This is a genomic window from Empedobacter sp. UBA1574 (assembly GCF_002322895.1).
Taxonomy (GTDB): domain Bacteria; phylum Bacteroidota; class Bacteroidia; order Flavobacteriales; family Weeksellaceae; genus Empedobacter; species Empedobacter falsenii_B.
On record NZ_DCOI01000043.1, the window covers coordinates 1 to 57671 of the forward strand.

The 57671-nt window shown below is 33.1% G+C and carries 48 protein-coding genes (1 of these 48 running past the window's edge); 18 read left to right on the forward strand and 30 right to left on the reverse strand.

Annotated elements, in window-relative coordinates; all coding sequences use genetic code 11:
• Positions 1–81: 81 nt before the first annotated feature.
• On the forward strand, positions 82–2061 hold the full coding sequence (locus B3578_RS13870) for a urocanate hydratase (protein WP_291049617.1): 1980 nt from the start codon (positions 82–84) through the stop codon (positions 2059–2061).
• A gap of 50 nt (positions 2062–2111) precedes the next feature.
• Here B3578_RS13870 and B3578_RS13875 read toward each other — a convergent pair whose 3' ends face one another.
• Entirely contained in the window at positions 2112–2837 is a 726-nt protein-coding gene (locus B3578_RS13875; protein WP_219033831.1) for a hypothetical protein, read from the reverse strand.
• Positions 2838–3078: 241 nt separating this feature from the next.
• Between B3578_RS13875 and B3578_RS13880 the strand changes: the two genes are divergently transcribed.
• Together B3578_RS13880 and B3578_RS13885 are read left to right on the forward strand one after the other, a co-directional pair.
• Positions 3079–3951 carry a pirin family protein gene (locus B3578_RS13880; RefSeq protein ID WP_291049637.1) on the forward strand — a complete coding sequence of 291 codons (873 nt, stop codon included), beginning with the start codon at positions 3079–3081 and terminating at the stop codon, positions 3949–3951.
• A gap of 24 nt (positions 3952–3975) precedes the next feature.
• The gene (locus tag B3578_RS13885) at positions 3976–4257 is read left to right on the forward strand and encodes a GNAT family N-acetyltransferase (RefSeq protein WP_286495294.1); all 282 of its coding nucleotides are present in this window, start codon (positions 3976–3978) and stop codon (positions 4255–4257) included.
• Positions 4258–4310: 53 nt separating this feature from the next.
• Here B3578_RS13885 and ggt read toward each other — a convergent pair whose 3' ends face one another.
• The 6 genes from ggt to B3578_RS13915 form a co-directional block, all read right to left on the reverse strand.
• On the reverse strand, positions 4311–5978 hold the full coding sequence (gene ggt / locus B3578_RS13890; RefSeq protein WP_286495295.1) for a gamma-glutamyltransferase: 1668 nt from the start codon (positions 5976–5978) through the stop codon (positions 4311–4313).
• Between the two features lie 75 nt (positions 5979–6053).
• Positions 6054–8855 (reverse strand): TonB-dependent receptor, encoded by a 2802-nt coding sequence (locus B3578_RS13895; protein WP_291049642.1) that lies wholly within the window; start codon positions 8853–8855, stop codon positions 6054–6056.
• 238 nt (positions 8856–9093) lie between these two features.
• Positions 9094–12153: a translation initiation factor IF-2 gene (infB, locus tag B3578_RS13900; protein ID WP_291049645.1), complete on the reverse strand. Its 3060-nt coding sequence runs from the start codon at positions 12151–12153 to the stop codon at positions 9094–9096.
• A gap of 63 nt (positions 12154–12216) precedes the next feature.
• The gene (gene nusA / locus B3578_RS13905; RefSeq protein WP_280037281.1) at positions 12217–13452 is read right to left on the reverse strand and encodes a transcription termination factor NusA; all 1236 of its coding nucleotides are present in this window, start codon (positions 13450–13452) and stop codon (positions 12217–12219) included.
• Positions 13453–13467: 15 nt separating this feature from the next.
• A complete protein-coding gene (gene rimP / locus B3578_RS13910; protein ID WP_291049648.1) occupies positions 13468–13929 on the reverse strand; it encodes a ribosome assembly cofactor RimP in 462 nt (153 codons plus the stop codon).
• 110 nt (positions 13930–14039) lie between these two features.
• The gene (locus tag B3578_RS13915) at positions 14040–14525 is read right to left on the reverse strand and encodes a DUF456 domain-containing protein (protein ID WP_125350498.1); all 486 of its coding nucleotides are present in this window, start codon (positions 14523–14525) and stop codon (positions 14040–14042) included.
• 65 nt (positions 14526–14590) lie between these two features.
• Between B3578_RS13915 and B3578_RS13920 the strand changes: the two genes are divergently transcribed.
• From B3578_RS13920 to B3578_RS13930, 3 genes are read left to right on the forward strand one after another with little or no spacing between them, the layout of a single operon-like run.
• A complete protein-coding gene (locus B3578_RS13920) occupies positions 14591–15850 on the forward strand; it encodes a mechanosensitive ion channel family protein (protein ID WP_291049651.1) in 1260 nt (419 codons plus the stop codon).
• A gap of 9 nt (positions 15851–15859) precedes the next feature.
• Positions 15860–16585 (forward strand): pyridoxine 5'-phosphate synthase, encoded by a 726-nt coding sequence (locus B3578_RS13925; protein ID WP_291049654.1) that lies wholly within the window; start codon positions 15860–15862, stop codon positions 16583–16585.
• A gap of 3 nt (positions 16586–16588) precedes the next feature.
• Positions 16589–17365 (forward strand): alpha/beta fold hydrolase, encoded by a 777-nt coding sequence (locus tag B3578_RS13930; RefSeq protein ID WP_291049658.1) that lies wholly within the window; start codon positions 16589–16591, stop codon positions 17363–17365.
• 82 nt (positions 17366–17447) lie between these two features.
• On the opposite strand, the gene B3578_RS13935 is transcribed toward B3578_RS13930, so the two are convergent.
• Both B3578_RS13935 and B3578_RS13940 read right to left on the reverse strand, forming a co-directional pair.
• Positions 17448–17987 (reverse strand): GNAT family N-acetyltransferase, encoded by a 540-nt coding sequence (locus tag B3578_RS13935; protein ID WP_286495302.1) that lies wholly within the window; start codon positions 17985–17987, stop codon positions 17448–17450.
• A complete protein-coding gene (locus B3578_RS13940) occupies positions 17978–18991 on the reverse strand; it encodes an ABC transporter ATP-binding protein (RefSeq protein WP_291049661.1) in 1014 nt (337 codons plus the stop codon). Before B3578_RS13940 ends, B3578_RS13935 begins: the two co-directional genes overlap by 10 nt.
• A gap of 100 nt (positions 18992–19091) precedes the next feature.
• Between B3578_RS13940 and B3578_RS13945 the strand changes: the two genes are divergently transcribed.
• The 4 genes from B3578_RS13945 to B3578_RS13960 all read left to right on the forward strand — a co-directional run bounded on the left by B3578_RS13945 (position 19092) and on the right by B3578_RS13960 (position 21055).
• A complete protein-coding gene (locus B3578_RS13945) occupies positions 19092–19778 on the forward strand; it encodes a YceI family protein (RefSeq protein WP_291049664.1) in 687 nt (228 codons plus the stop codon).
• A gap of 161 nt (positions 19779–19939) precedes the next feature.
• On the forward strand, positions 19940–20440 hold the full coding sequence (locus B3578_RS13950; protein WP_291049667.1) for a hypothetical protein: 501 nt from the start codon (positions 19940–19942) through the stop codon (positions 20438–20440).
• A 55-nt stretch (positions 20441–20495) separates the two neighbouring features.
• Positions 20496–20837 (forward strand): cytochrome b/b6 domain-containing protein, encoded by a 342-nt coding sequence (locus B3578_RS13955; protein WP_257468027.1) that lies wholly within the window; start codon positions 20496–20498, stop codon positions 20835–20837.
• A gap of 23 nt (positions 20838–20860) precedes the next feature.
• Positions 20861–21055 (forward strand): cytochrome b/b6 domain-containing protein, encoded by a 195-nt coding sequence (locus tag B3578_RS13960; protein WP_257468028.1) that lies wholly within the window; start codon positions 20861–20863, stop codon positions 21053–21055.
• A gap of 33 nt (positions 21056–21088) precedes the next feature.
• On the opposite strand, the gene B3578_RS13965 is transcribed toward B3578_RS13960, so the two are convergent.
• From B3578_RS13965 to B3578_RS13990, 6 genes are all read right to left on the reverse strand, one after another.
• Positions 21089–21610, reverse strand: a complete 522-nt coding sequence (locus B3578_RS13965; RefSeq protein WP_280051220.1) for a hypothetical protein — start codon at positions 21608–21610, stop codon at positions 21089–21091.
• Positions 21611–21645: 35 nt separating this feature from the next.
• Entirely contained in the window at positions 21646–22029 is a 384-nt protein-coding gene (locus tag B3578_RS13970; RefSeq protein ID WP_280049058.1) for a DUF423 domain-containing protein, read from the reverse strand.
• An 18-nt stretch (positions 22030–22047) separates the two neighbouring features.
• Positions 22048–22719 carry a tRNA (adenosine(37)-N6)-threonylcarbamoyltransferase complex dimerization subunit type 1 TsaB gene (gene tsaB / locus B3578_RS13975; RefSeq protein WP_038335034.1) on the reverse strand — a complete coding sequence of 224 codons (672 nt, stop codon included), beginning with the start codon at positions 22717–22719 and terminating at the stop codon, positions 22048–22050.
• Positions 22720–22871: 152 nt separating this feature from the next.
• Positions 22872–24194 carry a TolC family protein gene (locus tag B3578_RS13980; RefSeq protein WP_291049676.1) on the reverse strand — a complete coding sequence of 441 codons (1323 nt, stop codon included), beginning with the start codon at positions 24192–24194 and terminating at the stop codon, positions 22872–22874.
• Between the two features lie 97 nt (positions 24195–24291).
• Positions 24292–24618 (reverse strand): gliding motility protein GldC, encoded by a 327-nt coding sequence (gene gldC / locus B3578_RS13985; protein ID WP_038335027.1) that lies wholly within the window; start codon positions 24616–24618, stop codon positions 24292–24294.
• Positions 24619–24635: 17 nt separating this feature from the next.
• Positions 24636–25685, reverse strand: a complete 1050-nt coding sequence (locus B3578_RS13990) for a gliding motility protein, GldB (RefSeq protein WP_219033845.1) — start codon at positions 25683–25685, stop codon at positions 24636–24638.
• 100 nt (positions 25686–25785) lie between these two features.
• On the opposite strand from B3578_RS13990, the gene nadE reads away from it, so the two are divergent.
• The gene (gene nadE / locus B3578_RS13995; protein WP_286495309.1) at positions 25786–26580 is read left to right on the forward strand and encodes an NAD(+) synthase; all 795 of its coding nucleotides are present in this window, start codon (positions 25786–25788) and stop codon (positions 26578–26580) included.
• 228 nt (positions 26581–26808) lie between these two features.
• Here the strand turns inward: nadE and B3578_RS14000 are convergent, their stop codons facing one another.
• From B3578_RS14000 to B3578_RS14060, 13 genes are all read right to left on the reverse strand, one after another.
• A complete protein-coding gene (locus tag B3578_RS14000) occupies positions 26809–27189 on the reverse strand; it encodes a VanZ family protein (RefSeq protein WP_221854263.1) in 381 nt (126 codons plus the stop codon).
• On the reverse strand, positions 27182–27562 hold the full coding sequence (gcvH, locus tag B3578_RS14005; RefSeq protein WP_038335019.1) for a glycine cleavage system protein GcvH: 381 nt from the start codon (positions 27560–27562) through the stop codon (positions 27182–27184). The genes B3578_RS14000 and gcvH overlap by 8 nt, the downstream gene beginning before the upstream one ends.
• Positions 27563–27583: 21 nt before the next feature.
• Positions 27584–34777 carry a cell surface protein SprA gene (gene sprA, locus B3578_RS14010; RefSeq protein ID WP_291049685.1) on the reverse strand — a complete coding sequence of 2398 codons (7194 nt, stop codon included), beginning with the start codon at positions 34775–34777 and terminating at the stop codon, positions 27584–27586.
• Entirely contained in the window at positions 34777–35358 is a 582-nt protein-coding gene (gene ruvA, locus B3578_RS14015) for a Holliday junction branch migration protein RuvA (protein ID WP_219033851.1), read from the reverse strand. The genes sprA and ruvA overlap by 1 nt, the downstream gene beginning before the upstream one ends.
• Positions 35359–35516: 158 nt before the next feature.
• The gene (locus tag B3578_RS14020) at positions 35517–36779 is read right to left on the reverse strand and encodes a serine hydrolase (RefSeq protein WP_291049691.1); all 1263 of its coding nucleotides are present in this window, start codon (positions 36777–36779) and stop codon (positions 35517–35519) included.
• A 239-nt stretch (positions 36780–37018) separates the two neighbouring features.
• A complete protein-coding gene (locus B3578_RS14025) occupies positions 37019–38155 on the reverse strand; it encodes a helix-turn-helix domain-containing protein (protein WP_286495313.1) in 1137 nt (378 codons plus the stop codon).
• 145 nt (positions 38156–38300) lie between these two features.
• Entirely contained in the window at positions 38301–39017 is a 717-nt protein-coding gene (locus tag B3578_RS14030) for a sulfite exporter TauE/SafE family protein (RefSeq protein WP_219033852.1), read from the reverse strand.
• Positions 39002–39445, reverse strand: coding sequence for a FixH family protein (locus B3578_RS14035; RefSeq protein ID WP_114997963.1), 444 nt, complete (start codon positions 39443–39445; stop codon positions 39002–39004). Before B3578_RS14035 ends, B3578_RS14030 begins: the two co-directional genes overlap by 16 nt.
• Positions 39446–39449: 4 nt before the next feature.
• Complete coding sequence (ccoG, locus tag B3578_RS14040) at positions 39450–40931, reverse strand: cytochrome c oxidase accessory protein CcoG (protein WP_114997966.1); 1482 nt, start codon at positions 40929–40931, stop codon at positions 39450–39452.
• A 103-nt stretch (positions 40932–41034) separates the two neighbouring features.
• Positions 41035–41982: a cbb3-type cytochrome c oxidase N-terminal domain-containing protein gene (locus B3578_RS14045; RefSeq protein ID WP_286501414.1), complete on the reverse strand. Its 948-nt coding sequence runs from the start codon at positions 41980–41982 to the stop codon at positions 41035–41037.
• Between the two features lie 196 nt (positions 41983–42178).
• The gene (gene ccoO / locus B3578_RS14050; RefSeq protein WP_291049701.1) at positions 42179–44446 is read right to left on the reverse strand and encodes a cytochrome-c oxidase, cbb3-type subunit II; all 2268 of its coding nucleotides are present in this window, start codon (positions 44444–44446) and stop codon (positions 42179–42181) included.
• The gene (gene ccoS, locus B3578_RS14055; protein ID WP_019974626.1) at positions 44446–44610 is read right to left on the reverse strand and encodes a cbb3-type cytochrome oxidase assembly protein CcoS; all 165 of its coding nucleotides are present in this window, start codon (positions 44608–44610) and stop codon (positions 44446–44448) included. Before ccoS ends, ccoO begins: the two co-directional genes overlap by 1 nt.
• Before the next feature lie 79 nt (positions 44611–44689).
• A complete protein-coding gene (locus B3578_RS14060; RefSeq protein ID WP_291049705.1) occupies positions 44690–47086 on the reverse strand; it encodes a heavy metal translocating P-type ATPase in 2397 nt (798 codons plus the stop codon).
• A 75-nt stretch (positions 47087–47161) separates the two neighbouring features.
• On the opposite strand from B3578_RS14060, the gene B3578_RS14065 reads away from it, so the two are divergent.
• Entirely contained in the window at positions 47162–47869 is a 708-nt protein-coding gene (locus B3578_RS14065) for a Crp/Fnr family transcriptional regulator (protein WP_221854269.1), read from the forward strand.
• A 57-nt stretch (positions 47870–47926) separates the two neighbouring features.
• On the opposite strand, the gene B3578_RS14070 is transcribed toward B3578_RS14065, so the two are convergent.
• Together B3578_RS14070 and hflX are read right to left on the reverse strand one after the other, a co-directional pair.
• Positions 47927–48634, reverse strand: coding sequence for a DNA alkylation repair protein (locus B3578_RS14070; protein WP_291049709.1), 708 nt, complete (start codon positions 48632–48634; stop codon positions 47927–47929).
• 293 nt (positions 48635–48927) lie between these two features.
• Complete coding sequence (gene hflX, locus B3578_RS14075; RefSeq protein WP_221854272.1) at positions 48928–50151, reverse strand: GTPase HflX; 1224 nt, start codon at positions 50149–50151, stop codon at positions 48928–48930.
• A gap of 406 nt (positions 50152–50557) precedes the next feature.
• Here hflX and hisG point away from each other — a divergent pair, with 406 nt between their 5' ends.
• The 6 genes from hisG to B3578_RS14105 all read left to right on the forward strand — a co-directional run.
• Positions 50558–51415 carry an ATP phosphoribosyltransferase gene (gene hisG / locus B3578_RS14080; RefSeq protein WP_125349882.1) on the forward strand — a complete coding sequence of 286 codons (858 nt, stop codon included), beginning with the start codon at positions 50558–50560 and terminating at the stop codon, positions 51413–51415.
• A gap of 71 nt (positions 51416–51486) precedes the next feature.
• The gene (gene hisD, locus B3578_RS14085; RefSeq protein WP_219033861.1) at positions 51487–52773 is read left to right on the forward strand and encodes a histidinol dehydrogenase; all 1287 of its coding nucleotides are present in this window, start codon (positions 51487–51489) and stop codon (positions 52771–52773) included.
• Positions 52774–52787: 14 nt separating this feature from the next.
• Positions 52788–53834, forward strand: coding sequence for a histidinol-phosphate transaminase (gene hisC, locus B3578_RS14090; protein WP_291049714.1), 1047 nt, complete (start codon positions 52788–52790; stop codon positions 53832–53834).
• Between the two features lie 84 nt (positions 53835–53918).
• Positions 53919–55052, forward strand: a complete 1134-nt coding sequence (gene hisB, locus B3578_RS14095) for a bifunctional histidinol-phosphatase/imidazoleglycerol-phosphate dehydratase HisB (RefSeq protein ID WP_286495321.1) — start codon at positions 53919–53921, stop codon at positions 55050–55052.
• A gap of 61 nt (positions 55053–55113) precedes the next feature.
• Entirely contained in the window at positions 55114–55692 is a 579-nt protein-coding gene (hisH, locus tag B3578_RS14100) for an imidazole glycerol phosphate synthase subunit HisH (RefSeq protein ID WP_286495322.1), read from the forward strand.
• Between the two features lie 19 nt (positions 55693–55711).
• A protein-coding gene (locus tag B3578_RS14105) for a S41 family peptidase (protein WP_286495324.1) crosses the window boundary here: on the forward strand, positions 55712–57671 show its 5' portion. Its footprint extends 1160 nt past the window's final position; only the first 1960 of its 3120 coding nucleotides appear in the window; its start codon is at positions 55712–55714; its stop codon lies off the right edge, out of view.

Consider the following 57671-nt stretch of genomic DNA (forward strand, 5'->3'; position numbering starts at 1 on the left):
TGGTTTTGTCATAGAAATCAGTATGACAACAAAAAATCGTAAAACTTATAACGTTTAACCTAAAACATAAAACACAAAAAAATGACTTTTCAAGAACAAATAAAACAAGGTATTCCTTCTGTTTTGCCTCAAAAAAAAGACAGAGATCCTAACGTAAGTCACGCACCAAAACGTAAAGAAATATTATCGGAAGACGAAAAAAAGTTAGCATTGAAAAATGCATTGCGTTATTTCGAGCCAAAAGATCATGCTGAATTAATTCCAGAATTTAAACAAGAATTGGAAAATTTTGGACGTATTTACATGTATCGTTTGATGCCTGATTATAAAATTTTCGCTCGACCAATTACAGATTACCCAGGAAATTCAGAACAAGCAAAAGCAATTCAGTTAATGATTCAAAATAACTTGGATCACGCAGTTGCACAACATCCTGAAGAGTTGATTACTTACGGAGGAAATGGCGCAGTTTTCCAGAACTGGGCGCAATATTTATTAACAATGAAATATTTGTCTGAAATGACAGACGAACAAACATTGGTGATGTATTCTGGTCATCCGATGGGTTTATTTCCTTCTCACAAAAACGCTCCACGTGTTGTTGTAACGAATGGAATGGTAATTCCGAATTATTCGAAACCAGATGATTGGGAAAAAATGAATGCTTTAGGCGTTTCTCAATACGGACAAATGACAGCTGGAAGTTATATGTACATTGGTCCGCAAGGAATTGTACATGGAACTACTATCACAGTTTTAAACGGATCTCGTAAAATAGATGATAACGGAACAGCAGGAAAATTATTTGTTACGGCTGGTTTAGGCGGAATGTCAGGTGCGCAACCAAAAGCGGGAAATATAGCAGGTGTTGTTTCTGTTACTGCCGAAGTGAATCCTGCTGCGACATACAAACGTCATGAACAAGGTTGGGTGGACGAAGTAATTACAGATTTAGATAAATTGGTTGCTCGTGTTCGCGAAGCCAAAGAAAATAAAGAAGTTGTTTCCATTGCTTATGATGGAAATGTAGTGGATGTTTGGGAAAAATTTGATCAAGAAAATGTTTACGTTGACTTAGGATCAGATCAAACCTCTTTGCATAATCCATGGGCTGGCGGTTATTATCCTGTTGGATTATCATTTGATGAAGCCAACGATATGATGGCAAACAATCCTGAATTATTCAAAGAAAAAGTTCAAGAATCGCTGCGTCGTCATGCAGATTCTGTAAATAAACACACAGCAAAAGGAACGTATTTCTTCGATTATGGAAATGCCTTTTTATTAGAAGCTTCTCGAGCTGGTGCAGATGTAATGGCAGAAAACGAAATTGATTTCAAATATCCATCTTATGTACAAGATATTATGGGACCAATGTGTTTCGATTTTGGATTTGGACCTTTCCGTTGGGTTTGTACTTCAGGAAAACCAGAAGATTTACAAACAACAGATGAAATTGCTTGTCAAGTTTTAGAAGAAATCATGCAACATTCTCCAAAGGAAATTCAGCAACAAATGCAAGATAATATCACATGGATAAAAGGTGCACAAGAAAACAAATTAGTTGTAGGTTCGCAAGCTCGTATTTTATATGCAGATGCAGAAGGACGAATTAAAATTGCGAAAGCGTTTAACGATGCAATTGCGAAAGGTGAAATCGGACCAGTTGTTTTAGGTCGTGATCATCATGATGTTTCTGGAACAGATTCTCCATTCCGCGAAACTTCTAATATTTACGATGGTTCAAAATTCACAGCAGATATGGCGATTCACAATGTTATTGGAGATAGTTTCCGTGGCGCAACTTGGGTTTCTATTCACAACGGTGGCGGCGTTGGTTGGGGAGAAGTTATTAACGGTGGATTCGGAATGTTATTAGATGGATCTTCCGATGCTGAAAATCGTTTAAAATCAATGTTACATTGGGATGTGAACAACGGAATTGCTCGTAGATCTTGGGCAAGAAACGAAGAAGCTATTTTTGCTATAAAACGTGCAATGGAAGATGAACCTTTGTTAAAGGTTACATTACCAAATATAGTGGATGAAGAATTATTGTAAATAATATATCAAATTAAAAAAGCATCTCAATTGAGATGCTTTTTTAATTATTATTTCTCTACTTCATTATTTTGACTCATCTGATTAATTTTATCAATTTTCTCTTGAAGTTCTTTTGGAGTAAGTACTTTTTTAGGAATTAATTTAATAAAATCTGTAGACTTTTTCTCTTGACTAATCTCTTTCAAAAAATATCTTTTTTCCATCTTTCCACCACCCTCTTCAACTTTTTTAAACTTCTTAAATAATTCTACTACAACAAAGTTTTTGAACTGAAAATAATAAGGGCTTACCGTAATTCCATTCATTTTTGCTAACCAGATTTCGTAGTAAAACTCATCATTTTCGAAGATAAATTTCTTAGCTTGTAAACCTAAAATTTCTTTCATTTCCTTTGTAGGTTTCAAACCTTCTATCTTAATAGAATCCACCACATACGTATCACCATATTCAGCAAACTCATATGATTTATTATGTTCAAAATCGTTTAGTAACCAATTTGGTTCTGGATAAATTCGAACCGCATCATTCTGAGAGTTCTTTACTTTCTCTATTAATTTGACAAAAGAATAATTTTTAGAAGCTAACACTTCAAACTCATAAGATTCATTAAACGCGTTTACTATTTCTGGCAAAAAGTCTTTTGGTGTATTTTTCTTCATTTCATCATTGAAAATTGTTTCTTGGTGGATATCATACAAAAAACGATACGTATTTTCTTGTCCAAATAAATAAAAACTAATTCCAAAAAGAATGATGAATAAATGTTTTCTCATATTACTATTAATTTCCAAACAATTATATAAATAATAAGTATTTAACTCTTATAACAAAATCACAACTATGTATTAAAGTTTTAAATATAAATTTAACATTCAATCAATAATAAAAATTTACAAAACATTATTAATCTATGTTAATTAATACGTTACCAACTTCTTAACCTACATCAATATAATCAACTATTTAGCTTCGTAAATTTGTATAACAAAAATAAAAACATATAAAAAAATCATTATGAATACAAAAAAAATAGAAGCAGTAATTGCGCCAAGAGAGCCACATTTTGTAGGAGACGGTTTTAGAGTTCATAACTTCATTCCAAGTGGATATCATTTAGATATGAGAAGAATGGATCCATTTATTATGTTAGATTACAATTCAAAATTTCATTTTCCAGCAACAGACAAACCAAAAGGTGTTGGTGTGCATCCACACCGTGGTTTCGAAACGGTTACTATTGCTTATCAAGGAAGCGTTTCTCATCATGATAGTTCTGGTGGAGGAGGAACAATTCATCAAGGAGATGTACAATGGATGACAGCAGCTTCTGGTGTTTTACACAAAGAATATCATGCAGAAGAATTTTATAAACAAGGTGGAATTTTTCAAATGGTTCAATTATGGGTAAACCTTCCTGCAAAGGATAAAATGAGCACTCCAAAATATCAGGCGATCGAACATAAAGATATTCCTACTGTAGAAGTTGAAAATGGTTTTATCGAAGTTATTGCTGGGGAATACAACCAAACAAAAGGTGCTGCATCTACCTTTTCTCCTGTTAATATGCTGAATGCAAAATTGAATGAAGGCGGAAAAGCGAATTTTAGTTTTCCTGCAAATTACAATACCGTTTTATTGGTTATTGAAGGTGAGGTGAAAGTAAATGAACAAGAAATTGTTCCAACAGATCATTTATTATTATTTACTAACGAAGGAGAAGATTTTACAATCGAAGCAACTGAAAATAGCATTGTACTAATTTTGAGTGGAGAACCTCTAAATGAACCAATCGCTTCTTATGGTCCTTTTGTGATGAATACACAAGAGCAAATTCGCGAAGCTTTTGAGGATTTTAATAACGGAAAATTTGGTACTTTAGAAGATTAATAAACAACTTCAAAAATAAAACTGATGGAAATTAAACAAATTGATGATAAAAAAAATGGAGCTTTTGTCGTTTTAGATGGCGATAAAAAAGCTGGAGAAATGACATATGTTTGGGCTGGTGATGATAAAATTATTATCGATCATACAGAAGTTGACGAAGCTTATGGCGGACAAGGTTTAGGAAAAAAAGCTTTATTAGCCTTGGTTGAATGGACAAGAAATAATAATATAAAAGTAATTCCTTTATGTCCTTTCGCAAAAGCGCAGTTTGATAAAAATCCAGAAATTAAAGACGTTTTATCATAAAGTTTTCTCTTAAAAATACAAAAGGAACTCGAATCGAGTTCCTTTTGTATTTCTTAATATCCCACTGCTTTGTCATCTCCTCTTGGATCTGCACCAGCTTGATATGTTCCGTTAGTGTTGACCAAAATTCCTTCCACACGCCCGTAAGGTTTACGTTCTTTCAATGTATAACCTTTTTGTTTTAACGATTCACGAACGTTTTCTGAAATTGCATTTGGCTCATAATCGATTTGGTCTGGCAACCATTGATGATGAAATCTTGGTGCTGCAACAGCTTCTTGCATCGTCATTCCGAAATCAACAACATTCAAGATGGCTTGAAAAACTGACGTTATAATTGTAGAGCCACCTGGCGTTCCCACAACCATAAACAATTTACCATCTTTCTCTAAAATAGAAGGCGTCATCGAACTTAACATTCTTTTCGAAGGTTCAATCGCATTAGCTTTTCCTCCAACTAAACCATATAAATTTGGTGTACCTGGTTTTACAGAAAAATCATCCATTTCATCATTCAACAAAAATCCTGCACCTTCTACTACAACCAAAGATCCATAGGAATTATTCAAAGTAGTCGTTACAGAAGCCGCATTTCCATCTTTGTCAACAATTACATAATGCGTTGTTTCCATTGACTCTTTACCAATTATTTCTCCCGCTTTAATTGCTGAACTTGGTGTTGCTTTATCAAACGAAAAATCTTTCATTCGATTTACATTATAACTTTTATCCAACAATTGTTTTTGCGGAACTTTTATAAAATCTGGATCACCTAAATGCTCTGCGCGATCAGCATAAACGCGACGCTCTGCTTCTACCATCACTTGAATTGTAGAATCTGCTTGAAATCCCCATTTGTTGATTGGATAATCTTCGATTGATTGAAATAACGAAACCAATGCAATTCCTCCACTTGAAGGCGGCGGCATCGAAATTACTTTAAGACCTTTATAATTTCCCGAAACTGGCGTTCTCCAAACCGATTGATATTGTTTTAAATCTTCGTGCGAAATAATTCCGTTTCCGCGTTTCATTTCTTTCACTATTAAATCAGCCGTTTTTCCTTCATAAAAACCAGCACGACCTTTTTGTTGAATTAATTTTAATGTATTTGCTAATTCTTTTTGAACCAACAAATCTCCTTCTTTCCAAGATGATTTAGACGTTAAAGCATTCGTTTTTGAATTATATTTTACAAAATCATTATGCTTATTTGTCAGTTCGCTCGCTTGTTGTTTTGTTATTTTAAATCCTTTTTGAGCTAAACTAATAGCCGGCTGAACTAATTCTTTCCAATTTAATTTCCCATATTTTTCGTGCGCTTTCACCATTCCATCTACAGTTCCAGGTACTCCTGCAGCAAATTGTCCATACAAACTAAGATCAGTAATTGCATTGCCATTTTTGTCCCAATACATATCTTCACTTGCTTTTAAAGGTGCTTTTTCACGATAATCTAACGCATCTGTTTTTCCTTTTGCATCACGATAAACCAAAAATCCACCGCCACCAATATTTCCTGCATTTGGATAAACAACCGCCAACGCAAACTGAACTGCAATAGCAGCATCAATCGCATTTCCACCTTTTTTCAGAATTTCAACTCCAACTTTTGAAGCTTCGGGATGAGCTGTTACAACAGCTCCATTTTTGTAAGATTCTTGCGCATTCAACTGAATAATCGCGAAGAATGAAACTATAATAAATGATATTTTTTTCATAAAATCGATTTAAACAAAATACCAAACCTTCATCAATTACGACAAAGATTTGGTAAAACATATAAACTATTTAAATTATAAACTTAATGATAAACGAGCGAAAGCAAAACGTCCTCCAGTTCCGAATTGTTGTCCAGTACGTGAATACACGAAATATCCTGCTCCTCTATTTCCTCCAATTTTCGTTTCATCAGGATAGATATCAAACAAATTATTTGCACCAATTGTTAACGAAATATTTTTGTTGAAAGCATAACCAAAACTCAAATCTGTTACAACTTTTCCGCTAAATGTTTGCGAATCTGCCACCGTATTTGTCGCTGCATCAACTTCTCCAAAATACACGTTTCTTAAGTAAACATTCCATTTATCCAATGAATAATTCAAGGATAAATTAATTTTTGTACGAGGTATAGCCGATTCTAAATAAATACGACTTGAACGATCAAAATAAGTAGACTCTTTTCCTTTCAATAAATCGGAAGCATGTACATCGCCTACAACATTTGTCTTGCTAAAAGTCGCCGATAAATCTCCACGTAATTTTCCTGCTCCCAAACGATCTTGATACGTCAAAACAACATCTATTCCTTTCGTTTCGGTATCAATTGCATTTGCGAAGAAACGAGCCGAAGTTGCATTTGCTTGTTGCAATAATTCGTAAATCTCTTTGTCTTGAGCTGATGCATTTGCTGCATTACTTCCTGTGAAAGATCCTGTGTAAATGATTCGGTCATCAATTCTAATGAAATATCCGTCAACACTCAATTTGAATTTTCCCCAATTTGCCGTAGCTCCAGCCGAAACTGATTTCGATTTTTCTTCGTTCAATTGTGGAATTCCTAATAATTTTGCAGCACGACTATCATTTGTAAAAGTTCCTGAATTAGAAATTGCTCCATCTAAGAATAAACTTGATGTTGCACTAAAATATAATTGATGTAAAGATGGCGCTCTAAATCCTGTACTTGCTGCGGCTCTCAACACATAGTTTCCTAATTTGTATCGAGTCGAAATTTTTCCATTTAATGTTGAACCAAAATCTGAATAATCTTCATAACGTAACGCAGCAGCCACTAAGAAATCTTTCGTAAAATTAAATTCAGTATCTAAATACGCCGCAACAGAATGACGATTTGCATTGACTTCATTCGCTGGTAAAAATCCTGGAAAAGCTTGCGCTCCACCTGCTAAAGCAGTACCATTTACAGCGAATAATGTATTGATATTTCCATTAAAATCTTGTACATAAATTGGCTTTCCATTTCCGTCTACACCAATTTGACGAACTTTACCATAATTCGCATAAGATGACTCTTCACCTCCTACAATTTGATAATTTTCATAACGAAATTCTGCACCAAAAGCGACATTAATTCCAGCTAAAACATCATCAAAAAAACGCGTAAAATCTAGGTTGGTTGTATTCTGCGTAAAACGATATCCACCAGCTTCAAAAGATGTTGGTGAAGATTCTTTCATCGATGCGTTAACTGTATTTTTTACTCCAAAATCGATGGTATTATTTCCGTATGTGTTCGAAAAATCAACTTTCCAACCGTTAATTTCACTACGAATTCCCGCTGCTAAAGAGCGATCGTAATTATTGGTTTGAATCAATGGTAAAAATCCATTTGGATAAATTGACGCAACAGTTTGATGCAACTGAGCAGGCTGACGACGAAAGGCTGCTGATTCTCCTAAACGATAATTTAATCCTCCAAATGCATAAATTTCGGTTTTATCTGAAACTGGGAAAAGTGAATTAATAAAAATCGCACCTCCTTCATTTTTTGATTGTCCAATACGCGAAACATAATCAGCACGCGTTTCTCCACGGCGGGCTAATTCCTCCTCTGTAATATCTTTTCCAGTTGGATTTGGATATAAATCTGGTCGATTATAATCTGAAAAAATTGTTCCTGTAAATTCTTTTTGACGATTGAATGGTTGACGCTTGTCGTAAGAACCTGCAACATTTACAAATCCTCCTTTTTCTCCAACTTTTACACCATAATTCACATTCGCTTGAAAAGTTTCGCCATCAAAATTATCTTCTGCATTTTTCGAAAGATTTCCTCCATACGAAATTGACGCGCGTAGTTTATCTGTCGAATCTTCCAAGACAATATTAATCACACCTGCAATCGCATCAGAACCATATTGAGCCGCGGCTCCATCTCGAAGAATTTCAATTCGTTTAATTGCAGAAGTTGGTATTGCATTCAAATCTGTACCGACAGAACCTTTACCAAACGAACCATTAATATTAACCAATGATGTTGTATGACGACGTTTTCCATTAATCAAAACTAATACTTGATCTGGTCCTAAACCGCGCAAAGAAGCAGGATCTATATGATCTGTTCCGTCAGAAATAACTTGCGTATTCGAGCTAAAAGATGGTGCTACATAATTTAAGATTTGATTTAACGAAACTTGTCCTACATCTTTTGTAACCTCTTTAATATCTATCACATCAACTGGTGTTGAAGAATCTAATTGTGTACGTCCGACTGCGCGCGAACCAATTAAAACAACTTCGCTAAGATCAGTCTCCGAATTGATTGATTGTAAAAAGAAATCTAAAGAAACTTCATTTTCATCAAGCACATTAATCGTTTGCGTCGTTGTTGGCTCACCTATTTTTGAAACAATAATTTCATACTTCCCTGGTTCTAACGTTAGTTGATATAAACCATCTACATCTGTTGTTGTCGTGATATTCGTTCCTTTTACATTAACCGTTGCTTGATCGATTGGTCCATTTACATCTTCAACCATACCTGTGACTTTGGTTTGGGCAAATAAAAATGTTCCACCAAAAAGAGCAGTGAGAAAAAATATTTTTTTGAGTGAGTATAATTTCTTGTTCATATTTACAATTTTAAAGTCTAGCAAATTTATAGACTTTATAGAATATAAAACAAGTCGTTTTTAAATAAAATAAAAGAAAACTTTAAATTAATGTTAAACAAAAAATCTATTCTAAAAATACAATTAATAACAGAATATAATTCTATATAATAAGTAGAGTATTGATTTTTATTAAATAAAATTTCATAAAAAAAGGAGCTCAAATTGAGCTCCTTTTAAAATATTTGTTGAGAATTGATTATTTCAATTTCTTTTTAACCTCTACAGTTTCGTAAGCTTCGATAATGTCACCTACTTGAATATCGTTGAAGTTTTTGATGTTAAGACCACATTCGTAACCTTTACTAACTTCTTTCACATCATCTTTGAAACGTTTCAATGAAGCTAATTCACCATCGTGGATCACAACTCCGTCACGAATGATACGAATACTAGAGTTTCTGTAAACTTTACCGTCTAAGACCATACATCCAGCAATAGTACCAACTTTCGTTACTTTAAATGTTTCACGAACCTCAATATTACCTGTTACTTGCTCTTTCAACTCTGGAGATAACATTCCTTCCATCGCTTCTTTGATCTCTTCGATCGCAGCATAGATAATTGAGTAAGTTCTAATTTCAACTTCTTCTTTTTCTGCAATATCACGAGCAGATCCACCAGGACGAACATTAAATCCGATAATAATCGCATCTGAAGCAGAAGCTAATAATACGTCAGATTCTGTAATTTGTCCAACTCCTTTGTGTAAGATGTTAACAATAATTTCTTCTGTCGAAAGTTTTTGTAAAGAGTCTGTCAATGCTTCTACAGAACCATCCACGTCCCCTTTCAAGATAATATTCAACTCTTTGAAGTCTCCTAAAGCAATACGACGTCCAATCTCATCAAGTGTAATATGTTTTTGTGTACGAATAGTTTGCTCACGTTGTAATTGATCTCTACGAGTTGCAATTTGTTTCGCTTCGCGTTCATCTTCGTAAACTTTGAACTTATCACCTGCTGTTGGCGCACCCGCTAATCCTAATATTGTAACTGGTGTTGATGGTCCAGCTACTTTGATATTGTTACCACGCTCATCTAACATTGCACGAACTTTACCATGGTGAGATCCTGCTAATACATAATCTCCGATGTGTAATGTACCTGTTTGTACGATAATTGTCGAAACATATCCACGTCCTTTGTCTAATGCAGCTTCTACAACTGTACCAGATGCTTTACGTTTTGGATTCGCTTTAAGGTCTAATACCTCAGCTTCTAATAATACTTTTTCTAATAAATCTTCTACTCCTAAACCAGATTTAGCCGAGATTTCTTGAGATTGGTAAGTACCACTCCAGTCTTCAACTAATAAGTTCATTTGAGCTAATTGCTCTTTTACTTTTTCTGGGTTAGCTGCTGGTTTATCAACTTTATTGATAGCGAATACCATTGGTACTCCAGCTGCTTGAGCATGAGAAATTGCTTCACGTGTTTGTGGCATGATTTGATCATCGGCCGCAATTACAATAATTGCAATATCCGTTACCTGAGCACCACGAGCACGCATCGCTGTAAAGGCCTCGTGACCTGGTGTATCTAAGAACGCTACACGCTTACCACTTGGCAATGTTACGTTATACGCACCAATGTGTTGTGTAATACCTCCAGACTCACCAGCAATTACGTTTGCTTTACGAATATAATCTAATAAAGATGTTTTACCATGGTCAACGTGTCCCATTACAGTTACGATTGGCGCACGAGTTACTAAATCTTCTTCGTTATCGATTTCTTCTTCTTCAGTTGAGATTTCTTCTTCAGCATTAGCAAATACTGCTTCGAATCCGAAATCATCTGCAACTAATTGAATTGTATCCGCTTCAAGACGTTGGTTCATGGTAACCATGATTCCCAATGACATACATGCAGAGATAACTTCTGTAACAGAAACATCCATTAACGAAGCTAATTCGTTAACCGTTACAAATTCTGTTACATGTAAAGTTTTGTCCATGTCTATTGCTTCTTGCTCTTGCTCAGCAAACTCACGACGCTCTTTACGTTTGTCTCTTCTGTGTTTAGCCCCTTTAGATCCTTTTCCTTTATTAGTAAGTTTATCTAAAGTGTCTTTAATTTGTTTTTTAACATCTTCGTCAGAAAGTTCTACTTGAGGAACTCTTGGTCCACGATTGTTTCCACCTCTAAAGTTTCCACCACCTTGACGATTGCCGCCTTGACCTCCTGGGCGATTTCCTCCTTGTCCTTGACCTCCTTGACGGTTGTTATTATTTCCTCCTCCATGGTTGTTATTACCACCTTGGCGGTTATTATTATTTCCTCCGTGGTTATTGTTACCACCTTGACGATTATTATTGTTTCCTCCGTTTTCTCCAGCTTTTGCTACATCTTCTGGTTTAACGTTTTTCTGGATACGTTTGCGCTTTTTCTTGTCAGCAGCGTTATTAGCACCTTTTTGATTCCCTTTTTTATCGTCAGTTTTTTTCTTATCAAATTTAGATAAGTCAATCTTTGCACCTGTAAAATTAGGTCCATCTAATTTTGTGTAGACAGTTTCAATTTTTTGAGGTTCAACTGCTGCTACTTCTTCAATTTCTTCTTTCTTCACTTCAGGCTTCGCTTCCGTTTTTATTTCAGGCTTTCTAACCTCTTCCACCTTTTTAGGTTCTTCTTTCTTCACCTCTTTTTTAACTTCCGCCTTCGGTGCTTCCGCCTTTTTAGGTTCTGCTTGCTCTTTTTTAGGAGCTGGAGAATCTTGCTTTTTAGGTTTACCTGTATTATTTATTTTATCAAGATCAATAACTTTTATCACTTTCGGTCCTTTCGGTTCCTCTTTTGATTCAGTTTTAGGTTCAGCTTTTGGTGCCTCCTCTTTCTTGATTTCTTCTTTCTTCACCTCTTCTTTTGCCGCAGATTTTTCTACTTTGGCTTTAGGTTTCAAAGCATCTAAGTCTATTTTTCCAACAGTCTTTGGTCCTTCCAATTCAACTTTCGTCGTTTCAATGATTTCAGGTTTCTTTTCTACTGGTTTTTCAGTTGCAGCTTTTGCCTCTGCTTCTTTTTTCTCAGCGGCTTTGATATCTGAAATTTTGTTAATGACTACTTCACCGGAAGCTTGCTTTTGTTTAGCATCAGATCGGAACTCATTAACTAAAATATCGTAAGTTGGCACGTCGATTTTAGAGTTCGGATTTTTTTCTACTGTTGTACCCTTCCCTTCTAAAAAATCAACAGCTCTATCTATTGATATATTTAATTCTTTTAATACTTTACTTAATCTTATTGTTTCCGACATATGAAGCTAATCTCTTATTTTAATGTTTGCAAATGTATGAATTGTTTATGACTTGAGTATGAATTAATCTTCAAACTCTTCTTTTAACACACGGATTACGTCTAAGATCGTCTCTTCTTCTAAATCCGTACGTTTAATTAAATCATCAACATCTTGTTCTAAAATACTTTTGGCAGTATCTAACCCGATAGCACTAAATGCATCGATTACCCATGCATCGATTTCGTCTGAGAATTCTGATAATTCTACGTCTTCGTCTTGGGCTCCTTCTCTGAAAATATCAATTTCCATTCCAACTAATTTAGAAGCTAAACGAACATTGTAACCTCCTTTACCAATTGCTTTCGAAACTTCGTCTGCATTTACGTAAACTAAGGCTTTGTTTTCTTCTTCATTAATTTCGATATTCGAAATTTTAGCTGGGCTTAAAGCACGTTGAATAAACAAACTCATGTTATTTGTGTAGTTAATTACGTCGATATTCTCGTTACGTAATTCGCGTACAATTGAATGGATACGAGATCCTTTCATTCCGACACAAGCTCCTACTGGATCGATACGATCATCGTAAGATTCTACTGCAACTTTTGCTTTGTCTCCAGGGATACGAACTACATTTTTGATTGTAATTAATCCGTCTAAAATTTCTGGAATTTCTTGTTCAAATAATTTCTCTAAGAATTTTGGTGATGTTCTAGATAAAATAATTTGAGGTTTTGCTCCTCTTAATTTTACGTCATCTACAACTGCACGTAATGTATCTCCTTTTCTGAAAAAATCTGATGGTATTTGATTTTCTTTTGGTAAAATCATTTCGTTTTGTTCATCATCCATAATAATCACTTGTTTGTGACGTACATAGTGGATTTCTCCCGAAACTACTTCTCCAATTAAACCTTTAAATTTCTCGTATAAATTAGAGTTATCATGCTCCATTACTTTAGAAACCAATGTTTGGCGTAATGTTAAAATCGCACGACGACCTAATGCTTCGATCGGAATTTTTTCCGATACTTCTTCACCTACTTCAAAATCTGGCTCAATTTTACGTGCTTCAGATAATTCGATATCTGTTGCGTCGTCTTCTGAGAAACCGTCTTCTACAACGATACGGTTGTGCCAAATCTCTAAGTCTCCTTTATCAGGATTTACAATAATATCAAAGTTATCATCTGTACCATATTTCTTTTTCAAAACACTTTTCAGGGTTTCTTCTAAGATTGCCATCAGCGTAATACGGTCGATGTTCTTATCGTCTTTAAAATCTCCAAAAGATTCAATTAATGCAAGATTGTCCATTAAACTTTAATTTTTTTAAAAGGTGACTTTTATAATCGCTTTCTTAATGTCAGCGTAATTTATTTTTTCTTCGTGTTCTACTGTAATTTTTCCTTTTCCTACAGGTTTTGGTTCGCGTGCTTCCCAAAAAATTGTAACACCTTCTTCATCGGCTTCTACAATTTCGCCTTCCATCACTTTGTCATTTAATGTAGCTTCTAAAGTTCTTCCTACATTTTTAGCAAATTGACGTGGCATGGTTAGGTTACTTCCTACACCAGGAGAGTAAACCTCTAATGCAAAATCACATTCTTCTCTATCAAGATTATGCTCTACATGTCGGCTTATTCTTACAATTTCTTCGACTGAAAGACCTTCGTCTCCATCTGCTAAAATTACAATTTTATCATCTGGAGTGATTTTCCAATCGATAAGAAACAATGACGGATTTTCCGCAATTGCTTCGTCTATCAGCTGTTTTACTTTACTTGAATCCATATACAACGAAAAAGAGAGCTATAACCAGCCCTCCTCCATTTATTCCTTTAAATTCTTTGCAAATATAGGTCATTTTTTTTTATTGACCTAATTTCAACCATTTAATCTGATTAATTCATCAATTGATATACAAATATTCCGATAAATATTAACGTTAATATAATGTCGTAACCTGTTGTTAAAATAAATCCTACAAAAGATCCGAAAGCAGATTTTAATGCAACTTTAGGCGAAGCCGCAGTAAAAATTAATTCGCCTAATAATGCTCCCAAAAAAGGACCTACGATAAAACCAATTGGTGGAAAAAATAATCCGATAATTAATCCGATAATAGATCCCCAAATTCCATATTTTGTTCCACCTAATTTTTTGGTCATGTAAGCTGGTAATAAATAATCTAAAAGCGCACCTAATAACACAAAAAGTCCTGCAATAATTATCGTTCCCCAATTGTAACTACAATCCCCACTGAATTTGAAAACCAATAATCCGACCAATGCCAAAGGTGCTCCTGGTAAAACTGGCAAAACAGTTCCGACCAAACCAACAACCAATAAAATTCCACTAATAAGATTTAGTATACTATCGTTATCCATTATTTTAGTATTTTTAAAACTGTAACTTTGCACAAACAAATCTATTTAAACTCAATTAACAGCTTATGCAAGATAAATCTTTTTATGAAGAATTTTCTGATGGTGTAAAATTTTTTTTCAATCAATATTTCAAAATTGATTTGTCTGAAAATCTTTTTAATTTCTTAGAAATTGTCTCTTGGATAGCTATTCTTTTTGTGTTAGATTTTGTGCTAAGAGCTATTATTCTTCCGCTTCTAAAAAAACTGAAAAATTTCACCGAAAACGATTGGTTGAAGTTTTTGTACAAAAACAAAGTCTTTGTTTCAGCTATTCATCTCATTCCAATCAGTTTTGCATTAAGCATGAATGTTATTTTGTTCAAGAATGAAGGAAATATTTTTCATGTTGTTCAACGCATTACACAACTTATTTCATTAATCGTTTTTACGCAACTTATTTTCCGAGTTATCAATACAATTATTGATGTGTACAACGAAGAAAATAGTTATACAACAATTGGAGTGCGAACTTTTGGACAAATGTTGAAGTTTATTATCACATTTTTTGCGATTATTTCTGGAATAATGATTTTGTTTACGGTTGATAAAAACACAATTATTACCGTTCTCGGAGCTTTAACCGCAGCTGTTTTATTGATTTTTCGTGATGCAATTTTCGGATTTGTTTCTGGTTTGCAAATCTCCTATTCTAAAATTGTAAAAGTTGGCGATTGGATTACCGTTTCCAAAGGCGATATTGAAGGAACAGTAAAAGAAATTAACATCAATTTGGTGAAAATTGAGAAGTTTGATAAATCTATTGCAACGGTTCCAACTGTAGATTTGGTATCGTCTCAGGTAACCAATCATATGGCGATGTTGGCAACTGAAACACGTCAAATAAAACGTTCTGTTTCGTTTAATGTAAATTCGTTTCAGTTTTGTAACGAAGAAATGTTAAATCGTTTCAAAAATATTACTTTAATTCATCATTATATTCAACAAAAACGTCACGAAATCTCTATCTATAATCAAAACATTGAAAATTCTGATTTAGATATTAATGGTAAAAACTTAACCAATATTGGTGTTTTTAGAATTTATGTTGAACATTATTTAAAAAGTTTGAAAACAGTTTCGCAAAATGATCCAATTATCGTAAAACAATTACCTGTTTCTCCGCTTGGAATGCCCTTAGAAATTGGATGTTTTACAACTTCGGCAAGCAATTTGGAGTTTGAAAGAATTCAGTCTGATATTTTCGATCATTTGTTAACAGCTTGTCGTAAATTTGACTTAGAAATTATGCAAAGCATTTCGCTTTCTGATATAAAAAAATTATAATATAAAATCATGACTAAATTAAGTGTTAATATAAATAAAATTGCTACAATTCGTAATGCGCGTGGTGGAAATACGCCAAATCTTGTAGAAGCGGCAATCAAAATTCAGGAATTCGGAGGACAAGGAATTACGATTCATCCGCGTCCAGACGAACGTCATATTCGTTACCAAGATGTCTACGATTTGAAACCTGTTGTAACAACTGAATTTAATATTGAAGGAAAACCGATTGATAGTTTTATGGAATTGGTTTTAAACTCAAAACCAGAACAAGTTACCTTGGTTCCTGATGCAGAAGATGCGATTACATCAAACGCTGGTTGGGATACAATCAAACATTTTGATTATTTAACAGATGTGATTAAAACGTTTAAAGATGCTGGAATCAGAACTTCTATTTTCTTAGATCCAAATCCTGCTTTAATTGAAAGTGCTGCGAAAACTGGTGCTAATCGAATCGAGTTGTACACAGAAGAATTTGCGACGCAATACGGTTTAGGAAATCTTGACGCAATTCTTCCTTATAAAGAAACGGCAAAATTAGCAATCGAAAATGGATTGGCTGTAAATGCTGGACACGATTTGAGTTTAGATAATATTGAATATTTTATTCGCGAAATTCCAACAATTGCAGAAGTTTCTATTGGTCACGCGTTAATTTCTGAAGCTCTATATTTAGGTTTAGAAAATACGATACAAGCGTATTTACGTAAAATTGAATTAGCAAATTTGTAGAAAATGGCAGAAATCTTACATAGCAAAATTGTCGGCTCTGGTGAAAAACATTTATTGGTTTTTCATGGATTGTTTGGACAATTGGATAATTGGAGCACATTAGGAAAACATTTTGGCGAATATTTTACAACACATTTGATTGATTTACGCAATCATGGACGTAGTTTTCATAGCGAAGATTCTTCTTTAGCAGCGATGGCACAAGATATCGTGAATTATATGGATGCAAATTCTATTGAAAAAGCACATTTGTTGGGACATTCGCTTGGCGGAAGAATTGTGATTGATTTTACGATGATTCATCAAAATAGATTAGATCATTTGATTGTTGTGGATATGGCACCAAAAGCGTATCAACCTCATCATAATGCGATTTTCAAAGCGTTGAAATCTGTTAATTTTGATCAAGTTGAAACTCGAAAAGATGTAGAAACGACTTTGGAACAATATATTCCTGAAATTGGTGTGCGACAATTTTTGTTGAAAAACGTTTACCACGCCGATAATGGAAAATATGCTTTTCGATTCAATTTAGATGTTTTAGATAAATTTTACCAAGAAATGGTTGGTTCTGAATTGTTAAAAGGCAAATTTGATGGTCCAACTTTATTTTTGGGTGGTGCAAATTCAAATTACATTATGCCAGAAGATGAAATGATTATCAAGGAACGTTTTCCAAATGCGGAAATCAAGAAAATTGCAAATGCAGGACATTGGTTACATGCTGAAAATCCGAAAGATTTTACAGCAGAGGTTTTGAACTTTTTGTTGAATAAATAATTAAAAAAAGCGAGGCTCAAAATTTGAACCTCGCTTTTTTTTATATCTGATTGTCATTCCGGTCTTGTCGAAGAATCTATTTTTAACTCAATTTATTTTCTCTCAACAACGACCAATAAATCATAGTTGAATCTCGACTCAATTCAGAGAAATTTAGTTTTGTCAAAAGTTTCGTTGAACCAATATTTTCTATCAAACAACAAGCGGTTACTTCTTCTAAAGTTTCTTTTGTAAATGCCCAATTTATCAATTCCGCAGCTGCTTCAGCGGCAAAACCTTGTTTTCTTTCTGCTTCGATAATTCCATAACCAATATCACAACTTCTTCCAACAAAATTATAACCTTTAAAACCAATGTCACCAATTATTTCTCGTGTTGATTTCTTGATAATCATCCACGATTCGAAACCTGTTGGTGCGTCAACTTTAGACAAGTTTACAATAATTCGAGGCAATGTTTCTATTACATCTGCATCTGGCCAACCTTTTCCTCTAACTAAATTTAATTGCTCTAATTCGGTATAATTATTCTGTAATATATTTTCGCAAATGGAAATCGTGAACGGCATCAAAATTAATCGTTCGCTACACAATTCCGTTACTTGTAAACTTTCTAAATGCATAATTGATGAAATTTTATAACTTCAAAATGTATCAACTCATCTTTCATTAATTTTTGAGAAGAATAAATCAACAATTCAATGTTTTTGAATGTAAATCTTACCAAATAATCTCTTCCCTGAAATTTTGATGAAATTACTTTTCCTTCGAATTTTCCATTTTCTGAAATTGTAATTTCTTCTGGATAAATCACAATTTTAGACGAATCAATTCCTAAATCTTGCGAATCATCCAACACATTTACATAACCAAAAAGTTTGGCCACATAAGCTGTTGCAGGAGAATTTCGCACATTCTCGACCTCATCATACTGAATCATTTTTCCGTTTTGCAAAACTAAAATTTTATCCGAAGTATAAAAAGCATCATTCAAATCATGCGTTGTAAAAATCACTGTAATTTGATGCGCTTTACACCAATCCATAATTTTTTCTCGAATGGTTAATTTTAATATTTGATCTAAATTAGAAAAAGGTTCATCCAACAACAAAATTTCGGGTTGTTGTGCCAAAGCTCGTGCAATAGACACACGCTGTCGCTGACCACCACTCAACTTATTCGGAAAAATATGTTTATACTCTAACATTTCAACAACCGTTAACGCTTCGTCAATTTGTTGTTGTTTAAGCTCTAAATCAAAATTACTTAAAAATTTCCCGACATTCTCACCAACCGTTACAAAATCTAACAAATCATAATCTTGCGCTACGTATTTCATCATCTTATGACCTGGAATCAAGTTATAAGCAGGTCCGCGTAATTTTTTGGTATGATAGTAAATTTCTCCTTCTTTAAAATCCAACAATCCATAAATCAATTTCAGTAAAGTTGATTTTCCACTTCCACTTTCTCCGATAATACTTACCACTTCGCCTTTGTTAACTGCAAAATTGATGTTATCGAGTACTTTTTCTTCGAAATCTGGATAATTATAACTGAGTTGTTTTACGTTTAGCACGATTGAATAATTTTTCTTATGTTTGGCTAAGGTATTAGATTTATTCAATATGAAATAATTGTTTAATTATTTCATTTATTGATATAAATCAATATCAACTATTAATTTATATTATAGTTTTGTAAAAGAAAAAATTAAAAAAAGCAATATGAAAAAATTATTCTTAGGATTGGCTGTTGTTTCTGCTGTTGCATTAACTTCTTGTGGAGGAAAAACTGAAACTAAAGCTGCAACTGAAGCTCAAGAAGGAGCAACATCAACTGAAGGAGCTGCAGAATATGCTGTTGATACAACTGCATCTGTTGTAAATTGGAAAGGTGGAAAAACTTTTGACGATATTAACAAACCAGAAGAAGGTCACTACGGAGTTGTAAAATTAAAAGAAGGTTCTGTAAAAGTACACGACGGAGTTTTAGAATCAGGAAAATTTGTTGCTGATTTTGCTTCTTTCGAATCTAAAGATTTAGATGCTGATGCAGAAAGCAAAGGAAAATTAGATGGACACTTAAAATCTGCTGATTTCTTAGACGTTGAAAAATTCCCAACTGCAACTTTCGAAATTACAGGAGTTAAAACTTTAGAAGGTGGAGATTACAATTCAGAAATTTCTGGAAACTTAGATTTCCGTGGAGTTCCTAAAAATGTAACTTTCAAAGCTAATGTAACTGTTGATGCGAATGGTGTAACAATCAAATCTGAAGAATTCGGAATTAACCGTAAAGATTTCGGAATTGCATTCGTAGGTGCTGGAGGTTCTATCATAAAAGACGAAGTTTTATTACAAGTAGATTTATCAGCTAAACCAGCTGCTGCAACTGAAGAAGCTGCAAAATAATCGAATTGAATATTCATAAAATAATAGAAGCCATTTATCTTAGATAGATGGCTTTTTTGTTTTAGAGGCGAAAAAATATAATTTCTCTCATTTTTTTTGTGATAATTAATTGAACTTAATTATATTCGTACTCATAATTAATAACATACATTAACAAAACAATGAAAACAATTAAGTTCTTCCATCCGGATGAAACATTTAATTATAATATTGAAAAATCGTTATGCAAAGTCGTTTTTCAAGGAAATAAAAAATGTTTGTTGGTCGAAATACATTCGACTGATGACTTAGAACACGTAGAAGGCGATTCGTTACAAAACGATTTTCCTCAACTTTCTTTATTTATTGATGATTTTCCTTTGGACGTAGAATCTGTAGAAGAATTAAACGGTAAAAAAGTTTCTATTCCTTACGGTTTTGCCGAGGAAGAAGACGAAGAAGGTGAAACTGTGGAAGTATATTACACAACGTTGAATGTTTCGGAAGAAGATTACGAAACAGTAAACAACGAATTAACTTTTAGTGTAAACGATAAAGGAATTTTGACCTTGAACTGGAAAGGTGAAGTGCAAGATTTTGTAGAAGAATCTGAAAAAGATATTCCTTTCGAAATAGAATGTACATTTGAAGAATTCGAATTCGCAGAAGACGATTTTGAATAAAAAAATACGACAAAAACCTCTCAATTTTGAGAGGTTTTTTTAATCACTATAAATTATGAAAAAGTTTACTTTAACTCATCGATTATTACATTGGACAATCGGAATATCGATGATAATGCTTTTCTTAACTGGTTTTTTGAGAATGGAATGGATGAGCAAGAAAAATCTTTCTGCTTTAATTACCAATGAAGTTTCAAAAGAAGGTTTAAACATTTCTGACGCTACTTTAAAAACAATTGGAAGAAGTTCTTTAGAACCAATGTGGCAATGGCACGAAATATTTGCTTATATCGCTTTAGGTCTTTTTGCTGTCCGAATTGTTTATATGCTGGTAAAGGGAATCCGATTTCCTAATCCTTTGAAAGTCATTCAACATCCGAAAAGTTTCAGGGAATAATTTATATGATTTTCTATTTGTTAATGCTAATTAATATTGTGACAGGATTTTATTTAATGTGGGGAAATGGAACTTACAAAGACCCAATGGAAGAACTGCATAAAACTGCAATTTATTGGTTTCCTATCTTTTTTCTTATTCATCTCATTGGAGTTATTATCGATGAAGTCAATAAAAATTCTGGAATTGTTTCTAAAATGATAAATGGTAAAGATTAAAAATAGAAAAAGACACTTTATAAAGTGTCTTTTTTATTTAAACATTTGATATATTTTATCTTTTTCGTAACCTTCGATAGTTACTTTTTGATCAGTACTATAAAATGTATATTCTCTACGATTATCCGTATCTATAATATAATTCGGAAAAGATTTATTTGACCTTTGCATTCTTGCTTCTTTGAGATTTTTTCGATCCTTATTAGACATCAAAAAAGTCTTTTTATCAAGAATCAAAAAGTAATATTCTTTCTCTAAGAAATAATAGCCACTTGATGATTTTACAGTTAAGATTAATTTATTATCCATTACTTGATAAGTTCCTTCAGCAAAATCATAATTAGCATTATTGATTTCTTTACCGTTTTTATCTAACTCTACAATACAGTTATAAAAAACCGACTTGTATTTGAATTGTTGATTATTAAACAATTTCAATTCAAAGTTGCTATGTTTAAAGATTAAAGGAGTCGTCAATACTAATTTATCTTGCGCTTTTGTATTAATTGCAAGTAAAAATAATAATCCAACCAATAGTTTATTCCACAAATCCATATAACTGATTAACAATTATATAAATTTAAAGAAAATTATTTTCCTTTCATAAAAATCCAAGCCAATAAACCCCAACCGATAATCATAAATAGACCTCCAAGTGGCGTAATCGGCCCTAAAAATTTAAGATTTGCGTTCCAATGTTCTGCGAATGACAACAAATAGATACTTACAGAAAAAACAAATGTTCCGGCAATTAAACACCAAGCTGCAGAACGTTCTAATCCGTTATTAAATTGAAAATACATTCCAACAGCTAACAAAACAATTGCGTGATACATTTGATAACGTACTCCGACTTCAAAACTTGCTAATTTTTCGGCTGGTAAAATTTTCTTGAACGCATGAGCTCCGAAAGCGCCTAATATAACCGCCGTCATTCCGTATAATGAAGCAATTGTCAACACAAGATTTTTCATAAATTATCTCTTTTTATTTTATTCAGATTTCTTTTTTCCGGCAACAAAATCTTTCAGATAATATGGCTCGAAATACGCAACATCTTCAAATGATTTTTGGTTAAATTTTTCTTCCGCAACACGAATCATATCTTTTGCCGATGGAAAAGTTTGTATAAACGTAGCATCTAAATGCGCTAAAACTTCTTGACATTTTTCTGCTCCATCACCCACAAAAATAATTTTCTTTCCTTTCAATTCTTCAAAAGAAGTTTCATCGATTACTTTAGCTTCTGTTTCTGTTAACTGATTTCCTTGCTTATCAAACAAAGCTGTATAGACTTCCATTCGTCTTGCATCAATCATCGGAATGATATAATCGACCTCTTGATTCAATTGTGATTCCGCCAAAATTTGCAACGAATTAATTGCCATAAGTGGAATATCAGATCCATATGCAAAACCTTTGGCAGACGAAACGCCAATACGCAAACCTGTGTAAGAACCTGGGCCTTTTGAAACACAAACCGCCTCTATATCTTTCCAATTTATTTGCGCGCCTTCCACGCACCAATCCACAAACTGATTCAGTTTTTCACCATGTGCATAATTTTCATCACTTTCTTCAACCAAACATAGTTGAACGCCATCTTTAGCAATCGAAACCGAACAATTTTTTGTTGAAGTTTCTAAATTTAAGATTGTTGCCATGTTGCAAAGATACACAAGGAAAATTGATGTATAAAGTTTGAATTTATGATTTTAGAATAGATTTAGAAATATTTATTACACTCTGAAACTCTTTTATGAAAATAATTTTCAATAATTTGATTAATATTTTCTCTATTTACTTCATTTAACCTCTATTTTCCTTCCAACGTTATTGGAACGCCAGCATAGAAATCTAATACTTTTTGTTTAAAAATGTAATTGTATTTCGCTTGCAACATTTGCGATTCTGCAACCATCATATCATTACGCGAACGGTTAAAATCGTATTGATTAATGACTCCAGCATTGTAAGATTTTTGTGCAAAATCGTATGAAATTTTCGCATATTTTACCGCTTCTTTCGACGAGTCGTATGACGCATAAGAACTATTTACTTCGAAATACGCAGATTGAACATTTTTCAGCACATCTTGTTTCGATTGTAGAAGGTCAACTTTTGCTAAATCCTCGTTGATTAATGCTTTCTGAATATTAATTTTATAGGAATATTGATTCCAAATTGGAATACTCACACCAACTCCAAAAACGCCTGTTACATTATGTCCTAATTGCTCTAATAATGCATCTTGACGTAATCTTTTATTGAAATATTGTAGATAATTCGTTCCGAAATTGAAACTTCCTGTCACTTTTGGAAATAATGAAGTTCGCGCGATTTGAGTTTCTTTCGCAGCAACATCAATTTGCAATTCGGCATGTTTTACAGAAGGCTGATTTTGATAAGCCGTTTCTACCACATCATCCAAATTATACAATTGAGACGTTACATTATCTGGAATTTTGACATCAGTTACAGCAAAATTTCGGTAATCATTTAATTGCAACAACATCGCTAAATTGAACAATGCACGCTCTATTTCGATTTGTGCATTTACCACTTCACGTGTATTTGTCGCGACTTCAGATTCAGATTGAGCAACAACAGATTGAGCTACTGAACCAGCTTTGAATTTCTTTTGATTTTGATCCAATAATTGTTTCGAAATAGTTAGATTTCCTACTGCAACTTGTTTCAATTCTTTGTTCAATAAAACCGCCAAATAATAATTTGCAACTTGTAACGAAATATCATTTATCGTCATCGCAGTTTGTACTTTCGACGCTTCTAATTCCAAAGCAGCTTTGTCTTTATTCAATTGAACAACTCCACCATTGTAAATATTGATGCTAGATTGTACGCCAAATGAATGCGCAAATTGATAATATCCCTTTTCTATTGTTGGATTATAAGTTCCGATTGTAAAGTTAGTATCTACATAACCCGAAACCGTTGGCAACCAAGCGTTATAGGTTAATTCTAAATTTTTATTAAAAATTTCTTGGTTGATGGTATTCTGTTGAACAGTCAAATTATTTTTCGAAGCATATTCAATACATTTTTCAATTGTCCATCCTTCTTGGGCAAACGAAGGAAGAGAAGTAATAAATAGTAAAGTAAAAAATAATTGTTTCATAGACTATTCTTGTCAGAAAATTAAAGATATAAAATAAGTCGAATTTCTAACCAAAATGTTACGAAATTCGACTTAAAGTTTTTATTTGGTTAAAATCTTAACCTTTAATTTTTGAAGCAATTGCGAATTCTTCTGCAAAAGCAGCGATTCTTTCTGCAACTTCTTTTTCCTCTGTTGCTCTTTCGTAAGAACTAGACATTGAAATTAAAATTTGGTGAAAGAAACGTTTCATATCATCTTGTGTCATTTCTTTTGTCCACAAATCGATACGCAAAGCCTCTTTTGCTTTATCATCCCAAACAGAAAGTAACATTGCTTTTGTTTCTTCGTGACTAATTCCACCGTCTGGTGCATTCCAAGTCATTTTTTCTGGTACGTGATTTTCGTCCAATTCAATCTCTACCGTAATATTTGTTGTTCTCATAACTTCTAATTATTAGTTTATTTCACAAAATGGTAAACTTTACCATCAATTGTTTTTGTTGTATAATTTGTTGAATTATTACTTTCTAAAGCTGGCTTATATTTAGAATCTTTGAAGATTTTTTGACCATCCATATCATCTAACAAAGCTTTCAATTCTACCTTCGGATTCTCTTTCATGTATTGGCGAATAATTTGCAAACCAATCCAAGCCGCAATTCTTCCTGGAGAATCTTGTTCTATTTCATTATTAAATTTTGAAAATGGACTAACTGCTAAAAAGCGTTTATCCAAAGAAGCATCTGAACTGAATACATAATTTTGCTCCACAAAAAAGTTCCAAATTTGACCTTCGTTCTCAATACACCACTGAATTTGTTCTGGCGTGTAACCAACTTTATATTCGTCTGGTGTATCTGTTAACAATGCATCTTGCAAAATCAATTTCTTCCCTTCATAAATCATTTTATCAATAAATAATTGATTTCTTGGGCTAAATGTTACCACATCATTCGCAATTGCATCAACAGCTTGAGAAGGCAAACGATTAAAATCTAAATTTGTGCGTAAATAACGTTCTACGCCAATGCTATCATATAATTTATTCTTTGACCCCAAATACGCATCCATCGCAATAAACATCAAGCCAGATTGCTGACTAAACATCACAGGATAATCTATATTTTGTAAACCTGATGAATAGGTATAAACCGTCGGAATTTTATATTCTGGAAAATAAAATTGGTAACGTTGAAACATCGGAGTTAACGATTCATTTAAGTTTTTAAAATCTCCAAAAACCTTTCGAGATTGTCCATAAATACTCAATTCTTCTTTATTACGACGTTGACTTTCCCATACATCATCCGCAGTTTTTGCATCAAAAAAGAAAGGATAATCTTTTCGTAAAGTCGCTAAAGGAATCGAATCGTTAAAAAAATCTTGGCTGATATCATGAATATTCAACTGAACATTTTGTTCTTTGACATCCACTTCCCACGATTTTTCTTTTTTGCACGCAGTAAATAAAATTAAACTCGCAAAAGCTAAGCCATATACAAATTTCATTGCTTGGTTATTTAGCTAACAAAAATAGTAAAATAATCTGTAGTATTTTCAACCCTAATTTTTTTCATAATCTGCTATCTTTGAAATAAATTATTAAACTATGCAAACTGAAAAAGTTGTAGAATATATTGTTTCTTGGTTGAAAGATTATTTGGAAACAGCGCACCAAAAAGGCTTTGTGATTGGAATTTCGGGCGGAATTGATTCGGCTGTAACCTCAACACTTTGTGCGATGACAGGCTCCCCTTTACTTAATTTGGAAATGCCAATTCATCAAGAAAAAAATCAAGCGGATAGAGCAAAACGTCATATTGAATGGTTAAAAAATAAGTTTTCGTCGCCAATCGATTCGATAGAAGTTGATTTAACCTCAACTTTTGATGCAATGGTTTTGGCTTTACCAGAAACGGAAACAACGGATAAAGTGAATTTAGCCTTGGCCAATACACGCTCTCGTTTGCGTATGACAACACTTTATTATTTTGCTGGTTTACACAATTATTTGGTTGCAGGAACAGGAAATAAAGTCGAAGATTTTGGCGTTGGTTTTTATACGAAATATGGTGATGGCGGTGTAGATCTTAGTCCAATTGCTGATTTGATGAAATCGGAAGTGTATAAAATTGCTGAGTTTTTAGGAGTTAATACAGATATTCAAAAAGCAAAACCAACAGATGGTTTGTTTGGTGATGATCGTTCGGATGAAGATCAATTAGGTGCAAATTACGATGAATTAGAATGGGCAATGAAAGCGAAAGAAGCTGGAAAAACTGCAAATGAATTTGAAGGTAGAGAAAAAGAAGTATTCGAGATTTATTCCAGATTAAATCGTATTAACCAACATAAAATGGTTCCAATTCCGATATGTGATATTCCTGAGGAGTTGATGAACTAAGCGGTAAGCACAATTAATTTTTTCAATATAAAAGCAAGCGAAAGGTTGCTTTTTTTTATTTTGATGTGATGTTGAAACGAGTTCAATATGACTTACGTATAAATGTCATTCTGAATAAAACGTTAGTAGAATGAAGAATCGAAGATTCCTCCTAACGTCGGAATGACATTTTCTTAGTTTACACTTGAATAAGTCAAAAAGATAAGAAAAACAAAAAACTCAGTAATACTACTGAGTTTTTTTATGTTGTAAATAATATGCTATTGCGATATATGCGAGGGAGATTCCGGATAAGTTTGCCATTAAATCGACAAAATCAAAACTACGATGAAGTGATGTTAAAATACCTTGCAAAATTTCGATAAGAAAACTTACCAAAAACGGAATTATCATCAAGCGCAGAGTTGTTATTTTGTATGCGACAAATAACAAAATCGTCATCATCCCAAACATTCCACAATGTACAATTTTATCTAAATTATCAATCTCCAAAAAGATTTCTAATTCTTTGATTGTGCTTAATTTCGAGAAATTTTCTTGTGGAAGTAGCGTCAGATAAAACACCAACGCTACATATGCAAAGAATATTATTTTTTTTGTCTTATGCACCAATTAATTCTCCGTAAGCAGCTGCGTCTAATAAAGCATCTAATTGAGAAGCATCTTCAATTTTTACTTTGATAATCCACCCTTTTCCGTAAGGATCAGTGTTGATTAATTCTGGCTCACCTTCTAATTCAGTGTTAAATTCTACAACTTCACCGCTAATTGGCATAAATAAGTCAGAAACTGTTTTTACTGCTTCTACTGTTCCAAATACTTCTTCTTGACCTAAAGTTTCTCCTTCTGTTTCTACGTCAACATAAACAATATCTCCTAACTCTCCTTGTGCGAAAGCTGTAATACCGATTGTTGCTACATCTCCTTCTACAGAAATCCACTCGTGATCTTTACTGTACTTTAAATTGTTTGGAATGCTCATAATGTTTGTTTTATTGTTTTTTTAATTTCCGAATGTAAAGGTAGCACTAAATCCGGCACGAATTTGAGAAATTGGAAAAGCTGTTGAAATTTTATATTTACTCATCATCTGATCCCAATAGAATCTCAAGTTCAAATTCTTACTTACGTTATAATCTGCCGTTATCTTAAACGTCATAATTCGCTGTCCACCTGTAATTTGCGAATCTCCATAAATACTTGTTGGTACGTTTGGATTTTGTACGTCATCAAAGTTATAAATTACTTTTCGAATTGTTGTTTGATTATCTCTTAATGAGAAATCTCCACGAATATTTAAGTCACCTTTGATTGTTTTCTGATTTCCTTGGTAACGAATCTTCATTTTGAAATCTTTGAAAATATACCCAAATCCAATAATATATTCAGATCCATAATCTTCTGTATACGTATAATTTGTTGTACTTAATGATAATAAACGATCTCTGTTATATTGTGCACGTAATTGCATACTGTTACGGAATGTTAAATCCACTCCCAATAATGGTGAAAATGATTCGATCATCGTAACCGCTCCATATAAATTCTGTGTATAGAAGTTTCCGTTTTCATCTTTACCAGTCACTTGTCCACCACCCATAATTCCTGTATCTAACATAAAGTTTGGATTGGACTGAATACCAGTTGTTGTATATGTCGAATTATATGAACTCGAAACCTCAACATTATCAAAATATTTATTAATAATTGGAACAGATTTCAATCCTGTGTACGTTACGCGCCAATTCGGAACTGGAATAGAACGATTGTACCCTAACTTAGACGAACCTGCATCTTTTCCTTGGACTGCCGCTAAAAAGGCTGGTAAAAGTACATCAGAACTTCTTGCATTAAATCCTTCATAATAACCCAATCCATCAACATTTCCACTACCTCTTTTCTGTGCTAAACGTCCAGAAATAGTTTTAGTATTTGTTAGGAATTGCTCAAAAATTGCATCTCCATCTTTGAAAGCTGTTTTGATATTAACAGTTGAAATATTAAGATTTGCTAATTCATCGATGTAAAGATTTTCGACTGCTAAATTAAATCCTGAATGATAAATACGACGATCTTTTGTGCGTTTTGCATTCAAATCAATTCGTAAATCTGGAATAGGCTCAATTAAAGCAGTTCCATTAAAATCAGAACCTTTTGTAATTTGATACGCATCTGTCATCAATTCATCACCAACAATCAATCCTCTTTCGACTAATTGTCGTTTGATATCGAATTGCGTTCCATAAACAAAACCTAAAGTTGGTCCATTTTTACCATCAACACCAAAGAAACCTGGCTCATACAATAATCCTGGAATTACAGCTCCATTTGTCTGATTATACGTAAAATTAGCACGCTTTAGTGATGATAAAACCATCCAACCATAATCTTTTGCTGTAAATTTATGTTTGAATTTATAAGCTGATTTCTTATTTGTACGACGTTTTTTAGCAAATAAATTTGTATAAACTGTATTCAACGAATCTATTTCTGCTCGACGTCCTTTTAAGATCGAATCGTAACGTTTATATCCTTTAAATTCTGGATAAAATTTTGCAAAATCTAAATCTCCCATCAAGTTGATCGAATTCGAGTTTTGAGCTGTACCTCTACCTAAATTCGCAATTCGTGTTGATGTAGAACCATCAGGATTTGTAACTTCTGTCTCAAAATTTCTGTAAGCTGTAGAAGTTGCAATCCAGTTATAATTCGAAGTAAATCCAGCTTCAACATTCATCCAATTTAAATATGGGAAGAATTTTAAAGGTAATTTATAATTCACCTGAAATTGTTGATCATACTGAACTGGACGTCCAATTGTGAACATATTTTGCCAAATCATATCTTGATCTGCACGCTGGAAAGTTGTTCCATCATTCAATGTCATTGTCGAAGATGTTAAATCTAAACGCAACGATTTTGTCAAATCAAAACCTAAATTATATTGCCAATTGAACAAGAAATTGTTACTATATGTCGGACGAATTAAACTCGATGAGCTTCCTCCACCTAAATATTGACTGATATCTCGATATTGTCTTTCACTGTAGGTACGCGCAATCTCTGTACGGAAAGAGAAACGTGTTGGCAAAGGATTCACATTAAATTCACGAATAAATTGTAAATATTTTCCTGATTCCTCTTTTGGTTGAACCGCACGCCATTTTTTGAAAGGCTCGTACGATTTTCCTCTAAATCCGTAATTATAATTAATCGACGCTCTTAATTGTTGGTTGATGTTATATTGCGTGTAAATATCACGGTAATAATTATCCGAATACATCATCGAAACTGAAAAGTTAGATGGATCATAGAAACGAACAGGGTTGTTGTTATTTGTTGATCTAACTTTTCGAATATTATTAAAAGCAAAACTTTTGAACTGCGTATAAGTACGAACAACTTTTTCTAATTCAGCTTTATTAGGCGCTTCATCAAAAATAATATCATTGTCTAATGGATTATATTTTGGATCGACAAAACTTTCCTGAATTGTAAAATCGAACGGAATTTCCATTCCCCATTTCTTTGGTAAGAATTTGTCTAATTTTACTTGTGCATTCAACGCATATTGTAATGATTCGTCCTGATTACGATTTGCAGGACCTTGATCTATCGCACCAAAACCTACAGAACTTGTGCTTCCAGAAACTTGTACATTCGCAAAATCACCTAAATTGAACTGCACATTTGCTGAAGCTGCATAACCACCTTGGTTATCAATTTCGCTTAAACGAAGTTCATTTACCCAAAGTAAAACTTCTTTATCAGACGGTCCAGAAGTGTTACGAACCCCAATCATAATTGAAGAGACATTACCCAATGTTGGACGACCTTTTACATAAACCGTTTTGTTTGGATTCTCTTGATCAAAAGCAAAATTGAAACGTTGCAATGTACTGAAACCATCAGCATCCCTTTGTTTTTTAGCATCTGTAAACAAATCTGTATTCAGATCGATAAAGTTTTCATCTGGCCAAACTGTGCTTTCTGTTGCAGAACTTTGTGGCGTATATTTCAACGGCATTTCATATTCATAGTAATTATCTGTATAATCACTACCTACACGAATAAATAATTTTGTACCATTATCAATCGCATTTGACGCTCTATCTAATAAGTTTTGAGCAGATACAAACATTTGCAACTTTTTGTATCGACGCAAATCTAAATTTGTATTCTTAAAAATAGCTTTTGAAGTACTTCCTGGTTTAAACTTCGCCTTCAATGTCATCGAAGCTTCGTTCTGAGATTGATATCCCGTTGTTCCTTGAGTTTGTTCACGATAAACTCCAGGAGGAATCATATAACGAGGACGATCTGTACCATTTCGTTCGATACTTACCTCACCAATTTCTAAATCATCAATATTTTTATCCTCCTCATAACCTTCTTGATTACTAATGATATAAGGATAAATGTTTTTTGTATAACGACGCCATTCAGAACGAACTAAATCAAAAGTACCAAAACGTAGAGTTGTTTCTTCCTCGAAACCTCGCATCACCATACGCATAAAACGAGCAGCTGTTAACACACTTTCTGCTTGTGCAATAGACGCATCATTGTTTAACTCTTCTACTCCATCTCCGTCAAGATCTAAATCAAAGTTATCAACAGGAATACGAACTTGATACCATTTTACATCATGTTTCGTTTTGTCAGGAAATTCTCCCTGAACCGTTTTTCTTGCAACAATAAATTTATTGTTTGGATCTTCTAACGTTTGACGGTTAATTTTTAATGTATACTGATTATAGTTTTCTGTCTGATCTAAATTGAAATCACCATTAATATCTTCTGTATCTGGCGTTAAAGATGATGCATGTAAAGGATTATCAGTTGAATTATTTCCTTGTGGATTTCTGAAATAACGGTAACGATCTTGAACCGTATTCCCGATTGATGCACCTCTAAAGCGATCATCTAAGAAGAATAAATAATTATCATTTGCAGGATCTAATTCTCCTGTCACTAAATTATTACTCGTAATTCCATAACGTTGCGCTTCTTCCTCATCTGTTAATCCATTATAACCCAAATCTTGTTGTTTTCGGGCAGCTCCATCCGTATCAAAAGCATATAAAATTGGATTTAACTGAGGTGTTAATCCCCATTTAGAAGCAACAGTCGCCGCACCATTTCCAGAATGAGGCAATCCATTTTCGTACATCATTTCGCCGTCTTTTAAGACGTCTTCTGAAACATTTCCTAAATGTACCAATAACTCTCCTTCTCCACCTTTTCCATCTGCATAAGGATCCATCATCCAAAACTCGATGTATTCCACATTCGAATCTTTGAAGTTAGAAACTGAAATAGGACGCATAATTGCTCCCCAGTTTTTCGTATCTACTGCATTTGGATTAACATTATAAGGTCCACGTTCTTGCGGATAGAATGTCATATCAAATGTGCTGATGTACGAATTTGTACCAGCCATTACATCACGTTGATCAAAAAGCTCTTTTAACTTAATGCGACGTGCCATGTGTGTTGACATTTGTTGATCTGTTAAAGGCGAACTTCCTCCCATACCATAAAAACGCGGATCAATAGAATACCATGATAACATACGACGACCATTGTTGAATGATAAATCGTCATTTTTCATTCCATTTGGGAAGAACGGGTGGTAACCAGAAGCAGAATATCCAGCAGGTTTTCCTGGTGTTGATCCAAATTTCCATGAACTAACATCTAATAAACTAATGCGCGATTGTGCATCTTCGAAATCGTCTATATAAGAATAACCTCCTGTCACTTTGTTCATTCCTGGCATCAAATAAGCCGCCTCTGCCTGAACACTAATGTTCGACATTTGGTCCGTTTTGATTCCCGGAATTTTATTTGTTAAACGAGTTAACCACTCAGCTTCTGAGTTATATTGTGTATTAAGTCCAACAATTGTGTTATTCACAGGTTCTGAACCAAATTGTGTTTTTTGCGTAACTGGACGTTCTTGGTAATTAATTAAAGTTCCGCCTAACATAAACTTATCACTAAATTTATGCTCGACATTAATTCCCATGAAACGTTTTTTCTGTAAATTAAATGTAGATTGATTTTCTAAAGAAACATTAATTGGTGCTCCAGAATTTTTCAATTGTTCATTAATGATTTTTACACGCCCCAACTGATAATCTACCGTATAATCTACGCCTTCCGTCAACGTTGCTCCACCAGAAGTTACTTTAACAGAACCTTGCGGCACATTGAAAGCGCCCAACGGAATACCATCTGTCACCGTTCCTTTGTAACGACCTTCTAACGTATAACGATTAGCTAATTTTTCGCCAGAAAGTGTATTTGGTAATTGACGATAAATTTGATTAAAAACATATTCTTCATTTTGACCTTTTAATTTATTGCTCAAATATTTACCAAAAGGTTCAACAGAAGTGAAAATAATATTTCCTCTTTCTGTATCAATTGTTAACCCTGGTTGAAAATCAAATAAACCATCACCTTTACTTCCGTCAGGATTTTGTTGTAATTGTCCGTTCGAATTTAATCTATCCATGTTCAGAACTTGAATTAACGATTGTTCTGAAACAGCAGAATTTGGTAAGTAATTTAATTTTCCAGAAGATTGTTCACCATTATCCTTGAAATTAATATTCATCAAAAAATCTTCACTCGAAACACCATAAGCATTTAACGAATAAATATTTTTCATCATCAAATCCCACATTGGCGAAGCCACATTAACTGCAGAATTTGGTTTGATTAATTTCGCAATAATTGGTTTATCTGTCTCGCTCGACATTTGTCCAACTTTGTATAATTTTGTCGGATCAGAGCTTAACGAATATTGAAACGAAACCGCTAATAAATCTTCACCATCAACCAAAGGCGTATTCAAGGAAATGTATCCTAATTTTGGATAGAAAGTGAATTCGGAAGCATCAAGTTTACGAACATTTTCGTTGACGATAAAGTTTTCTCCATCCTGAAATTGTTCTCCATTGAAAGAATATCCGTTCAAATAACTTCTTGCATCACTAATCTTAGTAAAACCTTGAGAATTAATCTCATTAAATAAGGCATTACTACTATTTTGAGGCGCTGTATCACCTTCTGCAATATCTCGCAAAGCGATAATAGAACGTCTATTCTGTTGATTCCCTCCAGATTTATCAACTTTCCAAACCTCAATATTACTGATATTGATATTACTGTTAACTGCAGGATAATTTGCTAACGCTCTATCGTAACTATTTCTAAAAAATTGACCTAAGAAAAAGTGTCTATTGTATTCATATTTTTCGGCAGCGACTTTAAAATCAGTCATCACACCGCCACCTTGAACCACAATATTTTTAGATTCCGAACGTTGTTCTGAAAAGACAGCCGATACATTTGTACGACCGAATTTAAGATCTGTTCTAACTCCAAAAAGTGATTGCGCACCTGTAATCAACGAAGTACTAAGCGGCATCGAAATATTACCAACCTCTATATTTTGTAGAATATCATCTTCTCCTCCAAATGGATCCAATTTATTCCCCAAAGCCTTTCTCCACTGAAGTTTCATTTGATTTTCGAAGCCAAAACCAGCTTGCGTATCATAATTCACTTTCATCTGAAGATTTTCTCCGACTTTACCCAAAATACTCAATTGCATACGTTGATTAAGATCCATTGTAAGCGTTTGACGGTTTTGTGGCAACAACATTGGGTTATCTATCTTTTGCAAGAAAACACCCAATTCTAAATTTGCATAACCTTGCGGAATCAATGAGATTTCTGATCCACCAAAAATAGTTTCGAAAGCTTTCGATTTCACCTTAAAACTTGGTAAAATACTTCCTTCTTTTTTTCCTTCCTTATCTCCAAAACGTTCTTCACGATAAAATTGATCGTTGGTTTGAGATTTTGTACGGAAATAATTTTTCATGTCTTGATTCTGAACCAAAGTCAGGTATTCTTGACGTGTCAAATAGATAGGTTCGGAAACTAAACTTGTTCCAATTTGAGGATATAAAATATACTGACGCTTTATCGCATCATATTGTACATCGTATTTTATTTGATTATCTAAAAACAATCCACCTTTTTGATCTCGGATAGGAAACTTAAGCGTATCACTTTCCTGAGCCATAACATCGCTCATAGTTCCCATTGCAAAAAGGAAACACAAAGCTGCTATAGTAGAGCCTTTACGAATAGTTTTTGGTTCGTTATGAATCTTCATTAAATTTTCTTCAAGGTTTCTTTTACTAAGAATTCCACGTCTGCATCTGGCTGATCTTGTAGGATTTTGTCCATAATTTTCTCTGCAGATTTTTTAGGAATTCCTAAAACTTCTAAAGCAGATAACGCTTCATTCTTAGATTTATTTTTAACCGAAGTAGAATTAACATCTAATATTAAATTTTGATCCAATTTATCTTTCAAGTCAATGATAATTCTTTGCGCTGTTTTAGCTCCAATTCCTTTTACACTTTGCAATAATCTGGCATCTTCTTGAGCGATTGCAGTTGCAATTTCTTTGGAAGAAAGTGTCGAAATAATCATCATTCCAGAAGCTGGACCAACACCGTTAACACTAATTAATTTCTGAAAAATTTCTCGTTCTAGTTTTGTTGCAAATCCATAAAGTATATGCGCATCTTCGCGAACGATCAAATGTGTAAAAATTGTAACCAATTCTTCGTGTTCTAAAGTAGAATATGTATTTAGTGAAATATTGACCCAATATCCGACCCCATTGCAATCTATTACAGCATTTGTTGGATAAATCTCGATTAATTTACCTCTTAATTGTGTTATCATTTTGACGTTTATTTAGTTACACTACATATAGTGATAACGTCAAAAATACGATTTATTTTGTAAGGATGAAAGTATTGATTTTAATGAAAGCCTTGTCAAGATTTAAATCTTAACAAGGCTTCAATTGATTTGAATTAAATATTTTGAGAAATCAATTTTTAGTTTTTTAACGCTTTAATTTTCTCAATCATTCTTTCGGCATTACCGTTGGTTCCGCCAAGGCTGATGGCTTTGTTGTACCATTCTAATGCCAAATCGTATTGCTTGTTAGTTAGATAAGCTTCGCCCAAACTATCAGCAACACTTGAGTTATTTGGAAACTCTTTTACAACCAATTGAAATATTTTTATCGACTCATTTATTTTGCCCGCTCGTAGAAATTCATAACCCAAAGTATTAAGTTCGATTGGATTTTCAAAACTATATTCTTTTTCGGAAGTATTTTTCAGTTGATAATAATTTTCAATCGCTTTATTGACGTCGGTTTGTGCTTCTTTTCTTAAAGCTTGGTAAACCGATTTTTTAGGAATTTCGAATGTTTTTCCTAGCATAATATCTCGAATGACATGTCCCAAATCCCAAACTTTATTCCGACTGTTGGATGCTAAAATGATAACGACATCGTTCTTCATATCATTTAACACCAAAGATTCAAATTTATAGGAAACACCGTTATGACGCTGCAACTCTTCATCTCTAAAATAATCTCCAAATGATCCACCTTGATGGTCTTTTGTGTAGGGATTATTCAATAATGTTTCAAAAGATTTTCTAGAAATTAAACGATTATGATTCATCGCATCAATCCATTTGTACATGTCATTAGTATCCAACCAAAGCCAACCGCTGACAAATTCCATTTCTGGACACCGAACATTATCCATATCATAGCAAGACGTTCGATTTTTATAACCAAATTTCGGATCAAACACGGAATTGTTCATTTTCAAAGGTTTTATAATATTTTTCGTAACAAAATCTTGGAAAGTCATTCTTGTTATCTTTTCAATAATTCTTCTTTGTAAAAAAACATTGCCGTTATCGTATCGGTAATCCTTTCCAGGTTCAAATAACAATGTATCTGTTTTTCTCAAAATCTTCCACGCTTCTTCATCGTTTTTCGGGACAATTAATCCATTTTCTATTCTGGGAATTCCGCTAGCATAATTAATCAAATGTCTGGTTGTTACTTTTTCCGACCATTTCGGCAAATCCAAATTATATTTCGAAATCGGGTCATCAAGCTTAAGTTGACCACGTTCTACCAACATCAAAATCGCAACTGCATTAAACTCCTTTGCAATAGAACCAAAATTGAAAATTGAATTTTTCGTTAAAGATTTTTTCTTCATTTCATCAATAAAGCCAAAGGGATTTTTGATAGATAATTTTTCCTTTTTTGGCAACCAAAACATTTCCATTGAACAAATCTTTTTCGTAGGATTTAGTCATTAGTTCATTAATTTGATTGATTTCTGTTTTTTGTTCAACCGGCTTTTGAGCTGAAAGAAAATTGGAGAATAAAATACTTCATGATATTAAGACAATTATTTTTTTCATTGTAATTATATTTTAAAAACTTTCTGCAAAGCTGATCTAAAAAGCGTTGATACACGACCGATTAAAAAAAACGAACGCATTTTCAGCAAATAATTTTATTTTACAAAGCTTCCTTTCTGTAATCGGTTGGTGTTTTTCCTGTATATTTTTTGAAGGATGTATTAAACGAAGATTTGGAATTAAATCCAACTTGATACAAAATTTCCAAAACGGTCAACTCTTTTTGAGTGCAATCTTTTAGAATTTGTATGGCTTTTTTAATTCGATATTCATTTACAAAATCAAAAAAATGTTTGTCCATGTACAAATTAATCAAAGCCGATAAATCTTTCACAGGCATATTTAATTGCTCTGCCAAATTCTGAATCGTTAAAGATGAATCGAGATAAGGTTCATTTTTAACCATAAAATCTTTTAATGATTCTATTTGATTATTTTTTTCGACGTCGATTTCTAGTGTAGATTTTTGCTTTGGAATAGCTTCCTTAATCGGTTGCAAATTTTCATTAACTCCTCGGAAAAAATCAGGATTATTTAATGCGACAAATAGATACCAACAAGTACAAACAAAAAAAGAAAAACCATCTAGCATCACAATCCATTCCCTCAATTCGCCGAAACCGTAAGTGAAAGTAATCACCCATCTTATCAATACTAAAAAATGTACAACGTAATATAGAATGGTGATTTTGTAAAGCGCATTAAACTTAGAAATATCAGGATTTGCATAATTTTCGAAATAGACTGTTTTCGATTTTCGAATTACCAAAAATGAAGCAATAAAATAGATTTGAAAAAGAACTTCGAACAGAATATAAAAAAAATTCATTATCGGCGAATCATTCAACTCATTTATGAAACTAATTTTTCCAGCCCTATCTTGAAAATAAATTCCATATGCCATATACAAATTGAACGCAACGAATGGAATAGTGTGCCACAAATACTTCGGTTTTAAACGGAATTTGTTAAAACTAACCGACAAAACATAGAAATAAAATGTTGCTGGAGCCAAATAATTAAAACTCCAACGGAAAGCTTCTAGGTTGATGTAATTCACAGGAAAATCACGCATCAAAAACTTCAATCCATCTGCAGCAGTTGTAAAAAGAAAAAAAGCAAGTAAGCAATTTGAAAGTTTGTGCTTACTTTTTACAGTTACCAAAAACAAGGCAAGCACAAGAACAAGGAAAACTCCTATAAAAGCAGCGATTTCTTTAAAAGTAAATTGGTCCATTTTTGTAAAACAAAATTCAAAAATACTAACGCAATGATTCTTTAATTTTTATGCAATAAAGGTATTAATATTAGATTTAAAAACTTAAAATGTGAAATAAAAAACTCTTTTTCTTGTTGCGAATTATTTGAATAAAAAATGATAATCACATACAATGCTCATCCATTCCATTTAGCTGAAGTGCTTCTTTGGCTGGTGAGATGAAAGGAATGTTTAATTCTAATCCGCGAAGGATAAATAATACACCCAAAATAAGTGTAATAATTGGTAAGATTTTTAAGATAGTTTGACGTTGTTTTACGGATAAAAAATTTCCAAATAAAACGGTTGCAAACATCAAAGGCAAAGTTCCAAATCCGAAGAAGAACATAAACATCGCACTTTTGTAAACTGATCCTAAACCAATGGCAGCTGTAAGTGAAGCATAAACCATTCCGCAAGGTAAAAGGCCATTTAATAGACCAACTATATAAAGTGAGGAAGAATCTTTCTTGATTAAGAATTTACCAAGAGAGAGTTTTACTTTTACCATCAAGGCGTTAACAGGGCGAAGTTGCGTAGCACCATTTTCGTAGAATTTTGGAATCATGACCATAATAATCATCAAAACTCCAATCAAAATACTTAAGTAATTTTGTAATCCAACAAATGAAAATGATTCACCAATCAATCCTAAAATTGCGCCTAAAATTGTATAAGTGGTTACACGTCCTAATTGATACGTCAAATTACGAAGTGTAAATTTTAGTTTGTTTTGAGATTCTAATCCCAAAGATAAAGCAATAGGCCCGCACATCCCCACGCAATGCAGGGACGATGTAAGACCTATGGATAATGCTATGATAACTATTGTGAAATCCATCGAATGGACTTTTTAATCAAATAAGTTTGATTATTTTCTTTCCAGCTTAAAGTTAATTCGTATTCTCCGTCAATTAACTTAACAGAAGGTACTAAGAAATTTTTTCTGTCTGATAATTTGATTGTTGTTTTAACGTCTTTGGTTTCGTTATCATTTCGCATCAAAAAAATATCTCCTTTAAAATCGGCAGCAGTAGTTGCTGGAAATTGAAATAAAAATCCATTTGCTTGTACAATAACTTCTGGTTTTTCGGCTAAAGTATTTGCACGTTTTTCAGCATTTATTTCATCCTGAAAATGAATTTCTTTTTCGTAATAATCCTCGGTTACCATTCCACCTGTATCTCCTGCAAAATATAACAATGATAGAATGAATATCATAAAACATCCCAAAGCAATTGCTACATAATGTCCCCAATTTAACTTCATATGATTAATATTTGAATGGAGCTGAGAAGCTCGTTTCGTATTTATCGATTACTTTTCCTTTTTGATTAACTAAGCCAATCACTACTTTTTCTTTGTACGATTTAACTTCATCCATTGGAATTTTCAAGAAGAATTTTCCTTGAATGATTTGACCTTTTTCCATGTTCAATTTATTTTCGCCTTCATACATTTCTACTTTTGAGTTTTTGTGTGATAGCAATTGAACAGTTACAATTTGATCCGCATTCGTTTTGTTGTACAATGTATACTCGAATTGATTAACGTAGTATTTTCCTTCTACCTTGTAATCTGTTCCAGGAACTTTAAGGTATTTAGATTCTACATCAGAACGAGAGAACAAGAATGCTGTCATTGCTCCAATTAATAATAATAAGGCAAATGTATAAGCTGCTAAACGTTTCGTGAATTTGAATTTTTCTCCACGTTTAATATCATCTTCAGAAGCATAACGAATCAATCCTGTTGGTAAACCAACTTTTTCCATTACTTCGTCACATGCATCAATACAAGCTGTACAGTTAACACATTCTAATTGGATACCGTTACGAATATCAATTCCAGTTGGACAAACAACTACACATTGACCACAATCTATACAATCTCCTTTTCCTTCTGCTTTACGGTCTTCGTTCTTTTTGAATTTTGCTCGACCAGCTGTTCCTTCACCACGTTTGAAATCATATGTTACATTGATTGTATGTGCATCAATTAATACGCCTTGGAAACGTCCGTAAGGACAAACCAATGTACATGCTTGTTCACGAAACCATGCAAAGATGAAATAGAAAGTAGCTGAGAAGAAAACCAATCCAACTAATGTTCCTACATTTTCTGCAGGACCTTCTTTTATTACATCATACAATGCATCAGCTCCAATAATATAAGCTAGGAATACATTTGCGATAATAAATGAAATGATTGCGAAGATGGTCCATTTCAGTAATTTTTTACGAATTTTTTCTTCGTCCCAATCTTGCTTATCTAATCTTATTTGTTTTGCTCTATCTCCTTCTATGGCGTATTCTATTTTTCGAAAAACCATTTCCAAGAAAATAGTTTGTGGACATACCCATCCACAAAATAAACGACCATAAGCCATGGTGAATAATACGATGAAAATAATTGTCGTGATCATTCCTAAAGCTAAAAGGAAGAAGTCTGATGTAAAAAATGGAAAACCAAATAAAATGAATTGACTGTGCAATACATCAAATTTGAACAATGGATTTCCATTAGGTAATTTAAAGAAAGGCGTTAAGATTAATATTGCTAACAATACATAACTTACATACGTCCTATAATTTGTAAACTTACCTTTTGGTTTTTTAGGGTAAACCCATTTACGCTCTCCTGTTCGCTCCATAGTTCCAATGGAAGTACGTACATCTTCGTTCATTTGGCTGTTTTCATCCAAATAATCGTCTAAATTAAATTCATCTTTTGGGTCAGAATTTTGAACACTCATTATAGTGAATTTTAAATATATACAAATTTACGACTAAAAAAGAAAAGAGAGCTTATAAATAAGCTCTCTTTCAATATGATATTTGTTGTAATTATTCAATCAATTACTTTTGTTTCCATGCTTCCATTAAGTCACCTTGAGGAGCAGCTGCACCTTCTGCAACTGTTTTCGTAGGTTCTTTTTGGTTGATGTAATATACATAAGAAGCTACTTTCTCAATTGCTAATCCAGATAACTCTTTACGTTGTCCAAATGCACGCATTTGAGGATTGTGTGGAGATCCATTGTAAACAATGTGATAAATATTTTTGAATAAACTATCTTCTACATGATTCACCCAGTAATCATCAGTTAAGTTTGGTCCAATACCTCCTTTACCACCTTCCATGTGACATTGCACACAGTTTTGCTCAAAGATTTTTTTACCTTGTTCTACAATTGCAGGATCATTAGATTTGTTTACAGCTCCTGTGATATCAATATCATTTGCAACTGCCCAAATACTATCTTGTGCATCTTTGTAAACCATTTCTTCTTCGTATTCTTTGTCCATGTGAGCAAAGTCTGTAAAGCTATATGCCATTACATAAACCACCATAAACACAACACCAAAGTAGAATAATGATAACCACCATTGTGGTAAAGCATTGTCTAACTCTTTGATTCCGTCAAAACCGTGATCTAAGATAATAGATTCTTCTTCTTCGTCTGATTGTTTTTTACCAGCACTACTGAACAATCTTTTGAAGTAACCTATTTTACCATCTTCTAAATATTTAGCTTGTTCTTCTTCAGATAATCTTTTAAATTTCTCTGCTTCAACAACTTTATTTAAAGCATTGATAATTAAAAGCATCACAATTGCAACTGCTAATACTGCCCAGAAAATTCCTTGCGCAAACACATGTTTCAAGTGCTCCAATAAATTGTGCATCATTCCTTGAAAACCTGGTTCTGGCACCACATCTACTGGCGTCACCATTGTAAACGCTAAGATTACTGCTAATAGCGTTAATGGGATAAATATATAAGCCGGGGTACGTTGTCTCATTTTGTATTATTTTTTTCGTTCTCTTCTGGTTCTAAATCTAAAGCTGCTGACTCGCTGTCTTTGTAATACTCTTTTGGTTTTTTCATAACCTTAACAAAAATCGTCACAAAGACTGCTATAAATCCTATTAGGATTAATGTCTGCAATAAAGATGCATACTCATACTGAGAAAGGAATTCTTTATAATATTTTAACATTAGTTACTTGCTGTCTCTACTTGTTCAGCTTTGATATCTGTTCCTAAACGTTGTAAATATGCGATTAACGCTGTAATCTCACGATCTCTTAACGGAACAAACTCTTTACCTTGTTGTTTAGCTTCTGCTTCTTTTTTCGCATATAACTCTTTCAAGTCAGACGCATCTTTAAAGATAGTTTGCTCGATTGCTAAAGCTTGTTTGTTCATAGAAACTTGCATACTGTCAAAATCTTCTTGTTGATAAGGAACACCTAATGCAACCATTGATTTCATTTTATCACGCGTTAACTCACGGTCTAATTTATTGTCAATTAACCAAGGGTAACGTGGCATGATAGAACCATCTGATGTAGAACGTGGATTCCACATATGTTTGTAATGCCAAGCGTCTGGGTTTTTACCTCCTTCGCGGTGTAAGTCTGGACCAGTTCTTTTAGAACCCCATAAGAATGGGTGATCGTAAACAAATTCTCCTGCTTTAGAGTATTCACCATAACGTTTTACTTCGTCACGGAATGGACGAACCATTTGCGTATGACAAGCATTACATCCTTCACGAATATATAAATCACGTCCTTCTAATTCTAACGGAGTATAAGGTTTGATACTTGCGATTGTAGGTACGTTTGATTTTACCACGATTGTAGGAACAATCTCTACTAAACCACCAACTGCTAAAGTTAATACTGCTCCAATTGTCATTACTAATGGAGTTCTTTCAATCCAAGAGTGAACACCTTCTCCTTGTGCACGTGTAGAAGCTTTTGGTGCTAAAGCTGGCGCCTCTGCATCCTCGTTTGCAACAAAGTGTCCAGATTTTACAGTTTTCCAAACATTGATAATCATTAAGATTGATCCTAATAAATATAATGTTCCACCAAATGCACGTAATGGATATAACCATTTTTTAAGAATAGTAACCGTTTGTAAGAAGTTACCATATTCTAATGTTCCGTCTGCTGCGAATTGTTTCCACATTAAACCTTGTGTCCATCCTGCAACATACATAGGAATTACCCAGAATAAGATACCGAAAGTACCAATCCAGAAGTGAGCGTTAGCCATCTTTACAGATGCTAATTTTGTGTTGAATAATTTTGGGGCTAAGTAATAGATCATACCAAAAGCGATAAATCCATTCCATCCTAAAGTACCTACGTGTACGTGAGCAGGAACCCAGTCTGTAAAGTGACCAATTTTATTTAATGTTTTTGTTGCTAACATTGGACCTTCAAAAGTAGCCATACCATAACAAGTTAAGGCAACTACGAAGAATTTCAAAATAGGATTTTCTCGTACTTTATCCCATGCACCACGTAATGTTAATAAACCATTTAACATACCTCCCCAAGATGGAGCGATTAACATGATAGAGAAACCTGTTCCTAAAGCTTGTGCCCAACCTGGTAATGCGGTATAAAGCAAGTGGTGAGGACCAGCCCAAATATAAATAAAGATTAATGACCAGAAGTGGATAATAGATAATTTGTATGAGAATACAGGTCTATTAGCTGCTTTTGGTACAAAGTAATACATTAATCCTAAGATAGGTGTCGTTAAGAAGAATGCTACCGCATTGTGTCCGTACCACCATTGTACTAACGCATCTTGAACTCCAGAATACAATGAATATGATTTCGGAGCCGTTAAGCTAAATGTTACAGGGATTTCTAAATTGTTAAACACGTGTAACATTGTAATTGCAGCCCAAGTTCCGATAAAGAACCAAATTGCTACATACAAATGACGAACACGACGTTTAGCAATCGTTAAGAACATTTGTGCTCCAAACAATACCCAAACTAAAGCGATTAAAATATCAATTGGCCATTCGTGCTCAGCATACTCTTTAGAAGTGTTGTATCCTAAGATAAATGTTACAAATGATAATACAATAAATAATTGCCATCCCCAGAAAACGATCCAGCTTAAAACATCGCTGTACATTCTGGTTTTCAACAACCTTTGCATTGAATAATAAGCTCCGGTAAAGAACGAGTTTCCAACAAACGCGAACACCGCAAATGTTGTGTGAATCATTCTTAATCTACCAAAACCAAGTGTCCCTTGTGAATTGATTAAGCCTTGGATGTTCCCTCCGATTGTACCATCATCCGATCCGAAGATGTATTCTGGTAACGTTGGAAAAAACAACAAAGTTGCAACCAATACTCCAAAGAAAAATGCCATAACTGCCCAAAACAATGTGGCATAAAGGAAATACTTTACGATCTTATTGTCGTAACTAAAAGTCTGCATTTGCATTATGAGTCGATTTTATCTTGTGTTTTTTTATCATCTTTTAACATTCTCACTGCTGGGGATTCATCCTCATCAAATTGTCCTTTCTTATACCCTAAAAAGAATAAAAGAAGGAAAATTGCCCCCAAAGAGACACTAACTAATATCATTAATAATAATATCCCCATAGCTCCACAAAATTACAAAGCCCTAAGTTCTTATCACAATGATTTTGGTCAGAGCAGTATGTATAACTCTAATTTAAAATCAATCTAAATTCCATTTTGTTAATTTATCTGCAATTCGGGTACTTGTCGTTGCAAAAATTAACACTGAAATAGAACTTATTGGCATCAATATAGCCGCTACAACTGGCTGTAAATAACCAGAAACAGCAAAACTAAGTCCAACAATATTATACAAGAAACTGATGAAAAAAGCAATTTTTACAAATTTCATCGTGGTCTTCGATAAGTTCAAGAAATTTGGAATTGCCGAAAAACTTTTTCCATCCAAAATTCCATCACACGAAGGCGAAAAACTGTTAATATCCTCAGAAATAGAAATCCCTACTGTACTTTGTTTCAAAGCTCCAGCGTCATTCAATCCATCTCCAAGCATCATCACCTTCTTCCCTTCTTGTTCCAATTGTTTGATATATTCTAACTTATCAGTTGGCGATTGATTAAAAATCAATTTTGCATTGGCTGGAAAAATAGTTTCTAAATATTCTTTTTCAGAATCATTATCCCCAGACAAAACGTGTAACTGATATGTATCCAATTCTTTCAATAAACGATCTAAACCTTTTCGATATCGATTGGTATACACAAATTTACCAAAAACTTCTCCATCAATCGCTATAAAAACTTGAGATTGATTTAATCTATTTTCATTAAAAATTGCATTCGTGAAACTTCTCGAACCAACTTTTACTTGATGTCCATCTACATCAGCTTGCTGACCTTTTCCTACAATTTCTTCGTAATTAGAAATTGGCAAATGATCATCAACCGTCAACTTCTTATATAATGTACGGCTTAAAGGGTGATTAGAGTTTCTAATCAATGCTTTCACCAATTGCTTTTGATACTCAGAAAGTTCTTTCCCCTCGTATTGCACTTGCGCTTCATCACTTTCCGTAATTGTACCCGTTTTATCAAAAACTACGTCTGTAATTTTCTCCATTCTTTCGACTGTTGATGTATTTTTTACATAAAATTTCTTATTCCCGAAAATACGCATCATGTGTCCCAAAATAAACGGAGACGATAAACCTAACGCACAAGGACAAGCGATAATTAAGATTGATGTAACAACTTCTAATATTTTTGAAGAATCGTGAAAATACCAATAAACAGCAGAAATTGCTGTAATAATAAGGATGATTAATGTGAAATAATGACTGATTTTATTCGTCAAAGCATTCAACTCAGATTCTTCTTTCTGGAAAGCATCATTGTTCCATAATTGGGTTAAATAACTTTGATTAACATCCGAAATAATTTCCAGCTCAATTGCATTACCAGATTGTTTTCCACCAGCAAATATTTTATCTCCAGCTTTTTTATGAATCAAGCGAGATTCTCCCGTTACAAACGAGTTATCAATCATCGCTTCACCTTTCATCAAAATGGCATCGGCTGGAATAATTTCTTCATTTCTAATTAAAATTCGATCACCTTTTTTCAAATCAGCCAACAAAATTGGTTGTTCATAACCATTTTCTAATTTCGCAACTGCAATTGGATAAAACGATTTGTAATCTCGATCAAATGCCAACGCTTGCATTGTTTGTTGCTGAAACCATTTCCCTGTCAACATCAAAAATAAAAGCATCGCTAATGTATCAAAGTAACCTGGCGAAATATCGAAAATGATATCATAAGTCGATTTAAACATAATCACGATAATTCCTAACGCAATTGGCACATCGATATTGATATATTTATTTTTCAGACCTTGCCAAGCCGAAACAAAATAATCGGTAGATGAATAAAAGAAAACAGGCAACGACAATGCAAACATCGTCCAACGAAAATATCCTTTGTTTTGATCTAACCATTGTTCTTTTACGTCTCCAAAAACTTCGACATATTCTGGAAATGATAAAAGCATAATATTCCCAAAACAGAATCCTGCAATAACCAATTTGCTCACCAAAGAACGATCGACTTTGCTTTTTTTCTTTTTGTCTAATGTTTTTAGATTAATCGAAGGTTTATAGCCTAAATTTGTAATAAATCTTGCCAAATCACCTAATTTCAAATCCGCATCACGATACGTAATCTGAACAGTTTTTTGCGTAAAATTGACATTAGAAGATATAATATTTGGATTAATCGTATCCAAACTTTCTAACAACCAAACACACGAAGTACAATGCATTACAGGCACGTAAAAGGAGACAACTGTAACGCCGTCATCTGAAAAATCTACAACTTTATCAAAGATTTCTTTTGTGTTTAAGAAATCAAATTGATGATTACTTTTTCCATCAGGACGTAAACCTGCATTACGATTAAGGTCGTAATAATCTTTTAGATTATTTACGTTTAAAATCTCGTAAACCGTTTTACAACCCTGACAACAAAAATCCTTTTCATCGAACTGAATAACCTCTTCTTCAATTCTTTGACCACAGTGAAAACAATTCTCTTCCATACTATTTTACAAAATTACTTTCCTTTTATCAGAATTAACGTTAACTTTGTATGAATTAAGTCATAACAACAAGATATGTCAGAGTTTAATGAGAATGTAGTATCGATTAAAGCGATGTTTGATAACCCAGAGTCTTTCGGGGTTTTTAGTAAGGAAGAATTATTGGAGTTTGAGCAAGAGAAGAAAATCATCAACCTAAAAAAAGGAGACGAGATTATCCAGGAAGGTAATACACCAAAAGGTATATATTGCGTCATGAAAGGAACTGCTAAGTTGTTCAAAATTGGTTTTAATGGAAAAGAGCAAATTCTACGTTTTATCAACGAAGGTGACATTATCGGTTATCGCTCAATCTTAAGTCAAGAAGTATTTGGTGCCTCTGCAACCGCAATGACGCCAGTTGAAATATATTATATTCCAGAAAAATTCTTCTTAAAATTATTAGAAGTTAATCCAAAATTAGCTTTCAATATTTTACAAAGAATTGCTAAAGATTTGGGAGAATATGCAAGAACAATCACTTATTTAGCACAAAAAACAGTTCGCGAACGTTTGGCTGAAGTTTTAATTTTATTAGAAGGAAAATTAGGAACAGACAAAGACGGATTTATCAACATTTCGTTGACACGCGAAGAAATGGCAAATTTGATTGGAACAGCGACAGAATCTGCAATTCGTTTGATTTCTGAATTCAAAACTGATGAATTAATCGAAGTTGAAGGAAGAAAAATAAAAGTTTTAGATCATCAAAAGTTGACGAAATTAGGTCATGTTATTTTGTAAGAATTTATTCTTGATATAAAATCAAAAGTCGCTCGTTGAGCGACTTTTTTATGCAAACTATTTCAATTTCATATAATAATCTTTGAGAATTGGATCAATTTTTTCGAGCGCATATCTCAACGTTGTTCTTGGCATTTGCAACGTATATTCGTCCAAAAACTCAATCAACTTTTCTTCATTCATTTTTCCCATTTCACGCAACATCCAACCATTTGCTTTATGCATTAAATCGTGTGAATGATTAAGATTTTTCAACACAATTTCAGGAACAATTGAAAATGATTTTTGTTTGATAAAATACATAGTTGATACAGTTGCGATTCGTTTTTCCCACAAATCATCTGAATCTGCCAATTCAAAAAGCAATTCTTCTCGTTTTTGATGAAAACAATAATGTCCCAAAATTTTATAACAACTTGTGTCAACCAAATCCCAATTGTTGATTTGAGAAGTTTGAGCAAGATAAAAATCGATGATATCTTTTCTTACAAGTTCATCTTTTGATTTTTCGTACTTCAAGACCAATATCAATAAAGCTGTTAATCTATATTCGTGAATATTGGAATTCAATAAATTTTTGATGTCATTTAATGAAACTTGTTGATAAAATTCTTTCGCAATCAAACGTTGATTCGGAACAGAAATCCCAAGAAGAATATCTCCTTCACCATATTCTCCTTTTCCAGTTTTGAAAAAACGCATCATAATCTTCGCTTTATCATCGTCCGCTAAATCTTGTAAAGTTGATTTTAATTGCTCTATCATATTTTATCAATTAGATTTTGAAGTTAACAAAAAAAGAGTCCAAAAACTGAACTCTTATTTATTTTAAAATATTAAATATAAATTTAATAACTTTAATGCAAACTTACATTTATGAATTTCAAACACAAGCCTCTAATATTCTTCTTCTTCCTGATTATAATAATCAATGGTCTTATAAAGTTGTATAATAATTTTCCTGAAAATTCAATGGGTCTTTATATTCAAATTGGATTATTATTTATGGTTATATTAATTCTAATTTTTAATCTTAAAAAATCTAAAAATTAAAACTATTACTCTTCCGAATCATTTTCTTCCTCATCGTAATATTGAAAAAGGAAATTATTATAAGGAAAACGTTTCATGTGAATTTCTTTCACTTCTTCATAAACCGTTTTTCGCAAATCTTCTAAATTATCTTTTTCCGTTGCCGAAATAAACAATGTCGGATAATCTGTTTTCGCCATCCACGTACGTTTCCAATCTTCTAACGAATAATTTTCAAATTTCTTTTCAGACAAATCATCTTCATCTTGTTTGATATAAGAAAAATTATCAATTTTATTGAAAACCATAATCGTTGGTTTTTCTTTCGACTCTATTTCAGCTAAAATTTGATTCACAGAATTCACATGATCCTCAAAACTCGCATGCGAAATATCCACAACATGGACCAACAAATCCGCTTCACGAACCTCATCTAATGTAGATTTAAACGATTCTACCAATTGTGTTGGCAACTTGCGAATAAACCCAACCGTATCCGTTAATAAGAAAGGTAAATTACCAATTACCACTTTTCGAACCGTTGTATCTAATGTTGCAAATAATTTATTTTCGGCAAAAACTTCGGACTTCGATAAGACATTCATCAACGTTGATTTCCCAACATTTGTGTACCCAACCAACGCAACGCGTACCAATGCTCCTCGATTTTTACGTTGAGTCGCCATTTGCTTATCGATTCCTTTCAATTTCTCTTTCAATAACGTAATTCGATCACGAATAATACGTCTATCCGTTTCAATTTCCGTTTCACCAGGACCACGCATACCAATTCCTCCACGTTGACGCTCTAAGTGTGTCCACATTCGTGTTAATCGTGGTAATAAATATTGGTATTGAGCCAATTCTACCTGCGTACGTGCATATGAAGTTTGCGCTCGTTGAGCAAAAATATCTAAAATCAATTGTGTACGGTCGATGATTTTTTTGTTGACAACTTTCTCAATATTTTTCAACTGAGAAGGCGTTAATTCATCATCAAAAATAACTGTATCAATATCATATTCTTCGACAAAAGCCGTGATTTCATCTAATTTCCCGCTTCCTACAAAGAATTTAGAATCAGGTTTGTCCATTCTTTGTGTAAAACGTTCTCCAACTGTCGCTCCAGCTGTATAAGCTAAGAACTCCAATTCGTCCATATATTCCGTCAGTTTTTCTTCGGATTGTTCACGTGTAATCAATCCAACTAAAACTACTTTTTCGTATTGTGCTTCTTGTTTTTCTAACATATATTACTGCAAAAATAAAAGAAAGTTTTGGATGTAACCGAACTTTCTATAAAATATTGAGAATTAATCAAATCAATAAAACTCAATAAATATTTGAGTTCTTTTGGATAAAAATAGAAAAAAATAAGGTTTTCATAATTAATAACAAGTTTATTTACTAATTTTCAAAAAATCTATTGTCAATTAAAATTTCCTTTCTACATTTGTTCCGACAAAAAAGTAAAAATGTACAAAAATAAATTACATCATCATCACCATCATACTTGCACTCAAGCGAGCAGATAGTGGTATGTAATGATTTTATCACAATATCTAAATCCCGTTTGAGTAAATCGAACGGGATTTTTTGTTACTTCAAGATTTAATCATCGATTTACTCAAACTTAAAAAATATAAAACATTAAAAATGAGTAAATTAAAAATAGCCATTCAGAAAAGTGGTCGATTAAGTGAAAAATCACTCGAATTATTGAAAGATTGCGGAATTAAAATTTCTACAAGTAATCGAAAATTAAGAACCGAATCTCCAAATTTCCCTATCGAAGTTTTATTCTTACGAGACGACGATATTTCACAATATGTAGAACAAGGCGTTGCTGACATCGGTATTTTAGGAGAAAATGAAGTTTGGGAAAAAGATAAAAATGTCACTCAAATTCGTCAATTAGGATTCGCAGGTTGTAAACTTTGTTTAGCTATTCCGAAAGATGAAGCTTATACAGATTTAAGTTATTTTCAAGACAAAAAAATTGCCACTTCTTATCCACGTATTTTACAAAAATTTTTCCAAGAAAAAGGTATCAACGTTAAGATTGAAGAAATTGGTGGAAGCGTAGAAATTGCTCCAAGTATCGGTTTGGCAAATGCTATTTTTGACATCGTTTCTACAGGTTCAACATTATTAACAAATGGTTTGAAACAAGTGGAAACAGTGGTTGAATCACAAGCAGTTTTAATTTCTAACAAAAATCTCGACAATGAAAAACAAGCAATTGTAGATCGTCTTTTATTTAGAATTGAAGCGGTAAAACAATCTTCTGAGAACAAATATATTTTATTAAACGCGCCCAACGAAAAGTTAGAAGAAATCATTGCTTTGTTACCCGGAATGAAATCTCCAACAGTTTTACCACTTGCCGAAAAAGGTTGGTCATCAATCCACACTGTAATTAAAGAAGATACTTTTTGGGACATCATCGAGCAATTGAAAGCTTTGGGTGCGGAAGGAATTTTAGTACTAGAAATTGAAAAAATGATTTTATAATTTTTGATTGACGATTTACAATTTACGATTGAATCGTAATTCGTAATTCTAAAATCGTAATTCGTAACAAAATGCAAACATATATCAAACCTCAACTTTCAGATTGGTCTACGTTAACAGCTCGACCAACGAAAGAAGCACAAGATTTACAAGAAATAGTTTTAGATATTTTTGGAAAAATTCAAACCGAGAAAGATCAAGCTTTAATTGATTTTACAGAAAAATTTGATCAAGTTAAGCTAACTTCTTTAGAAGTTTCTACTCAAGAAATTGAAGAAGCAAAAACTTTAATTTCTGAAGAATTAAAAGGAGCAATTCAATTAGCAGCTTCTAATATTGAGAAGTTTCACACTGAACAACGTGAAGAAGTAAAAGTTATTGAAACCACAAAAGGAGTAAATTGTTGGAGAGAATCTCGCGGTATCGAAAATGTTGGAATTTATATTCCAGGTGGAACAGCTCCGTTATTTTCTACAACTTTAATGTTAGGAATTCCTGCTAAATTAGCTGGTTGCCAAAATATTATTTTATGTACACCTCCAAATAAAGAAGGAAAAATTCACCCTGCAATTTTATATACTGCGAACTTAATCGGAATTGAAAAAATCTACAAAGTTGGCGGAATTCAAGCGATTGGAACGTTAACTTTTGGAACAGAAACGATTCAAAAAGTGGATAAAATTTTCGGTCCAGGAAACCAATATGTAACTGCAGCAAAACAAGTTGCTCAAAACTTTGGTGTAGCCATCGACATGCCTGCTGGTCCAAGCGAAGTTTTAGTGATTGCAGATGAAACTTCGGTTCCTAAATATGTGGCTGCCGATTTATTATCACAAGCCGAACACGGAATCGATTCACAAGTGATTTTATTAACAACAAACGAACAAATATTAAATGAAACGATTGAAGAAATCAATGCTCAATTAGAAGTTCTGCCAAGAAAAGAATTAGCGACTAAAGCGTTAGAAAATTCAAAAGGAATTGTTTTAAATTCTATCGAAGAATGTGTAACTTTTTCAAATATTTATGCACCTGAACATTTAATTTTCGCTTGCGAAATGGCTGAAAATTATATCGATAAAATTATTAATGTAGGTTCAGTTTTCTTAGGAAATTATTCGTGTGAATCGGCTGGTGATTATGCTTCAGGAACCAATCACACTTTGCCAACTAATGGTTATGCAAAAAATTATTCAGGAGTTTCGTTTGATAGTTTTATCAAGAAAATCACGTTTCAGAAATTATCAGCAGAAGGAATTCAAAACATTGGTCCAGCAATCGAATTAATGGCTGAAGCCGAAGAGTTATTTGCGCACAAAAATGCAGTAACCTTAAGACTAAATGATCTAAAATCGTAAATCAAAAATCGTACATGAATTCATTCAACATAAATAACATCATTCGTCCTAACGTAAAAACGCTGAAAGCTTATTCATCAGCTCGTGACGAATTTCAAGAAATAAATAACGATTTCGTTTTCTTGGATGCGAACGAAAATCCTTTCAATAATGGATTGAATCGTTATCCTGATCCTTTACAACGTAATGTAAAATCGATTTTAAGTGAAATCAAAAACTTTCCTGCAAATCAGATTCTATTAGGAAATGGAAGTGACGAAGTGTTAGATTTAATTTTCCGAGCATTTTGCGAACCGAATCAAGATAATGTTATTGCGATTTCACCTTCCTATGGAATGTATGGTGTTTTAGCGAATTTAAATGCTATTGAATACCGAAAATCGTTATTAAACAAAGAAGATTTTCAACCAAACATCGAAGATATTTTCTCAAATGTAGATGAAAATACAAAAATGATTTTTTTATGCTCTCCTAATAATCCAACAGGAGAAATCATCAAAAGAGAAACTATTTTAGAAATTGTGAATCGTTTCAATGGCTTAATAATTATCGACGAAGCTTATATCGATTTCGCCACAGAACAGTCTTGGATAGAAGAAATCAAAAATTATCCAAACGTAATTGTTACCCAAACTTTGTCGAAAGCGGTTGGTTTAGCAGGAATTCGTTTAGGAATTTTGTATGCTTCACAAGAAATTGTGGATGTTTTAAATAAAATAAAACCACCTTATAACATCAATCAATTAACACAATTAAAAGCGATTGAAATTTTAAGCGATTACGATAAAGTGATAGCTATTACAAATACGATTATTCAACAAAAAGAAGTTCTAGAAAATGCTTTAACTGATATCTCATTTGTAGAAAAAATCTATCCAAGCGATTCGAATTTCATTTTGATTAAAGTTGATAATGCAAACGAACGTTACAATCAATTGGTCGAAAAAGGAATTGTAATTCGTAACAGAAACAACGACGATTTATGCGAAAATTGTTTACGTATTACAGTTGGAACGGAAGTTGAAAATCAGAAATTAATACAAACACTTAAAATAATATAATTTGTCATTTCGAATGAAACGACAGTGAAATGAGAAATCTCTGAGATTCCTCCTAACATCGGAATGACATCAAAAACAACTAAAATGAAAAAAATACTATTCATAGATCGTGATGGAACAATGATTTTAGAGCCAGCTGACTACCAAGTTGACAGCTTTTCCAAATTAGAATTCTATCCAGAAGCCTTTACTTATTTAGGTAAAATTGCAAAAGAATTGGACTACGAATTAGTTATGGTGACCAACCAAGATGGTTTAGGAACGCCTTCTAATCCTGAGGAATTATTTTGGCCAATACAAAATTTCGTAGTGAAAGCATTCGAAAATGAAGGCGTGAAATTCGAGGATATTTACATTGATAAAACTTTTGCTCATGAAAATGCGCCAACGCGTAAACCTGGAACGGCTTTATTAACAGAGTATATCAATAACCCTGAATATGATTTAACAAATTCGTTTGTAATCGGTGATCGAATAACGGATGTTAAATTAGCTCAAAATCTTGGTGGAAAAGGAATTTTTATCGCGAATGATGAAGCTTTAGGCGCAGACGAAATCAATGATAACAAAGGATTAAATGATGCGATTGCTTTAAAAACAACTTCATGGAAAGAGATTTACGAGTTCTTAAAACTTCAAAATCGCACTGCTTCAATTGTTCGTAATACGAATGAAACAAAGATTAAAATTGATTTAAATCTTGACGGAACAGGAAAATCGGATATTTCGACAGGAATTCACTTTTTCGATCATATGTTAGATCAAATCGCTCGTCATGGACAAATGGATTTAGTGATAAAAGTGGATGGAGATCTAGAAGTGGACGAACACCACACGATTGAAGATACAGCAATTGCTTTAGGTGAAGTTTTTGCGCAAGCATTAGGAAATAAATTAGGTATCGAACGTTACGGATTTACTTTACCGATGGACGATTGCTTAGCACAAGCAGCAATTGATTTTGGCGGAAGAAACTGGTTAGTTTGGGAAGCTGATTTTAAACGCGAAATGATTGGTCAAATGCCAACTGAGATGTTTTATCACTTTTTCAAATCATTTACAGACGGAGCAAAAGCAAACTTAAATATCAAAGCGGAAGGAACAAACGAGCACCACAAAATCGAAGCTATTTTCAAAGCGTTTGCAAAAACCATTAAAGTAGCTGTAAAACGCGATCCTGAAAAAATGATTTTACCCTCAACAAAAGGACTTTTATAATTGACGAATGAAGATTTAAGATTAATATCAATCGTAAATCAAAAGTCGTAAATCAAAGAATATGGTAGCAATAGTAAAATACAATGCAGGAAATGTAAAATCGGTATATAATGCAGTAACTCGTTTGGGGTTCGAAGCTATAATTACAGACGATTTTGAAACTTTGCAAAATGCTGACAAAGTAATTTTTCCAGGAGTTGGAGAAGCAAGTTCCGCAATGACTTATTTAAAAGTAAAAGGATTAGATAAAGTCATTAAAAACTTAAAACAACCAACCTTAGGCATTTGCTTGGGACAACAATTAATGTGCGCTTATTCGGAAGAAGGAAATACCGATTGTTTAGGAATTTTCCCTATTCAAGTCAAGTTATTTCCATCAACCGAAATCGTTCCTCACATGGGCTGGAATACGATTTATGACTTAAAAACACCTTTGTTTAACGAAGTAGAAGAGAACTCCGACTTTTATTATGTACATAGTTTTTATTGCGAAAATTCAGAATATACGATCGCGAAAACAGACTATATTTTAGAATATTCAGCAGCTTTACATAAAGATAATTTTTACGCAACTCAATTTCACCCAGAGAAATCTGCAAGAATAGGAGAACAAATACTAAAAAACTTTCTAAGTTTATAGTAATTATAAATTCACACACATGAAAAAAATAGTTTTTACTATACTTAGTGCTTTTGCAATTTCGCAGGTTTCTGCTCAAGAAAAAGTGTACTTCACTTCTACTCCTTCTTTAAGTCCTGATGCTAAAACGGTTTATTTTAGTTACGATGGCGACATCTGGTCAACCGATATAAATGGCGGGAATGCTGCAAGAATAACAGCTTTAGAAGGAGAAGAAATCAATCCTCGTGTTTCACCAGACGGAAAATGGCTGGCATTCAGCTCTAATCAATATGGAAATTACGATATTTATATAATGCCTATAAATGGTGGACAAATTAAGCAATTGACTTTTCATCAAGCCAAAGATGAAGTCGAGAGTTGGAGTTGGGACAGTAAATCGATCTATTTTACATCAAATCAAAATAATGGATTTGGAAGTTTTAAAATTGATTTAGATGGAAAAACACCAGAAGCGCTTTTTACAAATTATTTTAATACAACAAATGGTTTAGTAGAAACTCCTCAAGGCGAATATATTTTCACTAACTCGTCTGAAAGTGCAAGTCAAGTTACACGAAAAAGATACAAAGGCGAAAATAATCCAGATTTATTAGGATATAATCCAACCACAAAAAGTTATAAACAATATACCGATTATAACGGAAAAGATTTTAATCCTACGGTTGATAAAAACGGAATTATTTATTTTATTTCGGACGAAAATAATGGCGAATACAACTTATATCAATTAGCAAATGGTAAAAAAGAAGCGTTAACAAAATTTGAAACTTCGATTAAAAAACCTTTTGTTTCAGCTGATGGTTCAAAAGTTGTTTTCGAAAAAGATTATCAATTATTTGTTTACGATGTAAAAACTAAAACGTCGAAACCTCTTACAATTAATGTTAATTCGAATAAATCTTTAGAAAAAGAGCAAAATTTTGAAGTTGATAATAACATCGATTATTTTGACATTTCTCCTGATGGAAAGAAAATGGCCTTTGTAAGCAGAGGAATTATTTTTGTTTCGGATAATGAAGGAAAGTTTGTCAATCAAATTTCTGATGGAAAAGAGCGTGTTTTAGAAGTAAAATGGTTAAAAGACAACAAAAATTTAATCTTCAACCAAACGTATAAAGGTTACCAAAATTGGTTTAAAATTTCGGCTGACGGAAAAGGAAAAGTTGAACAATTAACTTCTGATTTAAGAAATAATCGAGACATTACATTCAACAACGATTTATCACAAGCTGTTTATTTAAGCGGACGCGATGAAGTAAGATTATTAGATTTGAAATCACTTAAATCATCAACAATTGTTAAAGATGAAATTTGGGCTTTCCAAAATTCGAAACCATCTTTTTCTCCAAATGATGAATATGTGTTATTCTCTGCAAAACGTAATTTCGAGTTAGATATTTTTATTCACAACATCAAGAAAAATACAACGGTTAATTTAACAAATACTGGTGTTTCAGAAGCTGACCCTACTTGGTCACCAGACGGAAAATACATTTATTTTTCAAGCGACAGAAAAAATCCTTCCTATCCTTTGGGAATGCAAGAATCGAGTATTTATCGTGCTTCTTTAGATTGGTTTGATCAAGCTTATAAATCAGAAAAATTTGATAATTTATTTGTAGAAGAAAAAAAGGTTGAGAAGAAAGAGAAAAAAGAAGAAAAGAACGATTTTAAAGCATTAACTATTAATCCAGAAGGATTCTTAGAAAGAATTGAATTGGTAACAGACCGTTTTGGATATCAGACAAATCCTTTTGTTTTTGCGGATGATAAAAAGCAATTTTTATTCTATAATACTAACCAAGAAAATGGTAAATTTCAGTTATACAGAAAAACGACCGCTGATTTTGAAGAAGATAAAACAGACAAAATATTCAACAAAGGCGCTGATTTTATCTTGAAAAATGAGAAAAATCTTTACGCTTTAATCGATAATTCTGTTTACAAATTTGGTATTAATTCTACAAATCCTGAAA

Coding starts and splice junctions, on each gene's coding strand:
- B3578_RS13870 (WP_291049617.1), top strand. CDS start 82: ATGACTTTTCAAGAACAAATAAAACAAGGTATTCCTTCTGTTTTGCCT.
- B3578_RS13875 (WP_219033831.1), bottom strand. CDS start 2,837: ATGAGAAAACATTTATTCATCATTCTTTTTGGAATTAGTTTTTATTTA.
- B3578_RS13880 (WP_291049637.1), top strand. CDS start 3,079: ATGAATACAAAAAAAATAGAAGCAGTAATTGCGCCAAGAGAGCCACAT.
- B3578_RS13885 (WP_286495294.1), top strand. CDS start 3,976: ATGGAAATTAAACAAATTGATGATAAAAAAAATGGAGCTTTTGTCGTT.
- ggt (WP_286495295.1), bottom strand. CDS start 5,978: ATGAAAAAAATATCATTTATTATAGTTTCATTCTTCGCGATTATTCAG.
- B3578_RS13895 (WP_291049642.1), bottom strand. CDS start 8,855: ATGAACAAGAAATTATACTCACTCAAAAAAATATTTTTTCTCACTGCT.
- infB (WP_291049645.1), bottom strand. CDS start 12,153: ATGTCGGAAACAATAAGATTAAGTAAAGTATTAAAAGAATTAAATATA.
- nusA (WP_280037281.1), bottom strand. CDS start 13,452: ATGGACAATCTTGCATTAATTGAATCTTTTGGAGATTTTAAAGACGAT.
- rimP (WP_291049648.1), bottom strand. CDS start 13,929: ATGGATTCAAGTAAAGTAAAACAGCTGATAGACGAAGCAATTGCGGAA.
- B3578_RS13915 (WP_125350498.1), bottom strand. CDS start 14,525: ATGGATAACGATAGTATACTAAATCTTATTAGTGGAATTTTATTGGTT.
- B3578_RS13920 (WP_291049651.1), top strand. CDS start 14,591: ATGCAAGATAAATCTTTTTATGAAGAATTTTCTGATGGTGTAAAATTT.
- B3578_RS13925 (WP_291049654.1), top strand. CDS start 15,860: ATGACTAAATTAAGTGTTAATATAAATAAAATTGCTACAATTCGTAAT.
- B3578_RS13930 (WP_291049658.1), top strand. CDS start 16,589: ATGGCAGAAATCTTACATAGCAAAATTGTCGGCTCTGGTGAAAAACAT.
- B3578_RS13935 (WP_286495302.1), bottom strand. CDS start 17,987: ATGCATTTAGAAAGTTTACAAGTAACGGAATTGTGTAGCGAACGATTA.
- B3578_RS13945 (WP_291049664.1), top strand. CDS start 19,092: ATGAAAAAATTATTCTTAGGATTGGCTGTTGTTTCTGCTGTTGCATTA.
- B3578_RS13950 (WP_291049667.1), top strand. CDS start 19,940: ATGAAAACAATTAAGTTCTTCCATCCGGATGAAACATTTAATTATAAT.
- B3578_RS13955 (WP_257468027.1), top strand. CDS start 20,496: ATGAAAAAGTTTACTTTAACTCATCGATTATTACATTGGACAATCGGA.
- B3578_RS13960 (WP_257468028.1), top strand. CDS start 20,861: ATGCTAATTAATATTGTGACAGGATTTTATTTAATGTGGGGAAATGGA.
- B3578_RS13965 (WP_280051220.1), bottom strand. CDS start 21,610: ATGGATTTGTGGAATAAACTATTGGTTGGATTATTATTTTTACTTGCA.
- B3578_RS13970 (WP_280049058.1), bottom strand. CDS start 22,029: ATGAAAAATCTTGTGTTGACAATTGCTTCATTATACGGAATGACGGCG.
- tsaB (WP_038335034.1), bottom strand. CDS start 22,719: ATGGCAACAATCTTAAATTTAGAAACTTCAACAAAAAATTGTTCGGTT.
- B3578_RS13980 (WP_291049676.1), bottom strand. CDS start 24,194: ATGAAACAATTATTTTTTACTTTACTATTTATTACTTCTCTTCCTTCG.
- gldC (WP_038335027.1), bottom strand. CDS start 24,618: ATGAGAACAACAAATATTACGGTAGAGATTGAATTGGACGAAAATCAC.
- B3578_RS13990 (WP_219033845.1), bottom strand. CDS start 25,685: ATGAAATTTGTATATGGCTTAGCTTTTGCGAGTTTAATTTTATTTACT.
- nadE (WP_286495309.1), top strand. CDS start 25,786: ATGCAAACTGAAAAAGTTGTAGAATATATTGTTTCTTGGTTGAAAGAT.
- gcvH (WP_038335019.1), bottom strand. CDS start 27,562: ATGAGCATTCCAAACAATTTAAAGTACAGTAAAGATCACGAGTGGATT.
- sprA (WP_291049685.1), bottom strand. CDS start 34,777: ATGAAGATTCATAACGAACCAAAAACTATTCGTAAAGGCTCTACTATA.
- ruvA (WP_219033851.1), bottom strand. CDS start 35,358: ATGATAACACAATTAAGAGGTAAATTAATCGAGATTTATCCAACAAAT.
- B3578_RS14020 (WP_291049691.1), bottom strand. CDS start 36,779: ATGGAAATGTTTTGGTTGCCAAAAAAGGAAAAATTATCTATCAAAAAT.
- B3578_RS14025 (WP_286495313.1), bottom strand. CDS start 38,155: ATGGACCAATTTACTTTTAAAGAAATCGCTGCTTTTATAGGAGTTTTC.
- B3578_RS14030 (WP_219033852.1), bottom strand. CDS start 39,017: ATGGATTTCACAATAGTTATCATAGCATTATCCATAGGTCTTACATCG.
- B3578_RS14035 (WP_114997963.1), bottom strand. CDS start 39,445: ATGAAGTTAAATTGGGGACATTATGTAGCAATTGCTTTGGGATGTTTT.
- ccoG (WP_114997966.1), bottom strand. CDS start 40,931: ATGAGTGTTCAAAATTCTGACCCAAAAGATGAATTTAATTTAGACGAT.
- B3578_RS14045 (WP_286501414.1), bottom strand. CDS start 41,982: ATGAGACAACGTACCCCGGCTTATATATTTATCCCATTAACGCTATTA.
- ccoO (WP_291049701.1), bottom strand. CDS start 44,446: ATGCAAATGCAGACTTTTAGTTACGACAATAAGATCGTAAAGTATTTC.
- ccoS (WP_019974626.1), bottom strand. CDS start 44,610: ATGGGGATATTATTATTAATGATATTAGTTAGTGTCTCTTTGGGGGCA.
- B3578_RS14060 (WP_291049705.1), bottom strand. CDS start 47,086: ATGGAAGAGAATTGTTTTCACTGTGGTCAAAGAATTGAAGAAGAGGTT.
- B3578_RS14065 (WP_221854269.1), top strand. CDS start 47,162: ATGTCAGAGTTTAATGAGAATGTAGTATCGATTAAAGCGATGTTTGAT.
- B3578_RS14070 (WP_291049709.1), bottom strand. CDS start 48,634: ATGATAGAGCAATTAAAATCAACTTTACAAGATTTAGCGGACGATGAT.
- hflX (WP_221854272.1), bottom strand. CDS start 50,151: ATGTTAGAAAAACAAGAAGCACAATACGAAAAAGTAGTTTTAGTTGGA.
- hisG (WP_125349882.1), top strand. CDS start 50,558: ATGAGTAAATTAAAAATAGCCATTCAGAAAAGTGGTCGATTAAGTGAA.
- hisD (WP_219033861.1), top strand. CDS start 51,487: ATGCAAACATATATCAAACCTCAACTTTCAGATTGGTCTACGTTAACA.
- hisC (WP_291049714.1), top strand. CDS start 52,788: ATGAATTCATTCAACATAAATAACATCATTCGTCCTAACGTAAAAACG.
- hisB (WP_286495321.1), top strand. CDS start 53,919: ATGAAAAAAATACTATTCATAGATCGTGATGGAACAATGATTTTAGAG.
- hisH (WP_286495322.1), top strand. CDS start 55,114: ATGGTAGCAATAGTAAAATACAATGCAGGAAATGTAAAATCGGTATAT.